At 65.9% G+C, this 53,540-nt stretch carries 61 protein-coding genes and 2 pseudogenes (1 of these 63 cut by a window edge); 17 read left to right on the top strand and 46 right to left on the bottom strand.

Going from position 1 to position 53,540, the window contains the following annotated elements; genetic code table 11:
- Positions 1–490: the 5' portion of an HAD-IA family hydrolase gene (locus tag ABTU82_RS15685; protein ID WP_042540851.1), read on the bottom strand. It extends 332 nt beyond the left edge of the window; the window shows 490 of its 822 coding nt (coding positions 1–490); the start codon lies at positions 488–490; the stop codon falls past the left edge of the window.
- The gene (locus ABTU82_RS15680; RefSeq protein WP_042540849.1) at positions 439–1,317 is read right to left on the bottom strand and encodes a class II fructose-bisphosphate aldolase; all 879 of its coding nucleotides are present in this window, start codon (positions 1,315–1,317) and stop codon (positions 439–441) included. Before ABTU82_RS15680 ends, ABTU82_RS15685 begins: the two co-directional genes overlap by 52 nt.
- 163 nt (positions 1,318–1,480) lie before the next feature.
- Between ABTU82_RS15680 and ABTU82_RS15675 the strand changes: the two genes are divergently transcribed.
- Positions 1,481–2,209, top strand: coding sequence for a GntR family transcriptional regulator (locus ABTU82_RS15675; RefSeq protein ID WP_292679905.1), 729 nt, complete (start codon positions 1,481–1,483; stop codon positions 2,207–2,209).
- 152 nt (positions 2,210–2,361) lie between these two features.
- Positions 2,362–3,363 (top strand): IS481 family transposase, encoded by a 1,002-nt coding sequence (locus ABTU82_RS15670; protein WP_042540845.1) that lies wholly within the window; start codon positions 2,362–2,364, stop codon positions 3,361–3,363.
- Here the strand turns inward: ABTU82_RS15670 and ABTU82_RS15665 are convergent.
- Genes ABTU82_RS15665 through ABTU82_RS15655 form a run of 3 tightly spaced genes read right to left on the bottom strand, consistent with a single transcriptional unit; the run spans position 3,360 to position 5,582 of the window.
- On the bottom strand, positions 3,360–4,298 hold the full coding sequence (locus ABTU82_RS15665; RefSeq protein WP_042540843.1) for a transketolase family protein: 939 nt from the start codon (positions 4,296–4,298) through the stop codon (positions 3,360–3,362). The genes ABTU82_RS15670 and ABTU82_RS15665 overlap by 4 nt on opposite strands.
- Positions 4,288–5,139, bottom strand: coding sequence for a transketolase (locus ABTU82_RS15660; protein WP_042540841.1), 852 nt, complete (start codon positions 5,137–5,139; stop codon positions 4,288–4,290). Before ABTU82_RS15660 ends, ABTU82_RS15665 begins: the two co-directional genes overlap by 11 nt.
- Entirely contained in the window at positions 5,136–5,582 is a 447-nt protein-coding gene (locus ABTU82_RS15655) for an RpiB/LacA/LacB family sugar-phosphate isomerase (RefSeq protein WP_042540839.1), read from the bottom strand. The genes ABTU82_RS15660 and ABTU82_RS15655 overlap by 4 nt, the downstream gene beginning before the upstream one ends.
- On the opposite strand from ABTU82_RS15655, the gene ABTU82_RS15650 reads away from it, so the two are divergent.
- Positions 5,581–6,717 (top strand): HAD-IIA family hydrolase, encoded by a 1,137-nt coding sequence (locus ABTU82_RS15650; protein WP_231567546.1) that lies wholly within the window; start codon positions 5,581–5,583, stop codon positions 6,715–6,717. The two genes, ABTU82_RS15655 and ABTU82_RS15650, sit on opposite strands and share 2 nt — an antisense overlap.
- A gap of 339 nt (positions 6,718–7,056) precedes the next feature.
- On the opposite strand, the gene ABTU82_RS15645 is transcribed toward ABTU82_RS15650, so the two are convergent.
- A protein-coding gene (locus tag ABTU82_RS15645; protein ID WP_156145918.1) for an IS5 family transposase occupies positions 7,057–7,951 on the bottom strand; the annotation gives its coding sequence in 2 pieces (ribosomal slippage) (positions 7,057–7,599 and positions 7,601–7,951; 894 coding nt in all).
- Positions 7,952–8,324: 373 nt separating this feature from the next.
- On the opposite strand from ABTU82_RS15645, the gene ABTU82_RS15640 reads away from it, so the two are divergent.
- Positions 8,325–8,858: a hypothetical protein gene (locus ABTU82_RS15640; RefSeq protein ID WP_407174149.1), complete on the top strand. Its 534-nt coding sequence runs from the start codon at positions 8,325–8,327 to the stop codon at positions 8,856–8,858.
- Between the two features lie 244 nt (positions 8,859–9,102).
- Here ABTU82_RS15640 and ABTU82_RS15635 read toward each other — a convergent pair whose 3' ends face one another.
- The 8 genes from ABTU82_RS15635 to ABTU82_RS15600 form a co-directional block, all read right to left on the bottom strand.
- Complete coding sequence (locus tag ABTU82_RS15635; RefSeq protein WP_407174147.1) at positions 9,103–9,735, bottom strand: M23 family metallopeptidase; 633 nt, start codon at positions 9,733–9,735, stop codon at positions 9,103–9,105.
- A 373-nt stretch (positions 9,736–10,108) separates the two neighbouring features.
- Positions 10,109–10,828, bottom strand: coding sequence for a F510_1955 family glycosylhydrolase (locus tag ABTU82_RS15630; RefSeq protein ID WP_407174181.1), 720 nt, complete (start codon positions 10,826–10,828; stop codon positions 10,109–10,111).
- A 173-nt stretch (positions 10,829–11,001) separates the two neighbouring features.
- The gene (locus ABTU82_RS15625; RefSeq protein WP_407174145.1) at positions 11,002–11,610 is read right to left on the bottom strand and encodes a DUF305 domain-containing protein; all 609 of its coding nucleotides are present in this window, start codon (positions 11,608–11,610) and stop codon (positions 11,002–11,004) included.
- Between the two features lie 95 nt (positions 11,611–11,705).
- Positions 11,706–12,140 carry a DUF6153 family protein gene (locus ABTU82_RS15620; protein ID WP_407174143.1) on the bottom strand — a complete coding sequence of 145 codons (435 nt, stop codon included), beginning with the start codon at positions 12,138–12,140 and terminating at the stop codon, positions 11,706–11,708.
- A 37-nt stretch (positions 12,141–12,177) separates the two neighbouring features.
- On the bottom strand, positions 12,178–14,349 hold the full coding sequence (locus ABTU82_RS15615) for a heavy metal translocating P-type ATPase (protein WP_407174141.1): 2,172 nt from the start codon (positions 14,347–14,349) through the stop codon (positions 12,178–12,180).
- A gap of 48 nt (positions 14,350–14,397) precedes the next feature.
- Positions 14,398–16,671 carry a heavy metal translocating P-type ATPase gene (locus tag ABTU82_RS15610; protein WP_407174139.1) on the bottom strand — a complete coding sequence of 758 codons (2,274 nt, stop codon included), beginning with the start codon at positions 16,669–16,671 and terminating at the stop codon, positions 14,398–14,400.
- Positions 16,668–17,000 (bottom strand): heavy-metal-associated domain-containing protein, encoded by a 333-nt coding sequence (locus ABTU82_RS15605; RefSeq protein ID WP_407174137.1) that lies wholly within the window; start codon positions 16,998–17,000, stop codon positions 16,668–16,670. Before ABTU82_RS15605 ends, ABTU82_RS15610 begins: the two co-directional genes overlap by 4 nt.
- Before the next feature lie 29 nt (positions 17,001–17,029).
- A complete protein-coding gene (locus tag ABTU82_RS15600) occupies positions 17,030–17,311 on the bottom strand; it encodes a metal-sensitive transcriptional regulator (RefSeq protein ID WP_407174135.1) in 282 nt (93 codons plus the stop codon).
- 88 nt (positions 17,312–17,399) lie between these two features.
- Here ABTU82_RS15600 and ABTU82_RS15595 point away from each other — a divergent pair, with 88 nt between their 5' ends.
- From ABTU82_RS15595 to ABTU82_RS15575, 5 genes are all read left to right on the top strand, one after another.
- Positions 17,400–17,765, top strand: a complete 366-nt coding sequence (locus ABTU82_RS15595; protein WP_407174133.1) for an ArsR/SmtB family transcription factor — start codon at positions 17,400–17,402, stop codon at positions 17,763–17,765.
- A 134-nt stretch (positions 17,766–17,899) separates the two neighbouring features.
- Positions 17,900–18,832, top strand: coding sequence for a cation diffusion facilitator family transporter (locus tag ABTU82_RS15590; RefSeq protein ID WP_407174131.1), 933 nt, complete (start codon positions 17,900–17,902; stop codon positions 18,830–18,832).
- Positions 18,833–18,890: 58 nt separating this feature from the next.
- Positions 18,891–19,127 carry a glutaredoxin-like protein NrdH gene (gene nrdH, locus ABTU82_RS15585; protein WP_407174179.1) on the top strand — a complete coding sequence of 79 codons (237 nt, stop codon included), beginning with the start codon at positions 18,891–18,893 and terminating at the stop codon, positions 19,125–19,127.
- 3 nt (positions 19,128–19,130) lie between these two features.
- Positions 19,131–19,337, top strand: coding sequence for a hypothetical protein (locus ABTU82_RS15580; RefSeq protein WP_407174129.1), 207 nt, complete (start codon positions 19,131–19,133; stop codon positions 19,335–19,337).
- Complete coding sequence (locus tag ABTU82_RS15575) at positions 19,337–19,534, top strand: hypothetical protein (RefSeq protein ID WP_407174127.1); 198 nt, start codon at positions 19,337–19,339, stop codon at positions 19,532–19,534. Before ABTU82_RS15580 ends, ABTU82_RS15575 begins: the two co-directional genes overlap by 1 nt.
- 132 nt (positions 19,535–19,666) lie before the next feature.
- On the opposite strand, the gene ABTU82_RS15570 is transcribed toward ABTU82_RS15575, so the two are convergent.
- The 10 genes and pseudogenes from ABTU82_RS15570 to ABTU82_RS15525 form a co-directional block, all read right to left on the bottom strand.
- Positions 19,667–19,975, bottom strand: a complete 309-nt coding sequence (locus tag ABTU82_RS15570) for a hypothetical protein (RefSeq protein ID WP_407174125.1) — start codon at positions 19,973–19,975, stop codon at positions 19,667–19,669.
- Between the two features lie 4 nt (positions 19,976–19,979).
- Complete coding sequence (gene lspA / locus ABTU82_RS15565; RefSeq protein ID WP_407174123.1) at positions 19,980–20,567, bottom strand: signal peptidase II; 588 nt, start codon at positions 20,565–20,567, stop codon at positions 19,980–19,982.
- The gene (locus ABTU82_RS15560; RefSeq protein WP_407174177.1) at positions 20,564–22,459 is read right to left on the bottom strand and encodes a heavy metal translocating P-type ATPase; all 1,896 of its coding nucleotides are present in this window, start codon (positions 22,457–22,459) and stop codon (positions 20,564–20,566) included. Before ABTU82_RS15560 ends, lspA begins: the two co-directional genes overlap by 4 nt.
- A gap of 8 nt (positions 22,460–22,467) precedes the next feature.
- Entirely contained in the window at positions 22,468–22,827 is a 360-nt protein-coding gene (gene cmtR / locus ABTU82_RS15555; RefSeq protein ID WP_407174121.1) for a Cd(II)/Pb(II)-sensing metalloregulatory transcriptional regulator CmtR, read from the bottom strand.
- 140 nt (positions 22,828–22,967) lie between these two features.
- On the bottom strand, positions 22,968–23,546 hold the full coding sequence (locus ABTU82_RS15550) for a recombinase family protein (protein ID WP_407174119.1): 579 nt from the start codon (positions 23,544–23,546) through the stop codon (positions 22,968–22,970).
- Complete coding sequence (locus ABTU82_RS15545) at positions 23,543–24,301, bottom strand: Fic/DOC family protein (RefSeq protein WP_407174117.1); 759 nt, start codon at positions 24,299–24,301, stop codon at positions 23,543–23,545. Before ABTU82_RS15545 ends, ABTU82_RS15550 begins: the two co-directional genes overlap by 4 nt.
- A complete protein-coding gene (locus tag ABTU82_RS15540; RefSeq protein ID WP_407174115.1) occupies positions 24,294–24,497 on the bottom strand; it encodes an antitoxin VbhA family protein in 204 nt (67 codons plus the stop codon). Before ABTU82_RS15540 ends, ABTU82_RS15545 begins: the two co-directional genes overlap by 8 nt.
- A 173-nt stretch (positions 24,498–24,670) precedes the next feature.
- Positions 24,671–25,480 (bottom strand): annotated as a pseudogene (locus ABTU82_RS15535) (AAA family ATPase).
- The gene (locus ABTU82_RS15530; protein ID WP_479724363.1) at positions 25,480–26,988 is read right to left on the bottom strand and encodes a transposase; all 1,509 of its coding nucleotides are present in this window, start codon (positions 26,986–26,988) and stop codon (positions 25,480–25,482) included. The pseudogene ABTU82_RS15535 and the gene ABTU82_RS15530 overlap by 1 nt, the downstream one beginning before the upstream one ends.
- The gene (locus tag ABTU82_RS15525) at positions 26,873–27,469 is read right to left on the bottom strand and encodes a recombinase family protein (RefSeq protein WP_292687476.1); all 597 of its coding nucleotides are present in this window, start codon (positions 27,467–27,469) and stop codon (positions 26,873–26,875) included. Before ABTU82_RS15525 ends, ABTU82_RS15530 begins: the two co-directional genes overlap by 116 nt.
- A gap of 263 nt (positions 27,470–27,732) precedes the next feature.
- Between ABTU82_RS15525 and ABTU82_RS15520 the strand changes: the two genes are divergently transcribed.
- Both ABTU82_RS15520 and ABTU82_RS15515 read left to right on the top strand, forming a co-directional pair.
- Positions 27,733–28,413, top strand: coding sequence for a response regulator transcription factor (locus tag ABTU82_RS15520; protein WP_292903264.1), 681 nt, complete (start codon positions 27,733–27,735; stop codon positions 28,411–28,413).
- Entirely contained in the window at positions 28,410–29,378 is a 969-nt protein-coding gene (locus ABTU82_RS15515; RefSeq protein ID WP_128217842.1) for a sensor histidine kinase, read from the top strand. Before ABTU82_RS15520 ends, ABTU82_RS15515 begins: the two co-directional genes overlap by 4 nt.
- On the opposite strand, the gene ABTU82_RS15510 is transcribed toward ABTU82_RS15515, so the two are convergent.
- The 3 genes from ABTU82_RS15510 to ABTU82_RS15500 are packed head-to-tail and all read right to left on the bottom strand — an operon-like array spanning position 29,379 to position 32,102.
- On the bottom strand, positions 29,379–30,173 hold the full coding sequence (locus ABTU82_RS15510; protein WP_128217841.1) for an FAD:protein FMN transferase: 795 nt from the start codon (positions 30,171–30,173) through the stop codon (positions 29,379–29,381).
- Positions 30,173–30,679 carry an FMN-binding protein gene (locus tag ABTU82_RS15505; protein ID WP_128217840.1) on the bottom strand — a complete coding sequence of 169 codons (507 nt, stop codon included), beginning with the start codon at positions 30,677–30,679 and terminating at the stop codon, positions 30,173–30,175. Before ABTU82_RS15505 ends, ABTU82_RS15510 begins: the two co-directional genes overlap by 1 nt.
- A 13-nt stretch (positions 30,680–30,692) precedes the next feature.
- On the bottom strand, positions 30,693–32,102 hold the full coding sequence (locus tag ABTU82_RS15500; RefSeq protein WP_359921008.1) for a ferredoxin reductase family protein: 1,410 nt from the start codon (positions 32,100–32,102) through the stop codon (positions 30,693–30,695).
- A 440-nt stretch (positions 32,103–32,542) separates the two neighbouring features.
- On the opposite strand from ABTU82_RS15500, the gene ABTU82_RS15495 reads away from it, so the two are divergent.
- The 5 genes from ABTU82_RS15495 (at position 32,543) to ABTU82_RS15475 (ending at position 35,719) form a co-directional block, all read left to right on the top strand.
- Positions 32,543–32,827, top strand: a complete 285-nt coding sequence (locus ABTU82_RS15495) for a transposase (RefSeq protein ID WP_407174110.1) — start codon at positions 32,543–32,545, stop codon at positions 32,825–32,827.
- Complete coding sequence (locus ABTU82_RS15490) at positions 32,824–33,699, top strand: IS3 family transposase (protein WP_407174173.1); 876 nt, start codon at positions 32,824–32,826, stop codon at positions 33,697–33,699. Before ABTU82_RS15495 ends, ABTU82_RS15490 begins: the two co-directional genes overlap by 4 nt.
- A gap of 190 nt (positions 33,700–33,889) precedes the next feature.
- Positions 33,890–34,411, top strand: a complete 522-nt coding sequence (locus ABTU82_RS15485; RefSeq protein WP_128217839.1) for a DUF2231 domain-containing protein — start codon at positions 33,890–33,892, stop codon at positions 34,409–34,411.
- The gene (locus ABTU82_RS15480) at positions 34,411–35,142 is read left to right on the top strand and encodes a VIT1/CCC1 transporter family protein (RefSeq protein WP_128217838.1); all 732 of its coding nucleotides are present in this window, start codon (positions 34,411–34,413) and stop codon (positions 35,140–35,142) included. Before ABTU82_RS15485 ends, ABTU82_RS15480 begins: the two co-directional genes overlap by 1 nt.
- Before the next feature lie 100 nt (positions 35,143–35,242).
- Positions 35,243–35,719 (top strand): cupin domain-containing protein, encoded by a 477-nt coding sequence (locus ABTU82_RS15475; protein ID WP_128217837.1) that lies wholly within the window; start codon positions 35,243–35,245, stop codon positions 35,717–35,719.
- Positions 35,720–36,023: 304 nt separating this feature from the next.
- Here the strand turns inward: ABTU82_RS15475 and ABTU82_RS15470 are convergent, their stop codons facing one another.
- The 18 genes and pseudogenes from ABTU82_RS15470 to cmtR (ABTU82_RS15385) form a co-directional block, all read right to left on the bottom strand.
- Complete coding sequence (locus tag ABTU82_RS15470) at positions 36,024–36,614, bottom strand: DUF305 domain-containing protein (protein WP_407174107.1); 591 nt, start codon at positions 36,612–36,614, stop codon at positions 36,024–36,026.
- Between the two features lie 50 nt (positions 36,615–36,664).
- Entirely contained in the window at positions 36,665–37,066 is a 402-nt protein-coding gene (locus ABTU82_RS15465; RefSeq protein ID WP_407174105.1) for a four-helix bundle copper-binding protein, read from the bottom strand.
- A gap of 223 nt (positions 37,067–37,289) precedes the next feature.
- The gene (locus ABTU82_RS15460; protein ID WP_407174103.1) at positions 37,290–37,919 is read right to left on the bottom strand and encodes a M23 family metallopeptidase; all 630 of its coding nucleotides are present in this window, start codon (positions 37,917–37,919) and stop codon (positions 37,290–37,292) included.
- A 484-nt stretch (positions 37,920–38,403) separates the two neighbouring features.
- Entirely contained in the window at positions 38,404–39,240 is an 837-nt protein-coding gene (locus tag ABTU82_RS15455; RefSeq protein WP_407174101.1) for a F510_1955 family glycosylhydrolase, read from the bottom strand.
- Between the two features lie 65 nt (positions 39,241–39,305).
- Complete coding sequence (locus tag ABTU82_RS15450; RefSeq protein ID WP_407174099.1) at positions 39,306–39,920, bottom strand: DUF305 domain-containing protein; 615 nt, start codon at positions 39,918–39,920, stop codon at positions 39,306–39,308.
- 96 nt (positions 39,921–40,016) lie between these two features.
- Positions 40,017–40,442 carry a DUF6153 family protein gene (locus ABTU82_RS15445; protein ID WP_407174098.1) on the bottom strand — a complete coding sequence of 142 codons (426 nt, stop codon included), beginning with the start codon at positions 40,440–40,442 and terminating at the stop codon, positions 40,017–40,019.
- A 34-nt stretch (positions 40,443–40,476) separates the two neighbouring features.
- On the bottom strand, positions 40,477–42,615 hold the full coding sequence (locus ABTU82_RS15440; RefSeq protein WP_407174096.1) for a heavy metal translocating P-type ATPase: 2,139 nt from the start codon (positions 42,613–42,615) through the stop codon (positions 40,477–40,479).
- A gap of 41 nt (positions 42,616–42,656) precedes the next feature.
- Positions 42,657–44,921: a heavy metal translocating P-type ATPase gene (locus tag ABTU82_RS15435; RefSeq protein WP_407174094.1), complete on the bottom strand. Its 2,265-nt coding sequence runs from the start codon at positions 44,919–44,921 to the stop codon at positions 42,657–42,659.
- The gene (locus tag ABTU82_RS15430) at positions 44,918–45,241 is read right to left on the bottom strand and encodes a heavy-metal-associated domain-containing protein (RefSeq protein ID WP_407174092.1); all 324 of its coding nucleotides are present in this window, start codon (positions 45,239–45,241) and stop codon (positions 44,918–44,920) included. Before ABTU82_RS15430 ends, ABTU82_RS15435 begins: the two co-directional genes overlap by 4 nt.
- A 31-nt stretch (positions 45,242–45,272) precedes the next feature.
- Positions 45,273–45,554, bottom strand: a complete 282-nt coding sequence (locus tag ABTU82_RS15425) for a metal-sensitive transcriptional regulator (RefSeq protein ID WP_296195515.1) — start codon at positions 45,552–45,554, stop codon at positions 45,273–45,275.
- A gap of 260 nt (positions 45,555–45,814) precedes the next feature.
- Complete coding sequence (locus tag ABTU82_RS15420) at positions 45,815–46,003, bottom strand: YHS domain-containing protein (RefSeq protein WP_407174090.1); 189 nt, start codon at positions 46,001–46,003, stop codon at positions 45,815–45,817.
- 63 nt (positions 46,004–46,066) lie between these two features.
- Positions 46,067–48,571, bottom strand: coding sequence for a heavy metal translocating P-type ATPase (locus tag ABTU82_RS15415; RefSeq protein ID WP_407174088.1), 2,505 nt, complete (start codon positions 48,569–48,571; stop codon positions 46,067–46,069).
- Positions 48,572–48,605: 34 nt separating this feature from the next.
- Positions 48,606–49,487: a WD40/YVTN/BNR-like repeat-containing protein gene (locus tag ABTU82_RS15410; protein ID WP_407174086.1), complete on the bottom strand. Its 882-nt coding sequence runs from the start codon at positions 49,485–49,487 to the stop codon at positions 48,606–48,608.
- A 56-nt stretch (positions 49,488–49,543) separates the two neighbouring features.
- The gene (locus ABTU82_RS15405; RefSeq protein WP_407174084.1) at positions 49,544–50,137 is read right to left on the bottom strand and encodes a DUF305 domain-containing protein; all 594 of its coding nucleotides are present in this window, start codon (positions 50,135–50,137) and stop codon (positions 49,544–49,546) included.
- 95 nt (positions 50,138–50,232) lie between these two features.
- Entirely contained in the window at positions 50,233–50,670 is a 438-nt protein-coding gene (locus ABTU82_RS15400) for a DUF6153 family protein (RefSeq protein WP_407174082.1), read from the bottom strand.
- A gap of 31 nt (positions 50,671–50,701) precedes the next feature.
- Positions 50,702–51,184 (bottom strand): annotated as a pseudogene (locus ABTU82_RS15395) (HAD-IC family P-type ATPase); the annotation flags it as partial.
- Between the two features lie 173 nt (positions 51,185–51,357).
- A complete protein-coding gene (locus ABTU82_RS15390; RefSeq protein ID WP_407174080.1) occupies positions 51,358–51,957 on the bottom strand; it encodes a cadmium resistance transporter in 600 nt (199 codons plus the stop codon).
- On the bottom strand, positions 51,954–52,313 hold the full coding sequence (gene cmtR / locus ABTU82_RS15385) for a Cd(II)/Pb(II)-sensing metalloregulatory transcriptional regulator CmtR (protein WP_407174078.1): 360 nt from the start codon (positions 52,311–52,313) through the stop codon (positions 51,954–51,956). The genes ABTU82_RS15390 and cmtR (ABTU82_RS15385) overlap by 4 nt, the downstream gene beginning before the upstream one ends.
- A 58-nt stretch (positions 52,314–52,371) precedes the next feature.
- On the opposite strand from cmtR (ABTU82_RS15385), the gene ABTU82_RS15380 reads away from it, so the two are divergent.
- Positions 52,372–52,974: a vitamin K epoxide reductase family protein gene (locus ABTU82_RS15380; RefSeq protein ID WP_407174076.1), complete on the top strand. Its 603-nt coding sequence runs from the start codon at positions 52,372–52,374 to the stop codon at positions 52,972–52,974.
- Between the two features lie 29 nt (positions 52,975–53,003).
- Here ABTU82_RS15380 and ABTU82_RS15375 read toward each other — a convergent pair whose 3' ends face one another.
- Positions 53,004–53,495, bottom strand: coding sequence for a signal peptidase II (locus ABTU82_RS15375; RefSeq protein WP_407174074.1), 492 nt, complete (start codon positions 53,493–53,495; stop codon positions 53,004–53,006).
- Between the last annotated feature and the right edge of the window lie 45 nt (positions 53,496–53,540).

Here is a 53,540-nt window from a genome sequence, read left to right as displayed (position 1 = left end):
ACCAGGAGGCCGCGTCCTCGCCGACCGCATGTTCCAGCACAGCGCGCACCGATTCTTCGGCGGACGTGGATGCGACGGCGAGCAGCCATCCTGCGTCATGGGCGGCATTAACGATTCGGGCGATTCCGGGCCGCCCCGGCATCTCGCCGGCTCGAACCTTCGCCGTGTAGCGGTCAGTCTTGAACCGATGCCACTGCTTGACGAGGTCGATCTGCGCAGCCTCATCGGTGGGCAGGTTCGCCGATGCAACGAAGTCGCTGGTGAGAAGCGAGGCGAGACGCTCCTTACCGCCGCCAATTCGCACCTTCTCGGCATAGTCCTCTTCGGACCAACGCACGGGAAGATCGAAATGCGCGAAGGTGTCGTTGAACGCAGGCAGATGACCGTCGCGCTCGGTGTCTGCGAGCACTCCGTCGCAGTCGAAGATCAAGGCGCGAGTCACGGCTTGGCGGCCTTCGCCTTGGCTGCCGTGCCATCGGAGCCGAACCATTCGATGTGGTCACCGATGACGCTGGTGACAGCATCACCGATGGCAGTCACCAACTTCGGCGGATCCCAATGGTTGTTGGCGCGCGCCCAATCGAGATGCTCCGCCGATGCCTGCATGTACGCGTGCTTGACGGCTGTGGAGATGTTGATCTTGGAGACGCCATTGTCGATGAAGGCGCGGAAGTCGGCCGGCTCAAGGCCGGTTCCCCCGTGAAGAACAATTCCCTTGTCCGTGAGGTGCGCGAGTTCGCGGGCGCGCTCAGGGAGAAGGGTCGGCTTGGACGTGAACAGGCCGTGGCTCGTGCCCAACTGCGGGGCGAGCAGGTCAGCACCGGTGCGCTCCGCGATGGCTGCGAGCTGGTCGACGGTATACGCGTGGTGGGCTTCGTCGCTGCCGACTCCGTCTTCGACCCCGAGGATGTTCTCGATCTCGGATTCGACGTCGACGCCCGCTGCGTGAGCCTCCTTGACGACTTCCGTCGTCTCACGCTCTGCGTCAGCAAGATCACGGTCAGAAGCATCGAAGAGAACCGATGACCACCCGGCGGCAATGACGTCAGAGAGGACAGAACGGTCCGGGCAGTGATCCAAGTGGAGCGCGACCGGCACGGATGTGTGCCGCGTGAGCGCCTGGAAAAGGCTCGTGATGAAAGCGGTCCCCGAGGTGCGAACAGTCTTTGTCGAGATCTGGACAATCAGAGGCGAGTCCTTCTCCTCGGCTGCGGCGATGACCGCGCGCATGCTGATCTCGTCGAAGACGTTCACAGCGGGAACCGCGTATCCGTGCTTCCGCGCTCCCGTCGTGAGACGACGAGTTGATACGGCCATAGTCCGATCTCACTTCCTTGTGTCAGGCTCTGCCTCAGCGAGCTCCGGCCAGAACATCTTTCGTTCCGGTCCTTTTGGTCCAGAGTACATGGCTATACAACTCTATACAAGACGGACTAGGTAAGATCATGTGGAAAGTTTTGGAGGCATAAAGATGACGGCCGTGATTGAGCGCGACTCAGCGACACCGATCTATCAGCAGCTCGAGGACATCTTTCACGCGAAGATCGCCAGTGGTGAGTGGGCACCCGAGCAGCGCATCCCGTCGGAGAACGAGCTGAACCGGGAGTACAGCCTGAGCCGCATGACGATTCGTGGTGTGCTCAACAAACTGGCGGGTGATGGTCTGCTCATCCGCGTTGCCGGCAAGGGCACGTTCGTCGCCCCGCAAAAGATCAACGCGGTCTCTCCTGCATACAAAGGAATCCGTGAGCAGCTCGAAGTGCTCGGGTACGACATCGCGACGACGTTGATTTCTACGGAGCGCGTTCCCGCGCCGACGAGAGTGCGTGAGCACCTGAATCTGCCGGCGGGCGCCGAGGTCATCGCCATCATACGACTGCGGACGGTAGACGGGAAGCCTCTGAGCGTCCACCGCTCCTTCGTGCCAGCGAGCCTCGCGCCGGGACTGGATCAGCTGGATGTCGTCAACGAGCAGCTGTGCGTGGTTCTCGAAGACAAATTCAATCTGTCGATGAAGAGCGTCTCCGAAGATCTGGAAGTCATCGCCGTCGAAGGAACCGACGCCAAGCTGCTGGAGCTGCGCAAGGGCGACCCGGCACTGCTGTTGACGGATGTCATCACGAACCCGGCAGGGACGGCCTTTGAGTACTCGACCATCGTCTTCCGCGGCGATACGGTGCGGCTGAAGTTCGATTACAAGCGTGAGTGAACCCGCCGTGGTGGATGACTCGGGGTCCACCACAGCGGGTCCGCCTAGCTGTACTGCCCAGGGAGGTTGTTTGATCTGGCTTCCCTGATGTGACGAGAACCTCCCGGCAGAGTGGAGCTGCTACCGCATCCGCTCTGAACCAGGAGGTTCTCGTGTCTCACGCTAACGCGGCGCTCACCCCGCGCCAAAGGCTCCGTCTTGCACAGAAGATCGTCGACGAGGAGTGGACGGTCGCCGCGGCGGCGGACTACTTCCGTGTCTCCTGGCCCACCGCCGCGAAATGGGCGCGACGCTACGTAGAGCTCGGTGAAGCGGGGATGGCCGACCGGTCCTCGCGCCCGCATGCGCATCCGAACAAGACCCCGACGCACCGTGTGAAGAAGATCGTGCACCTGCGGATCCGCAAGCGCCTGGGGCCGGTCCAGATCGCCGACCGCGTCGGGATGCCGGCCTCGACCGTCCACGCGGTGCTGAAACGGTGTCGACTGAACCGGCTCTCGCATGTCGATGTGAAGACCGGGGAACCCGCCCGCCGGTACGAGCACGACAAGCCCGGCGCGCTGATCCATGTCGACGTGAAGAAGCTCGGCAACATCCCCGACGGCGGCGGCTGGCGCTACGTCGGACGGTCCCAAGGCGACCGCAACCGAGCAGTCACGGCCAAGCGCACCGGAAAGCGAGGCATCGCCGGCGACATGGTCACCGGCACCGCCTACGTCCACACCGTCATCGACGACCACTCCCGCGTCGCTTACGCCGAGATCCACGACGACGAACGCGCCGAGACCGCGATCGGCGTCCTGCAACGGGCCGTGTCCTGGTTCGCCGACCGCGGCGTCCGCGTCGAACGGGTCCTCTCGGACAACGGCCCCGCCTACCGCTCCCACGCCTGGCGACGCGTCTGCGCCGAGCTCGCCATCACACCCAAGCGCACACGTCCTTACCGTCCGCAGACGAACGGGAAGATCGAGCGATTCCATCGCACTATGGCCGACGGTTGGGCCTACGTGAAGCACTACAACAGCGAATCAGCCCGCCGCGCAGCCCTGCCCGCCTGGCTGCACTTCTACAATCACCACGGGCCCCACACTGCGATCGGGAAGCTCCCGCCCATCAGCCGGATCTCAAACAACCTGCCTGGGCAGTACACCTAGCGGACGAGCAGCCGAATGCGCTCGTCCAGTCCCGCGGCGTCAAGCGCGTATCGAGCAAGCAGTCCTGAGTACGTACCGGTGACGATGTGCTCATGCGGCAACCCGATGGCGTGCACGGGAATTCCCGAGGATGCCAGAGCCTCGCCAACGGCCGCGGAGAGACCGCCGCGGGTGTAGTGCTCCTCGACAGTGATGACTCGTCCGGTGCGATGAGCGGACGCGCGGATAAGCGCCGCGTCAACAGGTTCGACAGTTGGCATCCCGATGAGGTCCACATCGATGCCGTCGTCCGCGAGCCGTTGCACCGCGACCACGACCTCCGGGGTGATGGTCCCCGTCGTGACGACCGTTGCGCGAGACCCTTCCCGAATCATCCGCCCTTCCCCGATGGTGAACGGTGCCTGTGGGAACAGATCGGGGATCGATGGGCCCCCGATGCGCATGTACACGGGCCCGTCGTGCTCAATCATCGCCTTCGCTGCCTCCCGGATCTCTCCGGGGTCCTGGGGTGAGAGGACGACGACACCGGGAAGCATGCGGATGATTGCATAGTCTTCGAGGGAGTAGTGTGTGGGCCCGAGGTCGGAGTAAGTGATCCCTCCGTTGCGACCGACGATCTTGACGTTCTGACCCATGTACGCGATGTCATTGCGGAATGCTTCGTAGTTCCGGTTGGTGACAAACGCTGCGATGGCCGCGAAGACGGGGATCTTGCCGGTCGACGCGAGACCTGCGGCGACGCCCGTCGTTCCGTGCTCCTGAATGCCGAACTCATAGTAGCGGTCGGGGAAGCGCTCGCGGAATGAGCCGAACCCCGACGACAGCCCGCTGTCGGCGGAGAGGACGACGACACGGTCATCGTCCGCAGCGAGGTCGGTCACTGCTTGCCCGAAGGTCTTTCGCGGATCGATAAGAGTAAGCGTCTCAGCAGCCATGGTCGTTCCATTCGCGCAGGTTGTCGATGCGGGCGTGCACTTCACGTTCGGCTCGGTCGAGCTCCTCGACCGTCGGCTTCCAGTAGTGCGAGGCAAGGGTTCCCTCCAGGAAGCTGATGCCCTTCGCCTTCGTCGTGCGAGCAACGACAACGGTCGGCCGGCCCTTTTCGCCATCCGCAACGCTGACAGCGTCGAGGACGGCATCGATATCGTTCCCGTCGATGGTGACGGTATTCCACCCGAACGCCGCGAACTTGTCGGCAATCGGCTCCATGTTCATGACTTCAGCGGTCGGCCCGGAAATCTGCAGATCGTTGACATCGACGAAAGCGACGAGGTTGTCGAGTCGGTGGTGCGCAGCAATCGACGCCCCTTCCCAGTTCGCCCCCTCGGGGAGCTCACCGTCCCCAAGGATGGTGAAAACCCGTCCTCCGTTGCTCGCGGCACGGAGGCCCAGTGCCATCCCTGCAGCAATCGACAGCCCGTGACCCAGGGCACCCGTATTCGCTTCGATGCCCGGAAGCTTGTGAAGGTCGGGGTGACCGCCGAGTTTGCTGCCGACAGAGCCGTACGTGTCGAACAGCGCCTCCTCGAAGTAACCGCGACGCCCGAGAACTGCGTACTGCGCCATTGCTTTGTGGCCCGCGGACAGCAGGAACCGGTCGCGATTCGGGTCCTTCGCGGCTTGCGGGTTGACGCGCATGGTCGCGAAATACAAGGCGGTCACGATGTCGATGCACGAGAGCGCCCCGCCGAGGTGGCCAGAACCGCCTGCCCGCACCATCCGCAGGACGTTGAGGCGTGCGAGCTCCGCCTCGATCTGCAGCGGGATGGCATTCATACGCGAGTGTTCTCGGTTTCGTAGTCGTACAGAGCGACGAGCTTCGGCGCACTCCGCTCGTTCTCCACGTACGACACCGACAGGTACTCGCGAACGAGTCGCTTGACCGACTCGACGCCGGTGACCTGAGCTCCGAAAGCGACCATGTTGGCGTCGTTGCTTAGCTGTGCACGCTCGGCCTGGTACGCATCCGTGAGCAGGGCGCAGTATGCGCCGGGAACCTTATTCGCCGAGATGGAGACCCCGATGCCGGTGCCACACATCACGACACCACGCTCGACCTCCTTCGCCGCGACGCTTTCCGCCACCGCAATGGCCGTCTTCGGATATAGGGGGTCGTCGGAGCCGAAATCGCGAACCTCGTGGCCGAGCTCGCGAAGGTAATCAGCGACGGCATCCTTGAGGGTTGTTGCGTTCGGGTCGCAGCCAATTCCAATCAACATGCATGTCTCCTATCTATACCTGTATAGGCTTGTATATCTGAGGATAGACCGAATCGACGTAAGATGGAAGATCGGACTGGATGGTCCGCCCATCGAACTGGGAGACAGCATGGCCAGAGATGCCCACCCCACACCGCTCGATAGTGCGGACGTTATTCTCTCCGACCTCGACGGAGTCGTGTACCGCGGCGCAGCACCCATACCGCATGCCATCACCGCTCTGAACTCGGCGCGAGAAAGTAAGACGGTGGGGTTCCTGACGAACAACGCCTCCCGGCTGCCGGCGGACGTAGCCGAACAGCTGACGACAATGGGACTGCACGCCGACGCGGATGATGTCGTCACCTCGCCTCAGGCGACGCTGCTGCTCCTATCGAATGTGGTTGAGCCGGGGGCGCCGCTGTTGGCCGTCGGCGGTCCGGGGTTGACGATGGTGCTCGAAGGGGCGGGGTACCGACTTGTTCGCACGGCGGACGAGCACCCCGACGCGGTCGTCCAAGGTTTCTCACAACACGTGAGCTGGACTGACCTGGCCGAAGCTACTTACGCTCTCGCCTCCGGGATCCCGTGGGTCGCCACAAACCTCGACACCGCCCTCCCGCTCGAGCGCGGACTGGCGCCTGGCAACGGAGCACTCGTCGCTGCCATCCGCGCTGTCGTCAACCGCGAACCTCTCGCTGCCGGAAAGCCCGAGACGGCGCTCTTCGACGCCGCCCGCGAGCGATTCCCCGGCTCCCGATGGCTGTTCATCGGCGACAGGATCGACACAGACATCAGAGGCGCAAGACGATCCGAGATGAGTAGCGCTCTCGTCCTCACCGGCATCAGCCGGCCACGCGATGTCTTCGCTGCACCCCCCGATGCACGCCCCGACTTCATCTTGCGCGACCTGCGCGATCTCACCCTGCCGTACCCCTCCACCCGGCTCACGCGCAACGACCAGTTCCTGACATCGACCGTCTCCAACGCGGTGGTCGCGGCTGAAGGACAACGTGTTCGCCTCGTCACGCCAGGAAACGAGCCGATGAATGTCATCCGAGCCACAGCCGCTCTCATCTGGGAATATGCCGCAGCATTCGACAGCCTCAAGCTCGACACCGAGCTCCACGACGTCATCACCGCGGCCCTCGACTGACGGCCGGTACGTCCCTCATCAGCACCTGCCGACCTCCTGCTCTGCGAAGATCCGCAACAGCACAACATCCCCCTCGCCGGAGGGCTGACGTCGGTTACAGCGCGGGAGAGTGCTCCGTCGCCCGTCGGATGGGCGGCGTTTGCTGGATGAGTAGACGGAAGGGGAACTCATGGCTAGGACGGCAGTTGCCCCGAGTTCGTGGATTTCGACCCGATGGTCTACGACATCACATGATGGCAGTGGCTTTCGCACCGGAGCGCTCCATCACCACGTGCCCCACACCGCTGACACGTACGTGTCAATCAGCGATCCGGCTCAAAATGCGGACATCGACTCGGGCTAGGGCGTGTCTGACAAAGGTTTGGTCCATGCGATGACGGTGTTGAGGACGACGGCGGCGCGGTAGATAACGGCGAGTTTGTCGTAGCGGGTGGCGAGGCCTCGCCATTGCTTGATGCGGCAGTAGCCGCGCTCGATGACGTTCCGGTTCCGGTAGTCGGCGGCGTCGAGACCGACGGGTCTGCCGCCGCGTGAGCCGCGACGTTTGCGGTGTCCTTTCTGATCGTCGGGCTCGGGAATCACGGCTTTGATGCCTCGGCCTCGAAGGTGAGAACGGATCGCGCGGGATGAGTACGCTTTTTCGCCCCGCACCGCGTCCGGACGGGTGCGGGGCCGGCCCGTTTCGCGCCCGACCCGCAGATGTCCCATCAGCGGCAGGAACATCGGAGAGTCCCCGGCCTGCCCTGGCGTGACCAGAGTGACCAGAGGCAGCCCATTGCCATCGACGAGCTGATGGATCTTCGTCGACAGGCCACCCCTGGAGCGGCCGATGCCGTGATCAGGCGGCTCGACCTGCAGATTCTTGTAACTCGATCCAGCCCCCTGTGAGGCGGGTGATGCTCGTTGCGTGCTGATGCGCACGAGCAATCGTGGAGTCCACCGACAGCGACCAATCAATCAGGCCCGCCGCGTCTGCTGCTGCCGTGATCATCGCCGCTACCCGATCCCACGTCCCGTCGAACGCCATCCGCCGATGCCACGTCCACACCGTCTGCCACGGCCCGAACACCGGCGGCAGATCCCGCCATGCGAGGCCAGTCCGGTACCGGTAGACGATGCCCTCGACCATCGTCCGCGCATCCGAGAACTTCCGACCCGGACGCCCCGTCGGACGTGGCAGCATCGGCTCGATCAGCGACCACTGAGCATCCGAAAGCATCCGAAAACGAGACATGCTTTCAGGCTCGCAGCCAGCCACCCGAACCTTTGTCAGACACGCCCTAGGTGCTCCCCGGCGAGAGCTCGCTGGACTAGCCGCGCATGTTCTGCGGACAACGGGAACTGGATCTCATCGCCGTCTGGGAAGTTCTCATCCCCGGCACTGACGCTGAGGAGGAAATCACCTCCCGGTTCTCGCAGCACGACGAGCATGCCACTCGTCAGTGAAGGCTCTCCGTCGATCGTGCTCACCGGCCAGGTCAGCGCGATTCGAATGAGTTCGTTGCTCGCCAAGATGCAGCTCGATTCTTGTTGTACCTACTTGTCAGTCAGGCTACCGAGCCGACCCGCGATCCAGAGTGGTCGCCGTGCGCCGATATGGTGCACACATGAAGCACCTGCACTATGGCTCGATCGTTATCGCCATCTCAGATCAGTTGGCCTCGACCTTCCAAACAGCAGCGCACGACTTCATGGTCGCGGGCCGCTCGGCAGTCTGGCCAGTCTCGGGCTATCGCGATGATCGGGATGAAATCTCGATTCAGCTGGCGGTCGGTCCTGGGATCGCGTTTGCGATCACCGACACTTGGCTCCCCGACGAGCGCGAACCTTCAAGACATGATGCGGACTCGATCGCTTACATAGATGGCGAGCACGAAGCCCTCGAGAAGGAGCAGTTGAGCGAGGCAGTCCGAAACGTGCTGGTGTATGGCCGGTTCGACAGGCGTTCAACGATTGATGGCGGAAGCTGGCGGTTCAGCGGGCATCCAGCCGTCACGGACGCACACGATCCTCAAGCCGCCGTGAGCTCCCTCAATCGCGAGGGAGTCGACGTCGTAAGCGTGACTGAAAGCGGCGCCCCGGGCGACTCAGCTTGGTCGAACTTCTACATCGTGGGGCGGTACGTCGACACTCCGCTGTGAGGCACGGCGCGTTTCCGCCTCGAAAAGACGCGATACCTACGGTGGATTTCAGGGCATCACGAGAGCAGCTCGACAAGGTCAGGGTCAGCGCAACACGCAGCGTTCGCGAGCATCTGCCAAACGTGATGAGTTTCTAGTCAGCACCCACGCAGTGCCGCCAGGCTGTGAAGGCGCGCCACCCGCGTCGAGCGGATGCATCATTTGCAGCTTCGTTAGCCCGGCGGATGGGACATAGGGTGCTGGGTCAGCATGTGGCGTAGGTGCGCAACCAGGGCAGCGGGTCGGTTGCGGAGGTGCCATTTTGGAGGACTTCGAAGTGCAGGTGGGCTCCGAACGAACGACCGGTATCGCCGGTTCGGCCGATGTATTGGCCGACGCTGACCGTGTCGCCGGCCTCGACCTGCCGTGAGTCGTATTCCATGTGGGCGTAGCGGCTGGAGACAGCTTGGCCGTCGACAATGTGATCGATGACGATGGTGACTCCATATGCGCCGCCACTATCTGTGGCCACGCTGATGACCCCATCGGCGATTGCTTGAACGTGGGCGCCGGCCCCGGGGATGAAGTCGGTTCCCTCGTGTAGTCGGCCGTTACGCATCCCGAAGCCGTAGGTCATCGGCACGCCAACTGCGTAAGGCCATTGCACCGCGCAGTCCGGATTATTGGTGAAGAGCGCGCTGGAGTAGTTGGTGATGCCGACCGTTCCGGCAAGGTCTACGAGGGTGGCTGTGGAGTAGCCGTCTCGACTGACGACGGGGCTCGGTTGCGTCTGGGCGGGTGTGACATAGGCCTGAATGTCTCCGCCGGGTACGCCGTCATCGGTGATGCTCGTGGGGGTGACGTGTTCGTGGGGCAGCGCTTCGGCGTCAACGGTCATCCCGATGGTCATCAGGGCCACGAGACCCAACACGTGTGCGGAGAAAAACACGGCCCGGGTGCGAGAGTGCGCGGCGCCCTTCCGGGATTCGGCCGGCCGCGGGCTGGGTTCGGACGACGGTGGAGATGTGGGGGGCTCGGGTGCGGCTGGCGCTTTTGGTGTGAAGGAGAACAGGCGTGCCGCGTCATCGAACGGGTCTACCGGCCGCTCTGCATCATGGCGACGGTGCGTGGTCGCCCCCGTTTCGGTGGATGTCTGGGTTCGAACGCGGGCTTGGCGTCGCGTCAAGAAGGGTTCGGGCTGTGAGGCCGTGCCGGTCTGGGCGATGGTGGGTGTGGGGGTACGCAAGGGTGGAGTCTTTCGGGTGGGGGTGTTAGCCGGGCAGCAGGGTGAGTCCGCTGTCGTCGACGACGAGGATGTCGCCGGTATCGGTGACGGTGATTGCCTGCGCGGCTCGATGTACGGTTCCGACGTTGAGCCACTGGGTGGCGCCGGCGGTGCTGATCCAGATGGTGCCGTTGTTGTCGACGCCGATCAGTCGCTGGTTGTCGGGGGAAGAAGCGATCGGGTACAGGGTGGGCGCGTCGGGCAGCGGAACGAACGATCTGCCCCCGTCCGTGCTGACCTGCGGTCCTTGTTGCGTGCTGGCCACGATGCGACCCGTGGCGTCGACGGCAAGACCGAACACGAGGAGACCGGCACCGGTAGGAGTCCACGTGGCGCCGAGGTCCGCACTCGTCAGCAGCACGTTGTTATCCGTCGCCTTCCCATAAAGGGTCCCGTCAGGTCCGGCCGCCAGGACATGGAAGTCCTTCTCGCCGGTGAACGCGACCGGATCCCAGGTGACGCCGCCGTCTGGACTGCGGATGATACCCAGGTTTCCTTCGCCCAGCTCGATCGGGGTGCGAGCACCGGGGTGGCCGGACGCGATGAGCTCCCCACCTACTGCGGTGAGACCCATCGCGTCCAGGTCATCCCGCCCGACACGGGTACCGAGCTGACCATCCGCGGAGGCGGTGTAGAGGCCGTCGTGCGTGCCGAGCAGAAAGCCGTCACCGCCCGGGGCGGGCACAATGGCGTGCACATGCGGCATCACGTCCGCATGGTCGGTGCCGGTGGAAGGCGGAACGGGCGCAGCACAGCCCGTGAGAGACAGAGTGAAAAGCGCGACAAGGCTCGCTGTCGCGCGCAGGTGAATGCGCATATACGCACCCCTTCGAGTCCAGGGTGAGAGACACCCGCGATGGGTGCCCCTCACCGGGTGCGTTAGAGCTGTGCGAGCAACTCCTGCATGGTGGCGATCTCCGCGGTCTGCGTCTCGACGATCGTCTGCGCCAAGGCGACCGCATCCGCGTTCTGGCCGTTGTCGACCTCGTCTTGCGCCATTGTGATGGCACCTTCGTGGTGCATCGTCATCTGCTCGAGGAACAGGCGGGACGCCTCGGCGCCGGTCGCCGCGTCGAGGGATTGCATGTCCTCGTCGCTCATCATCCCGCCACCGTGGTCCATGCCGTCCATGGACTCGGTGTCGCCGTCCGCGCCCCACTCGTCCAGCCATCCCTGCAGCTGCTCGATCTCAGGCTGCTGAGCAGCTTTGATCTCGTCGGCCAGGGCGAGGACGCTCTCGTCGATGCCGTCTTTAGCGAGGATCATGTCGGCCATCTCGACGGCTTGCTGGTGATGCGGGATCATCATCTGCGCGAACATCACATCCGCGTCATTGAAATCCGCCATCGGCTCAGACGACGCGGAGCTGCTGCCGTGATCCATTCCCGGCATGGACTCCGAGCCGGATCCGGTCCCACCAGCGCAGCCGGCAAGAGTGAGGGCGGTGGCCAGGGCCAGTGCGGCGGTCGCCGCGGAACGAATTCTCATCAGGGTTCTCCAAAAGGGGTACGTGAAAGGGAGCGCCGGTCAAGTGACCACGCGCATGTGCGAAGGAGCCACGGCGGGTGCCGCGGCTGCACGCATCACGTACGACTAATGCAGAGAGCCGTTAGAGAGGGCGGGTGAGAACCCGCGCCGCCGGGCGGTGCAGCCACGAGCGGTCCCGGGCGCGGGAACAGGGCGAGCCAGCGTTGCGCGTCGCGTGGCCGTGCCAGCAGCAGCACGATGGCCAGGAGAGCGAGCACGCACGCCATCGCGAGCATGTTGGAGTGGCCCGTCCCGCAGTCCGCGCACGGCTCCTCTGCCGCGGTGGCAGGGTGGGAGTCACCGGCCGCAGCGCTGGACGTGTCGGCGGTCAGGGTGGTGTGGTGACCGGTCTCGACCGCGGTGTGGGTGTTGAGGGAGTGCATGGCCAACAGGCCGACGATGACCGCGCCGGTGAGAGCGATCAGCAGCAGCAGCGTGCGCGCCATCGAGCGGCCGGCACGCGCGTGGTGCGTCAAAGCGATCAGTGACATGTCACCTCCCTCGTCCTCCCACGGTACGTCACCCCGCTCAGTTGCGGCGAATGACGGCTTCCGGGCTGAGCTCCAGCCGTCGCAGCAGCTGAGCGTTGAGGGCGACCACGATCGTGGACAGGGACATCAGGATCGCGCCCACCGACATCGGCAGGACGAACCCGATCGGGGCGAGCACCCCCGCGGCCAGGGGGACGGAGATGAGGTTGTAGCCGGCGGCCCACCACAGGTTCTGCGTCATCTTCCGGTAGCTGGCCCGGGACAGTTCGATCACCGAGACCACGGAGCGGGGGTCGTCGCTTGCGAGGATGACCCCGGCGGAGGCGATCGCTACATCGGTGCCGGCACCAATCGCGATACCGACGTCGGCCTGGGCGAGGGCGGGGGCATCGTTCACCCCGTCGCCGACCATCGCTACCTTCCGGCCCTCGCTCTGCAGCTGCTTCACTTTGGAGGCTTTGTCCTCCGGGCGGACCCCGGCGAAGAACCGGTCGATGCCGAGTTCGGCGGCGACGGACGCGGCGACCGCTTCGGCGTCCCCGGTGATCATGACCACCTGCACCCCGCGCCCTTGCAGCGCGGTGACCGCGTCCCGTGACTCGGCACGGATCTCGTCCGCGAGCCGCAGCGCACCCGCCACGGTCCCGTCGACCAGGACGTGCAGGATGATCGCGCCCTCGTCGCGCCACTCGTCGGCGACGGCCAACTCGGTCGCTCCTTCTTGCTCGAGCAGGTACGGGCCGCCCACCTGCACGGTCCGCCCGTCCACGAGCGCGCGGACGCCCACAGCGGGTGAGGACTCGAAATCGGTGGCGCGAGGGACGGTGAGCTGCCTCTGTGTCGCGGCGTTCACGATCGCCCGGGCGAGCGGGTGTTCGGAGTCCGTTTCGGCGGCGGCGGCCAGAGCAAGCAGAGCGTCGGGGTCGGTGCCGTCGATCGGGGTGATGGCGGTGACGGCAGGGGTGCCTTTGGTGAGGGTGCCGGTCTTGTCGAACAGCACCGTGTTGACGGTGCGCATGCTCTCCAACGCCAGCCGGTCCTTGACCAGGACGCCGGCGCGGGCGGCGCGCTCGGTGGCGATGGACACCACCAGCGGGATCGCCAACCCCAGTGCGTGCGGGCACGCGATCACCAACACGGTGATGGTCCGAACGACCGCATCGTCGGGGAACCCCAGCAGGGTCCACACGATCGCGGTGATCGCGGCGGCGCCCAGCGCGAACCAGAACAACCACCCCGCGGCGCGGTCCGCGAGCCGTTGCGCCCGAGAGGAGGAGTTCTGCGCTTCGGTGACGAGCTTCTGAATCCCGGCGAGGGCAGTGTCCTCACCGACCGCGGTGATCTCCACCCGGACCCCGGAATCGGTGGCAACCGTCCCGGCGATCACCGGGTCCCCGTCGCCGCGGCGTACCGGGCGGGACTCGCCGGTGATCATCGACTCATCCATGCTGGCCGAGCCCTGCACGATCCGACCGTCCGCGGGCACCCGCCCGCCGGGGCGGACCACCACCACATCCCCGACCTGCAAGTCGGCAGGGGCGACGGTGACGGTGCTGTCGCCGTCGACCTTCTCGGCCTCGTCGGGGAGGAGGGCGGCGAGGGAATCCAGGGCAGAGGTGGTTTGGGCGAGGGAGCGCATCTCGATCCAGTGGCCCAGGAGCATGATGACGATGAGCAGCGCCAGCTCCCACCAGAAGTCCAGCTCGTGATCCAGCAGCCCGAGGCTGGCTCCCCAGGATGCGACGAACGCGACCGTGATGGCCAGGGCGATCAGCAGCATCATCCCGGGCTTGCGGGCGCGGAGCTCACTGCCAGCGCCGGTGAGGAACGGGGCACCACCCCACACGTACATGACCGTTCCGAGAACCGGAGACACCCACCCCACCCATGCCGCATCCGGCAGCGGGTACCCGATGATCATCGCGAACATCATCGAGAACCCGACGACCGGAACCGCGAGGACCAGCATGATCCAGAACAATCGGCGGAACCGGGCCACGTGGTCGCCGTGCCCCGCGTGGCCGCCCTGGTCGGCGTGACCCTGGGCGGAGTGCCCGGCGGCGGGAGCCTTCTCGTCGTGGGTCATCGCCCCGTGCTCGTGCTCACCACGTGTCGTGGACGCGTGATCGTTGCCCATCGCCTCCTGGCCGTGGCCGGCGTGCGGGTCGGGGGTGGTGACGGGAGTGTGCTGCGGGTCGGGATGGCTCATGATGAGTTCCTTCACTTTTCTCGCCCGCGGAAGCGCGGGTGCACGATGTCAGACCGGTTCGGGAATGAGGGTGTGCGCGGCGGCGATGGTCGATGGGGAGGGTGCGGGTGCGAACCGCCGCAGGCGGAGGCTGTTGGTGACGACGAAGACGGACGAGAACGCCATCGCCGCCCCGGCGACGAGTGGATTGAGCAGCCCGAGCATGGCGATCGGGATGGCCGCGACGTTGTATGCGAACGCCCAGAACAGGTTCCCCTTGATGGTTCTCAGGGTGCGGCGGGCCAGGCGGATCGCGTCGGCGACGACGAGCAGGTCGCCGGAGACGACGGTGATGTCGCTGGCTGCAATCGCCGCGTCCGTGCCACCGCCCATCGCCAAACCCAGGTCGGCGGCCGCGAGAGCAGCGGCATCGTTGACCCCATCTCCGACCATCGCGACGACTCGACCCTCGCTCTGCAGCCGGCGGATGATGTCGAGCTTCCCGGCGGGCGTGACACCGGCGTGGACCTCGTCGATACCGACCGTGGAGGCGATCTGCGCGGCGGCACCGGCGTTGTCGCCGGTGAGCAGCACCGGACGCAGCCCGAGCACCCGGAATCGGCGGATCGCCTCAGCACTGGAGGGCTTGACCGTGTCGGCCACGGCGATCGCTCCCAGGTACTCACCGTCGCGGGCAACCATGACGACGGTCGCCCCGGTGGTGGCGAGTGCCTCCGCATGCGTGTCCGCGTCGACTGGCGGGCGGATTCCCCACTGCTCCTGCACCCAGGACGGACGGCCCGCCACAATGAGGCATCCGTCGACCACTCCCTGCACTCCGAATCCTGCGTGCGATGCGAAGGCTTCTGCGAGCGGCACCGCGGGCGCGGCGGTGACGATGGCGCGGGCGACGGGATGCTCGGACCCGGCCTCGACGGCGGCGGCAGCGCGCAGGAGCTCGTCGCGCGTGATCCCGGGAGCCGGGAGGACGTCGGTGGCCGCCATGCGACCGGTGGTGACGGTGCCGGTCTTGTCCAGCACGATGGTGTCCACCTTGCGGGTCTGCTCCAGCACCTGGGGTCCGCGGATGAGGATGCCCATCTGCGAGCCACGGCCGGTACCCACCAGCAAGGCCGTCGGCGTTGCCAGTCCGAGAGCGCAGGGGCAGGCGATGATCAGCGTGGCGACGGCCGCGGTGAACGCCAGCTCGACCGAGCCGCCTGCGAGCAGCCATCCGGCGAACGCGGCGACAGCGAGCACGATGACGACGGGAACGAAGATGGCGGAGACCCGGTCGGCAAGGCGCTGCACCTGCGCCTTCCCGGTCTGGGCCTCCTCCATCAGGCGACGCATCCGCGCCAGTTCTGTGTCGGCACCGACGCGCGTGATCTCGACCGTCAGGCGCCCACCGACGTTGACGGTGGCCCCGACCACACGCGACCCTGTGGTGACTTCGACGGGAATGGACTCCCCGGTGAGCATGCTGGCATCGATGGCGGAGGACCCGTCGGTGACCAGCCCATCCGAGGGGATCTTCTCGCCGGGGCGGACCAGGACGAGATCGCCGACCGCGAGCTGCGACACCGGAACAGCCTGTTCGATGCCGTTGACCAATTTCGTGGCGTTCTTCGCGCCCAACTCCAGCAGCGCCCGCAGCGCCTCGGAGGAAGACTTCTTCGCGCGCGCTTCGGCATACCGGCCGGCGAGGATGAACACCGTCACCAGTGCGGCGACCTCGAGGTAGATCTCGTGGCCTCCGGCTTGCGGGGTGCCGATGAGGGTGAAGGTCATCGTCATCCCGGCCATTCCGGCGCCACCGAAGAACAGGGCGTACAGTGACCACCCGAACGCGGCGATCACTCCCAGGCTGATCAGCGTGTCCATCGTCGCGGCCCCGTGCCGGGCGTTGACCGCCGTGGCGCGGTGGAACGGCCACGCCCCCCACACCGCGACCGGTGCGGTCAGGGTGAGGGCGAGCCACTGCCAGTAGGTGAACTGCAGTGCCGGAATCATCGACAGCACTGCGACAGGCAGTGCCAGGGCGGCGCTGATCAGCAGTCGACGACGCAGCGCCACCAGCTCGGCATCCTCCGGCGGCTTCGCCTCGCTGTCAGTCATGCTCGCGGCGGGCGGCGCCGGGAGCGCGGCCTGATAGCCGGCCGATTCCACTGCGGAGATGAGGTCTGCGGTGTCGACGTCGGTTCCGCGGACGCGTGCCTTCTCGGTGGCGTAGTTCACCGTGGCTTCCACACCGGGAAGCCTGTTCAGCTTGCGTTCGATTCGGGTGGCGCACGATGCGCACGTCATCCCGGTGATTTCGAGCTCGACGTCGACGTTGCTCATGCGGGACTGCTCACCAGGGTGTAGCCGGCGTCCTCGACGGCGGCCTGCACGGCCTCGGCATGGATCGGGGTGGCACTGCGGATCGTCACCCGCGACGCGCCACCGGCGTTCAGATCGACGGATACGTTGTGAACGCCATCGATGCCGGTGAGTTCCTCGGTGACGCTCATCACACAGTGGGAGCAGGTCATGCCGGAGACCAGGACCTCTTCAGTCACGGTGGCCGGGGTGGGCACCTCGGCCGCGGCGGGGGTGGATGCGGTGGCACAGCACGAGCAGGCCGCCGCTGAGTCAGTCAGGCCAAGGTCGGTGCGGTCGTTCGCGGTCATTTTGAGTCCTCCAATAGGGGTGGGGTGGGTCAGGAACGGACGAGGCGAGCGATGGCCTCGTTGGCTTCACGGATCTTCTGCTCGGCTACGGGGCCGCCCTCGGCGCTGGCTTCCGCGACGCAGTGGGAGAGGTGGTCGCCGAGCAGCGACAGAGCCACCGTCTCGAGCGCCTTCGTCGCCGCCGACACCTGCGTGAGGATGTCGATGCAGTACTGGTCCTCATCCACCATCCGCGCGATCCCGCGCACCTGTCCTTCCGCGCGACGCAGCCGCTTCAGCAGGTCATCCTTGTTCGCCATGTAACCGTTCATCCGCATACCATACCCCCCCACGGTATAACCGCGCAAGCCGCTTTCAGTCAGCGGATTCATCGTCCCCTACATGGCTTATCATCTGCGTATGAGCGTAGTTAAGCAGCAATGCGGGTACCGGGCCGACAGTTCGTATGTGGAGCTTGCGGTGGAGGTTTTCGGGATGCTGGCGGACGCCACCCGGGTACGGATCATCCTTGCGCTGCAGGACGCACCGGAGCTGTCGGTGAACAGCATCGCGGAGGCGGTCGACAAATCGCCGGCCGGGGTGTCTCAGCATCTGGCCAAGCTGCGTCTCGCCCGGATCGTTGCGACCCGCCAGGAGGGCCAGAAGGTCTTCTACCGCCTGGAGAACGAGCATGCCTCCCGACTAGTCGCGGACGCCATCTTCCAGGCGGAGCACTCGCTGGGGGGCACTCCGCGCCACCACCACGCGGATCGGGTCAGCGAATGAACACCGGCCACGAGCACGACGACACCCACCGGCACGCGCACGCTGAACATGATCACGCCCACGGTGGTCACACTCACGGGCACGATGACCACTCTCACCCGAAGGGATTCAAGGGGTTCCTGTACGGATTGTTCGTGCCGCATTCACACGATGCCGCAGATTCGATCGACGATGCGATGGAAGCGAATAGCTCCGGCATCCGCGCGCTAAAGATCAGCCTCGTCATCCTGCTCGCGACCACCGTTCTCCAAGGTGTCGTGGTCGTCTTCAGCGGGTCCGTCGCGCTGCTGGCGGACACGATCCATAACTTCTCCGACGCGCTTACTGCCGTCCCCCTCTGGGTCGCGTTCGTGCTGGGCCGCCGCACCGCGTCACGCCGCTACACATACGGTCTGGGCCGTGCGGAGGACCTCGCGGGCCTGTTCATCGTGTTCGTCGTCGCGCTGTCCGCGATCGTCGCCGCCTGGCAATCCATCGACCGCATCATCCACCCGCAGCCGATCGGGAACATCGGATGGGTCATCGCTGCCGGGATCATCGGCTTCCTCGGCAACGAGATCGTCGCCGTGTACCGGATCCGCGTCGGGCAGCGCATCGGCTCCGCAGCTCTGGTCGCAGACGGCATCCACGCACGCACCGACGGGTTCACCTCACTGGCCGTCGTTGCCGGCGGGGTTGGTGTCCTCCTCGGATTCCCTCTCGCCGATCCCATCGTCGGACTGATCATCTCTGCCGCGATCTTCATCCTCCTCATCGGCACCGTTCGCAGCGTCGGCCGCCGCCTGCTCGACGGCGTCGAACCCGAACTCGTCGACAAAGTCGCGCACGCGCTCGACCACGTCGAAGGTATCGAGCACGTCGATCGGATCCGCCTCCGCTGGAACGGGCATCGTCTGGAGGGCGACGCGGTTCTCACCGTTAATTCGAGGGCATCCCGACAGCAGCTTGACGAGGTCAGCGCCCAGGCAGCTCGCAGTGTTCGCGAACATCTGCCGAACGTAGATGAGTTCCTCGTGAGTACCCACGCGAGGCCGTCCGGTCGAGAAACCGCCACGCGCGTCGAGTAGTTGGATGCATCATTCGCAGTCTCAGTATGAGCAGCCAAACCAAGCTGTCCGCGAGAACATGCGGGTACTTGTGTACTCCAAGGCCGGCTGTGTGCAGTGCACGGCGACGCTCCGGGCGCTCGATGCCGCCGGCATCGCATACCGGGTGGTCGACCTCGCCGGTGATCCGGTGGCGTTGGAACACGTTAAAGAGTCGGGCTTCCTACAGGCGCCGGTAGTCGAGGGCGCCGGCGATCCGTGGTCGGGTTTCCGTCCTGACCGGATCGACGAGCTGGTCAAGTCGAGGGCGGTGTGAGCGATGAGCACGACAGTGAGCTTCGCGACGATCCAGACGACGTTCCCCAGCGGCGACGAGAACCACTACCGGTTGTCGCAGAAGGTCGGGGAACGCGACCAACAGCTGCACGACTACGGCCGACACGGATACCGGCTCGCAAACACGGTAACGGTCCCCGGAACCGAGTTCGTGACGGTCATCGACACGCTCACGAGGGAGGACGACTGATGCTGCACGAACACTCCCCCGCACCCGTTCTGCTCACCCCCGACGAGGCGGCAGCCATCCTCGGCCGCGACTTCGCAGAGCTGCGCCGGTGGCGTGGCCAGAACATCGGGCCCACGTTCCACGACCTCGGGCGCGGACTCATCCGCTACACCCACGAATCGGTGATCGAGGAGGCAGCTACGGCGTCCGCTCGATGAGAGACGGGTCACGGAGGTCGACCGTGCGGGAGTTGTTCACCCGCCGGTCGACCTCGTATGTGCGCACCGTGGAAGCGATCGCAGAGAGGCCTGATCGGGGTCGGCCAACAGCGATGAAGTGCGGCCGCTGCGTCACCGAGAGATGCCGCGCAGCGCTTCCTCGAGCTGCCTCTGAGTGGGCGCGCCGGCATAGCCGTTCGCCGTCGCGTAGACCCGGCACGCCAATGAACCGATCGGTGTGGTCGGGAACAGGTCTACTCCGTCAACCAGGATCGTGGGCGAGCCCCCGAATCGAGTGACCACAGCCTCGGCATCGGAATGAATCGTTACCGACTCGACGAGCACATCCGCGAGTCCTACCGCGTCCAATGCGCCACGTGTGCGTGCTTCGGCGTCCGCGCTGTTCGGACAGTCATCGATGTGCAGCAGCTGAACCTTCATCAGATCAGCCCTCTCGTTCGTTCTCGGTCGTCGGAGGCTCCGCTTGTGGGCTCGCCCTGACCATGATCAGGCAGAGGAGGGCGACGCCGGCGACGACGAGAATGTCGGCGATGTTCCCGACGAAAAGGTCGCCGTAGGCAATGAAGTCAGTGACGTGCCCTTGCCCGAATGATGGAGGGTTCACGAGCCGGTCGACGAGGTTGCCGACCGCGCCGCCGAGGATCAGGCCCAGTGCGATGCCCCAACGGACCCCACGCAGTCGCACGGCGAATCCGATCGTTACGGCGGCGGCGAGGACGCCGATGATGGTGAACACCCAGGTGGTTCCGGAGCCGAGAGAGAACGCGGCTCCGGGGTTGTACACGAGCGTCAGAGACAACAGGTCACCGACGAGCGGGACACGGTCGCGTGGCGGCAGCTGGGCTGCCGCCAGGGCTTTCGTGCCCTGGTCGAGAATCAGCCCGAGCCCCGCGACAGCAAGGGCGATGCTGAGCGCGCGGGGAGGCCGCTTGGTGGTCTTCCGTCCGGGCAACGGCTCGTCGCTCGTCCCGGTGGGTTCCTCGGCGTGCAGCCCAGTGTCTGGGGCAGTCATGCGACCGCCGTCCGTGTGCGTGCGGCGCGGAGTCCGTTGAGAATCACGATGACCTCCGCGATCTCGTGGACCAGGACGACGGCGGCGAGCCCGAGGACGCCGAACAGCGCGAGCGGGAGCAGGGCGGTGATGATCAGCAGGGACAGGACGATGTTCTGGTCGATGATGCGGCGGCCGCGGCGAGCGTGGTCGAACGCGCGCGGGATAAGTCGCAGATCGTGGCCGGTGAAGGCGACGTCCGCGGACTCGATCGCCGCGTCGGAGCCGGTCGCTCCCATCGCGATGCCGATATCGGCGGCAGCGAGTGCGGGGGCGTCATTGATGCCGTCCCCGATCATCGCGACCGACCCGGCGTGGGACAGCTCACCGATTGCGGCGGCCTTGTCCTCAGGGCGGAGCTCGGCGCGCACGTCGTCGATCCCGGCCTGCGCGGCGAGGGCGTGCGCGGTGCGGGCGTTGTCGCCGGTGAGCATGGTCACCCCGATGCCCTGATCGGCGAGGGTGCGCACCACCTCCGGGACCTCGGGGCGCAGCTCGTCGCGAACCCCGATCGCAGCGACCGGCGTCCCATCACGGTGGACGATGACGACGGTCATACCCTGCTCCTCCAGACCCGTGACCTGGCTTCCTAGCGCGCCAGCATCAAGCCAGCGAGGGCTGCCGACGGTGATCTTCGACCCGTCGACGGTGCCCTCGATGCCATGCCCCGCCTGCTCGGTCACGTCGATCGCGGCCCGGACCCCCGGCGCGGCTGCGGTGATCGCCGCGGCCAAAGGGTGCGTGCTGTGCTGCTCCAGCGCCGCCGCCCAATCCAGCGCCTGCCGCTCAGTCGCGGCATCTGCGGTGAGGACCGCGGTGACGGCGGGCTGGTTGCGGGTGAGGGTGCCGGTCTTGTCGACAGCGACGTGGCGGACCGTGCCGAAGCGTTCGAAGACCGCCCCGGACTTGATGATCACACCGAACTTGCTGGCCGCGCCGATCGCGGCGACCACAGTGAGCGGCACCGAGATCGCCAGCGCGCAGGGCGAGGCCGCCACCAGCACGACGAGGGCGCGGGTGATCCACAGCTCCGGGTCACCGAACAGGGAACCGATCAGTGCGACCAGAGCGGCGAGGATCAGTACGCCCGGGACCAGCGGGCGGGCGATCCGGTCCGCGAGACGCGCACGCTCGCCCTTCTCCGCCTGGGCCTGCTCGACCAGCTTCACGATCGTGGTGAGCGAGTTGTCTGTCCCGGCCGCGGTTGTCTCGACCTCCAGCGCCCCGGCAGTGTTGATCGCACCAGCGGACACAGGATCCCCGGGCTCGACCTCGACGGGGATCGACTCGCCGGTGATCGCAGAGGTATCCAGACTAGAGCGCCCCGAGCGGACGATGCCGTCGGTCGCGATCCGCTCCCCGGGGCGCACGAGCATGATCTGACCGACGGTGAGGTCCTTCGCCGCGATCTCGACTGACGCCCCATCACGACGAACGGTCGCTGTGTCGGGGACGAGCTTCAACAAGGCCCGCAAGCCGCCGCGGGCGCGATCCATCGCCTTATCCTCCAAGGCTTCGGCGATCGAGTAGAGGAACGCCAGTGCGGCGGCTTCCTCGACGTAGCCGAGAATGACCGCGCCGGTCGCGCTGATCGTCATCAGCAGGCCGATGCCGAGCTTGCCCTTAAACAGCTTGCGGACCGCGCCTGGGGTGAAAGTCGACGCGCCCAGCAGCAGGCCGATCCAGAACAGCACCAGCGCAGGGATCTCCGCACCGGACCACTCGCAGATCAGCCCAGCAACGAACGCGACGCCGGAGAAGACGGGGACCATAATCCCGCGGTCCGTCCACCACGGCCCGTCATGATCGTCGTCGTCGTCATCGACGTCGGTGGTGTCCACCTGGGACCGCATCACCCCACTCATGCGTTCGCCACCGCCCCACAGCAGCCCGGCACAGTGCACGACGAGTCCACGCACGGCGCGTTCTCGTCCACCGCCAGCGTCACATCCACAAGGGAAGTCAGAGCCGCCGCGAGGTGGGGGTCTGCGATCTCGTAGCGGGTCTGCCTGCCCTCAGGCTCGGCCACAACGATCCCGCAATCACGCAAGCAAGTCAGATGGTTCGAGACGTTGGAACGAGTCAGCTCCAACTCGCGAGACAACACAGCGGGGTAGCTCGGCCCGCCCAGCAGAGTCATTAAGATCCGGGAGCGCGTCGGGTCCGCCATCGCCCGGCCAAGCCGGTTCATGACGTCGAGGCGCGAAGCAATAGTCAGCATGCACTGATCATACAGTGTGCGCTGACCATTCTTAACAAGTCCTGGAACTGCCGTGTTTCACCCGTTGATCAATGCTCAGAGCTTTTGTGATCGCGAAGCGCTCGGACATGCCCCCGAGGGTAGTCGCGTCGTGTCGCTGCTTACCGGCTGACATTCTCCGGCTGGGCCAGGGCGCGGCGCACGGACGCGGAGCTGACATCGAGGGTTTTGGCGATCGTCTCCCACGTCGCTGGCGGGGTCTGAGCACGCATCTGGCGCGCAACTTCGACGCGCTCAGCGCTCATCACCGTGGGGCGGCCGCCGACGCGGCCTTGGGCGCGTGCGTACTCCAGGCCGAGCCGGGTGTTCTCCCGGATCGTGTCGACGCGCAGCTGCGCGAACACCGCGACGATCCCGAACAGGGCGCGGCCCATCGGGGTCGTGGTGTCGATCACCGGTTCGGTGAGGCTCTTGATGTCGACGCCCTTATCCTCCAGCTCGTGCAGCGTCTCGATCAGGATGCGCTCGGTCCCGCCGAGCCGATCGAGGCGACGCACCAACAGCACATCGCCAGCGCGGAGGTAGTCCATGCACGCGACCCACTGCGGGCGATCCTTTACTCGGCTGGAGTCGCCGTGATCGACGAACATGCGCTCTGCTCCGGCGGTGCGCAGCTCGGCCTCCTGGGCCTTCGGGTTCTGCTCACGCTTGGACACTCGGGCATATCCGACGACGGTCATAGGTCCCTCCCCTGTTCCGCTTCTCGGCCGGGCGTCGTCGGCCGGCGCGAGCGGCCCGTCGACCTCGACGGTGCGGAGCGTCCCGGCGGCAGGCTGCCGCTCAGGCTGGAGAACGCGCGTAGCTGCTCCATCCGCTCCGGGGTGAGCCGGCCCCCCGCGGCGGGCTGCACGATGCGGTCGAAGATCCCGCGCAGATCGGTGAAGTCCTGTCGTTCCATCGCGCTACGTGACGCCTGGTCATTCTCGACCCCGGTCACTCGGCTCCAGTCGAGGTCGAATCCGGCGCCGGCGGCGATCTGCGTCCAGAAGATCCGTTGCGTGCGCCCGTTGCCCTCCCGGAACGGGTGCAGGTAGTTCACCTGGTCGTAGTGATGCGCCAGGCGATCCACGAACCGGTCACGATCCAGGCCGTGCAACTGATGCTCATCCGCGAGCTCCGCGAACGCGAACCCGGCGCCGGACTCCAGCCGAGACACCGGCATGAAGAACTCCGCGCCCGGGTCAGTGCCCTTGCGGATGTCGACGGTGCGCAGCTGGCCGGCCCAGTCGTAGACGTCTTGGAAGAGCTGCCGGTGGATTGCCTGGAGCTGTCGGAGATCTCCGGTGACCTTCACCGGGCGAGTGATCATCTCGGCCCGCCGCCACTCGGTCAGTTCCGCTTCGGCGCGATCCAGCGTGGCGCGGTCGGTCAGGCCGAGCCGGCTGCGGAGGATGCCCGATGCGGGCTCGAGGTACGGGTCGACGAAATCAGGCAAGGCCCCAGCGGGCCCGTGTGCGGCGTCCCAGCTCGTCGACGTCGAACTCCCCCGCTGCGTAGGCGGCCGCGTCGGCGCGGTACTCGGCGCCGGCGGCAAGGCCTTCCATCGCGGAGCTGTGAGCGGCGTCGGCCACGACGCGCTCGCGCAGCTCGCGCTCGGCCGCGGAAATGGTGCTGACGGTCTTGACGCTCATGGTGGCCTCCCTCGTTGCTTCCAGTCTACCCGACTTGCTCAAAAACCCATAGTGGAGGTTTTGCACAGAATGGGGTTTTGACAGGGGTTTTGAGCACCGGAGCTTCCCCGACATTTCGCGGTGCGTGTGGAGTTGATCGCTCGGTGGCGGTGTTCTGCGATCGCTTCGAGGCGTTAGTTGCCGATAACGAGGATGCTGGCTGCGGCCTCGATGACGTCGTCGGTGATGGTTTCGAGTCCGTTGATCTTCAGCACTCGAGCGATCTGGGGGAAGAGGCGTTCGAGGAGGCGGAAATTGCCGCGGGTGATGCGTTCGATCGCGGCTATGGCTTGCGCGTCGGTGAAGTCTTCGGGGTCGAGTTGTTGGCCTAAGCGTTTTCAGTGGCGGTCGAGGACGAAGAGAAGTTCTTCTCGCCCGAGGGTTCGGTAGTGGTGGGAGAAGCCGAGTCGGCTGTATAGCTGTGGGTAGTGGCGGAACCGTTGGTCGATGCCGGGCATGCCGATGAGGATCATGGAGAGGTGATCGCGGTCGTGTCGGTCGCGGAGCAACTCGAGCGCAGTCGGTGTGAGTCGTTCGGCTTCGTCGATGATGAGCAGGTCGACGAGGTGAGACATGCCGATCGCCGTGGTGGTCGGTTCGGTCTCTCGTGAGCGGAGGTGTTCGTCGGCGCAGATCTCGACTTTTGCCTGCCAGCGGTCGATGTCGTGCATGAGGTCTTTGGGTCTGCAGAGGACCTCGGGTGTGTAGAAGACGGTGCGAGATCGGTTCGCGAGGGCGTAGTACTTGGCGTCGTGCTCGCCGCGAGGTCCCCACGCGTTGATGTAAGACTCCAGCGCATCCCAGTTCGCGTAGCGGCGGGCGGAGTTGGTCTTGCCGACTCCGGCGTCGCCGTGGCAGATGCCGATGGTTTTCTCTTTGCGGACGGCGTTCGCGAACTCGGTGAAGCGTCGGTGCTCCTTGGTAACGATGAAGGCCTGGTTCATCACTCGTCCTCTTCATAGGTGCGTAGCCGGCGCCGATGCGGAGGTGCGGCGACGGCGCGCGGCTCCTCGCGGGTGACGGCGGTGGGGATGCGGTCGTTGATGGTGTGCCGGAGTTCTCGGCGACGGGCTCGGCGAGCGGTTTCGATGTCGCGGAGGCTGAGTCGGAGGTTGGGGTGGGCTTCATCGACGGCGACGCAGACAAAAGTGTCGCGGTCGTATACGCGGATCTCGGAGATGTCGCGCGGGTCGTAGCGGATCATGATCGTGTGCCCGACAAACGGAGCAAGTGTCGGGGCGAGGTAGCGCTGGCCCTGGAAGTGAATGCCGTCGCGCTGCACGACCCGGTTCTTGGGGACGGTGAGCAGGAGACCATCGAGTTGTTCCAGGCTGTCGGGCATTCGCGGAAGCCACCCATCCGCGACCCACGCGTCCCGAGGCGATACTCCGAGCTCGCGGTGTGGGCGCGCGTTGTACGTCGTGATGAACGCGCCTATGGCCTGGTCGAGGGCCGCCAGGTCGAGAGTGGGGTGAGGATTCCTGTCGCCGGGCCTGAGGTGTCCGGGGAGGGTAGCGAGGAGTTCGGTGTTGATGGTGCGAAAGAAGCGTTCGATCTTGCCGCGGCCTTGTGGCCGGCCCACGGTGGAGTGGATGATCCGGATGCGCAGCTCGATGGCGGTGCGTTCGAGATGGTGGCTGGTGAAGTCGGAGCCATGGTCGACGTGGATTACGTCGGGGATGCCACACATCGCCCACGTTGGGTCGGTCTTGCGCCAGATCGCCTGCCGGAGCGCGAGGGCCGTGTTCATCGCGGAAGGGGCGCCGGTGAAGACGGTGTATCCGCAGATCGCGCGTGAGTGGTCGTCGATCACGATCGTGAGCCAGGGTCGATCGGTCTTGCCGTCGACGCCGGTGATGAGGATGTCGAGTTCGGTGTGATCGGCCTGCCACATTTCATTGGGTCGGTCGGCTCGGCGGCGGTACACCAGCTCGTGCCGGTCGCGATACGCGGCGGGTCCATCCAGCGCGAGCGTCACGAGCGCCGGATCGAGGGACTGCACGATGCCTCTGACGGTGGAGTAGCTGGGCACCGCCAGGCCGTGCCGCTCCGCTTCGGTGCTGACAAGGCGATGCAGCGTCGCGAGTGCCGGCCTCGGCCTGGTCAACGCGAGGCGCTCGATGAACGCAACCAACTCACCCGCCGTGCGACGAGTCCCCGCGTCGGCTCTCGGATGGGGATCGAGCGCAGTGATGCCGTGGTCTCGATAAAGCTGATTCCAGCGTTGCAGCGTGCGCAGGCCAATCCCGGTTTCTCTGGCGAGAGCGGTGAGGGGTATCTGGTCTTCGACGTGAAGTCGAAGAATCCGCCACCGCTCTCCGCCGCTCATCACATCGCTACATGGTGACGCTCTCGCGGCTGGCGAGGGCTTGCTGGTGGCGGTAGAGCGTGGCGCGACTCCACCCGACGAGTCGAGCTGCGTCCTCGGCGGTGCGACCTTTCGCTCGGGCATCGGCTGCAATCGCGAGCTTGTCGGCAATGACCGCCGGGTCGGACAGTGGTCGACCGAAGCGGGTGCCGTTCTGCCTGGCTGCGGCGATGCCGGCATTCACGCGCTCGACAATCAGTTCCCGCTCGTACTCGGCCAGCGTGGCGAGCATGTTCAGCATCAACCGGCCGGTCGACGTCGCCGGATCTATCCCATCCGAGATAGAACGCACATGGATGCCCCGCTCGCGCAGCAGGTTTACGGTGTTCAACACGTCGATGAGGGAGCGGCCGAGGCGGTCCACGCGCCAGACGACGACGGTGTCACCGGCCTCTGCGTGCTCGAGCAGCTTCTTCATCCCGCGGCGCTCGATCGCGGTCTTGCTCCCGGAGGTGACATCGGCGAACACGTCGCGCTTCTGAACCCCAGCGGCGACGAGGGCGTCGAGCTGCAGCTGCGCATCCTGAGTCGCTGTGCTCACGCGGGTGTATCCAAGAAGTCTCACTCAGCCATTGTGGCTCACAAACCCCTCCACGTCGCCACGCTGAGACACTTTCCGGTGAGACGCGTTGCTGAGACAGCAGCTGACCCGGGATCACACGGAGCATCGATCACGCAGCTGGGATCCGGCCGATGTCTCAGAAAGCTGTACTTAACTGAGACCCTCGTGCGTGATGCGGGTACGCGGGTGGGAGCCTTCGGCCGCCGCACAAGTCGCGATACATGCCCTGGCGCCTAAGCTGGAGAATCACTTCGGGGAGGGGGCGCATGGACCGCACTCCGGGCACCGAGAGGGGTTCACTTCTCTACGTCGAGGACGACGCAGAGATCGCCGCTCTTACCGTGGAGATGCTGTCCGACGCGTATACCGTCGATCTCGCGACGGACGGGGAGTCGGGTGTTCGAAAGGCGCTCGGCCGTCCATACGACGTGATGGTGGTGGATCGTCGACTGCCGGGGATGGACGGCGTGGAATTCATCCGGTCAGTCCGTGCTGCCCGGATCACAACTCCGATTCTCATGCTGACCGCGCTCGGAACAATCGACGATCGAGTATCCGGGTTGGATGGCGGCGCCAATGACTACTTGGTGAAGCCGTTCGACTATGGCGAGTTGCTCGCGCGGCTACGTGCCCTGCGCCGCGCATTCCGCGCAGACGGCGAACGGCGTGGCATCGGGGACTGGGTTTTCACCCCGGAGTCGCAGGCGCTCTACGACCCGTCCGGCTTCCGGATCTCGCTCACGGCGACTGAATCTGCTCTGCTCGCACTCCTCACCAGCAGTCCCGACCACGTGTTCAGTCGTGAAGAGATCGTCCGCGCGGTCTTTCCTGATGGCGAGACAACGAGCTCAGTCGACACCTACGTGCACTACGTGCGGCGTAAGTCCACTCCCGACATGATCGAGACCGTTCGTTCCCGCGGATACCGGGCCGGGAGTCCGTCATGAGCAACGACTTCCTCTATGTTCGCCGCGCGTCCCGCGCCGTGGGCCTGTACGTAGGAGTCGCGTCGGCACTCATCATCGCCGCAGGTGTGGGCCTCCTCGTTCTGGTGATCCTGCTCACCTCTCGCCGGGAGGGGGCAGAACACGGCCCGGGGGTAGGCGGTGATCATTCTGGCGACGACTTCGTCGTCGACATCGATAAGGTATTGCCGGCTGTGATCCTCCTCGGGGTCGTCGGTGTGCTGCTCTTAGCGGTCGTCGCGTGGCTCGCAGCGCGGCGATCTGTGCAACCTCTCAGTGATGCCCTCCGCCTTCAGCAAGATTTCGTTGCAGACGCCAGCCATGAGCTGCGCACCCCACTCACCACCCTGACCAGCCGAATACAGGTCCTGCAGCGTCGACATGCGCGAGGTGAGCCGATCGAGGACAACCTCGCGGCTTTGCGTCGGGATGCGACCATGATGAACGACGTGCTCAACGACCTCTTGATATCGGCAGAGCAGAACACACCCGCCGCAGCAGGTCCGGCGCTCGTGTCTGTCGCCGCGGAGGCTGCCGCCGCATCCCTGCAGGCGCTTGCCGATCAGGCATCCGTGACCCTGATCGTCGATGCCGACCAGGATGTGGCGGTGCGGGTGCCGCCGGTCACGCTGATGAGGGCGATAGTCGCTCTCGTCGACAACGCCGTCCAACACTCCCCCGAGGATGGAATCGTTCGCATCACCGTCAGAAGCGCGGAGTCGTTCGCGCTCATCCGGGTCGCCGACGAAGGTGGCGGCATTTCCGGGATCGCAGTCGACCGGGTGTTCGACCGTTTCGCCCGCTCGGCGGACAGCGGCCGCAGGCGTGGGTTCGGGCTCGGCCTTTCCCTCGTGCGCGACATCGCCGTCAGGGCGGGCGGGTCCATCGAGGTGGAAGCAACTTCCGATAGAGGGACGACCTTCTTGGTGCGATTGCCTGCGGCCTGATCACACGGCAACCGTGTCAACGCACGTTCTCCCGAGCCAACGTGAGGTTCGCCCGTCCGCCGCGATGATGAGGCCTGTGCGAGTCTCTGCGCGGGAAATCCACGACCGGTCCGCGTAGCCGGCGACCACCGCCGCCGTCGCCCAGAGATCCGCCTGGGCGAGACCATCGGCTACAACGGTTGCGCTTGCTACCGTGACTGCGGGATTGCCTGTTCGCGGGTCGACGATGTGCCGACCGCGTTCCGCGACTCCTGAGGTGGCGACAGCCCCGTTCTCAATAGTGATGGTCGCCGCTACCTCACCCGGGTGGCACGGGTCCGCGATCGCGACATTCCAGCGCCAGTCGGTGTCGGGGGCGGTGAACAATTGCATGTCGCCGCCCGCGTTGATGCCAACAGCGATGTCCTGCGGGACCAACGACGCGAGATGTGTGCGCGCAACTATTTCCACCGCCCACCCTTTGACTAGGCCGGTCGGGTCGAACCAGCCCTGCCAGTCGGCCGAGAACAACCCATTCGTCTCGCGCTCGGCCTCACAGCACAGCTCGGCGACTCGCGAAACCCTGGGGTCCGCGTCCTTGATGGTCAGCTCGCCCCTGCGGATCCGATTGATATCGGAGTCGTCCCGATAGGTGGAGAAGACACGGTCGATGTCGCGGAGCTCGCTGAAGCACGCGTCCACGGCACGCCGGGTGCCGGTGGCCGGTTGCGGGCCGCGGGAGCGGACGTGGACGCTGATCGGTATCCCCATGATCTCTTCGACCCACACGTGGCGGGGAGGGATGATGGCGCGCATCAGCTCTGCGCCTGGTCGAGCGCGCTTTGCAGAGAGGTCACGTAGCCGCGACTGGTGTAAGTCGCACCTGACACCATGTCGATCTGCGCGCTCTGCGCTCGCACCGTTTCGCTGACAAGCTGCGGGATCGCGTTCTGATTTATCTGACGGTCACGACCGTTGCCGTCCGGGTAGTCCACCACCTGCACATCACTAATCTGACCCCCCGCGACGGTGACCTGCACCTGCACGGGCCCGTATCGCGTGCCCGTTGAATCGCCCGTGTACGTGCCATCAGCGAGCGACGACGCGGCCGTCGGAGACGGGCTCGGGGGTGAGGAAGCACTGCCGTTGAGATTGGCATCGCCCCCGGTAGTTCCACCGCTGGCGGTGGTCCCGGTAGTCGTGGATCCGCTGACGGCGGGTTCAGTCGCGGTCGGTGGGATGGCGTCCAGAGATGTCCGGTAGCTGAAGAGCAGCACCAGCCCGGTGAGCGTGGTGAGGAGCGCGTAGATGATCTTCTTCATGGGGTCCTCCGTGTCAGATCGTGAACGCTTCGGAGTGGATGCGTTCGGGCGCGAGCCCGGCGTGCCGGAGGTCGCGTTCAAGGTCGGCCATCCAGGGAATGGGCCCGCAGAGGTACGCGTCGTACGACGTGATGTCGGGGGCCAGGTGCCGGATGAGGTCCGGTCCCTGCCATGCAGAGTGGGTTGCGGGCATCCAGGGTGAGCTGCCTGTGGAGCGCGGCCCGGGCAACGGGACGTGTCGAAGCCCGCGGTGAGCGACCAGGTCTCTGATAACGGACTGCCGGAGACCGTCGGCCGGATCCGAGTCCCGAGTGATGAGAGTCGCGTCGCCGGGCTGGAACGTTTCCGCCTCCAGGAGAGAGACGAGTGGGGCGACACCGGCTCCCGCACCGAACAACAGCAGCTTCGATCCGGTCCGCAACGCACCGGTCATATGACCGTAGGGTCCTTCGATGAGGACACGCGTTCCGGGGTGCAGTGTGGCCAGTCGGTGGGTGCCATCCCCCGCGAACCGCGCCGAAATCGACAGCCGGTCCCCGGTCGGCGCGCTGGAGAGTGAGAACGGGTGACCGCGTGTCCACCCGGGGCCGTCGAGGAAGCGCCAGATGAAGAACTGCCCGGCACGCGCACCCAGCCGGTTCATCGCCCGGCCGGACATGCGTACGGTCACTCCGCGTGCACCGTCAAGGTCGACACCGCTGACACGGATCCCGTGCCGCCACGATCGAAACAGCGGTACGCCGACCCGATACACCAGGACAGATGCTGCAGCTGCCGCCCACAGCGCCCACCAGTACGCGGTCGCCACCGGCGTGGAGAGAAAGTCTGCCCCCGTCCACAGCTGGTGCGGAAGTGCCAGGCCGACACCGAGGTACGCGTACAGGTGGAGCAGGTGCCAGGACTCGTAGCGGAGGCGGCGGCGGGCGCGTCGAATCGAGGTCACCACCACCATGAGGATCGCCAGCGTGCCTGCCGTTGCCAGCAACATCCCCGGGTAGTTCCACACGAAGTCCCACAACTGGGCGAGGGGATTCACATTCGCGGCAACCGAGTACCCGGCCACAAGCAGCACGATGTGTGCGGCGAGGAGCCAGAACGACCAAAAGCCGACGAACCGGTGCATCCGCGTGATCGCCTCACGTCCGAAACCGCGCTCAAAAATGGGGACCCGCGCCATCAGTAGCACCTGGTACAGCAGCAGGTTTGCAGAAACCAGGCCGGCCAGCCGGCCCAGCGTCGTCAATGTCTCTCCGCTAACGGCGAAGACACTCGTTACACCACCGCCCGCGACCCACAACGCCACGACGAACAGACTCGTCAACCAGATGACAGTGGTCGCGCCCATCCGCCACAGCACGGGCCGTGTTGCGTGCGACGCGACGCGAGGCGTCGAGCGGGTGGGTCTAGTGGCAAGGCTGGTCATATCTGAATCGTCCGACCCGGCCGCTGAGACAGCTCTAAGAATGGTCCGCCCACAGCAACTTCATAGGACTCGCCTTTGATTTCCGAGGAAGCGCCAGTGCCTCGAGCGGGCCCAGCCCACCCGTGCATGACCGGTGCTGCACCAGAAAGCGGTGCGACAACGATCGCCATGACTGTGCGCCTGGTTCGCGCGGGACCTTCGCCCCTAGCGGCGGCCACATCCGCAGGGTGAACTGAGGTCAACAGCGTCTGCGGCGATTCTGTCAGCCGTGACCTAACACGCAAGACCCGTCGTTCGTGCGGCGAACAAGCGCCATCGCCGGCAACCACCGTTCGGGGAAACCTCAACTACCCAAACCGAAAGTCTTGGCCATCGGAGCCTGACCCGGTTTCCCGGACACCTGAGTTGAGGCGATGATCGTCTCGGAAGGAGTCCGTGAGATGCCTGCAGCCCACCCGCCGGAGTTCCGGCGTCGAGCCCTGGATCTGGTTGCCCAGGGAAACCCTGTCGGCCAGACCGCCCGTGATCTCGGGATCAGCGAGTCCTGTCTTCGCAACTGGATGAATCGTGACGCGGTCGACAGCGGCCGCAAGCCCGGGCTGACGACCGACGAGCACAAGGAACTCGTGGAGCTGCGCCGCCGGCTGCGAGTCCTGGAGATGGAGAACGAGATCCTCAAGCGCGCCAGCGCCTACTTCGCGAGGGAGAACGTGCTCCCAAAATAGGGTTCCGGCTGGTCCAGGAGCTCGCCGCGGACGGTGTCCCCGTCGCGGTGGCCTGCCGGTTCCTCGGGGTCTCGACCTCGGGATACTACGACTGGCGAGATCGATCACCGTCGGCCCGAGCCCTGGCGGATGCGGAGCTGACGACAACGATCAGGCGGATCCACGCCGACTCGCGAGCAACCTATGGCGCCCCGCGGGTGCTGGCTGAGCTGCGGCTCGGGCTCGGCGTTCACGTCGCACGCAAACGCGTCGCACGGTTGATGCGGCTGGACGGGCTGGTCGGGGTCTCCCACCGGCGAAAACGGCGCGGTTGGAAGCCGGACACCGCGACACACGAGGATCTCGTGAAGCGGCAGTTCCGCGCCGACGCCCCGAACCGGCTCTGGTTCTGCGACATCACGCAACACCGAGCCAGGGACGGATGGGTCTACTGCGCCGCCGTGATCGACGCCTACTCCAGGCGGATCGTGGGGTGGTCGATCTCGGACCGGATCACCGCGGAGATCGTCGTCGACGCGCTCGAGATGGCCAGGTGGCGTCGCCGCCCGGAACCCGGGACCGTGGTCCACGCCGACCGCGGAGCGCAATACACCAGCTGGCTCTTCGGACACCGGCTCCGCCAAGCCGGCCTGCTCGGATCGATGGGCAGAGTCGCCTCCAGCGTCGACAACGCGCTCATCGAGAGCTTCTGGTCGACCATGCAACGCGAGCTCCTCGATCGCACGAGCTGGGACTCCCGGGCGCAGCTCGCGTCGGCCATGTTCGAGTGGATCGAGGGCTTCTACAACCCCCGCCGCCGGCACACCAGCCTCGACAACCTCAGCCCCGCCGACTACGAAGCACTTCACACCGCCGCAGAAATCGCGGCATGATCAACACACAAGAACCGTCCGGGAAACCGGGTCAGGCTCCATCTGCGGGGAAAGGAGGTCTCCGGACGTTGGTAGATCCGGCCGCCATTCCCACCAAAGCGCAGGCTACCCTCCGTGGTGGCTCGAGGGTTCGCGGGTTAGCGTTACCCGCGAGGACAGCGAACCGTCGCCCACCCTCCCTAGGAGCAAAATGTTTGACACGTTCTTCGGCCTCCCGCTGCATCCCCTCGTCGTACACGCCACGGAAGTCATCGTCCCGCTGGCAGCCGTGCTCGTCATTCTCACCGCTGCGTGGCCGCGTTTTCGCCGATGGGCCGGCTATCTCACGCTGGGTATCTGCCTCCTCGCACTTGCCCTCGTGCCGCTATCCACCCAATCCGGTGAAAAGTTGGAAGCGCGCGTCGGGGAGAACGCGCTGATCGAAACTCACGCCGAACTGGCCGACGGTCTCTTGCCCTGGGTCGGTGGTCTCGTGCTCATCGCCGCGGCACTCCTCTGGTGGAACATCCGTGAAAAGCGTGCCCAGGCCGCCGCGGTTCGTGCGCCAGATTCCGCAGTCGCGCCGCGACCGGAGGTGAAGGGAAGAATGCGATGGATCCCCGCGACCCTCCTGGTGCTCGCCCTTGTGGTATCCGGCGGCACGACAGTGCAAGCCATCCTGATCGGCCACAGCGGCGCGACAGCCGTGTGGTCAGGGGACATGGAAAACTGATGACACACGCACCGACAGAGTCCGCAGTCCCGCGCGATGAGCCGCACTCGGGAAGCCTGGCCGGCCGGCTGAACTGGCTGCGCGCCGGGGTGCTCGGCGCGAACGACGGAATCGTTTCCGTTGCCGCCATCGTGGTCGGTGTTGCCGGCGCAGGTTCCTCCACCGCCGCGATAGTCGCCGCCGGGTCTGCCGCTCTCGTCGGCGGTGCGATCTCGATGGCGCTAGGCGAGTACGTCTCCGTGAGTAGCCAAAGCGACAGCCAACGTGCCCTGATCGAGAAGGAAAGGACCGAACTGCGGGACGATCCCGAAGGCGAACTCGCCGAACTCTCTGCGCTCTACGAGGCCCGAGGGCTGTCGCCACACACCGCGCAGCAAGTCGCCCTCGAGCTCACGGCCAAGGACGCCCTCAAAGCGCACCTGTCGATGGAACTCAACATCGATGAGGCTGACGTCGTCAGCCCCTGGCACGCAGCGGGCGCTTCGGCCCTAGCCTTCCTCATCGGAGGAATACTTCCTCTACTCGCCATCCTGCTGACCCCCGACACCATCCGCGTGCCGGTGACCTTCGTCGTCGTACTCATCGCCCTCGCCGGGACCGGTGCGATCGGTGCCCTCCTCGGCGGCAGCCGCCCACTGACGGCAACCCTCAGGGTCGTCGCCGGCGGGGCCTTGGCCCTGATCGCCACCTTCGCCGTCGGCACCCTCCTCGGCACAACCGGCCTCATCTAAGCCGCATCGCGGAAGCCCCACATATCGCCACCACCGGGATGTACTGCCTTCAATCAGTCACCATCGCTCCACCTCGGCACTCGACAAAGGAAGAACAACCATGGATACAACAGACATCGGCCCGCGCCCGCACGCCTTCGACATCGAGGCGGCGACCCAAGCGAACGAGAACTACCGCACTGTCGCCTGGACCGGGAAATATCTGCAAGTCACGCTGATGACCATCCCGGTTGGCGAGTCCGTCGGCCTGGAATGCCACCCGGATACGGACCAGTTCCTGCGCGTGGACGCCGGTCAAGGCCAAGCCGTCATGGGCAGCGCCAAGGACCAACTCGACTTCGAACAGGCCGTCTCAGATGGGTGGGCAATTCAAGTACCTGCCGGAACGTGGCACGACGTCCGCAATACGGGCAATCAACCGCTACGCCTGTACACCGTATACGCACCGGTGCACCACGCCGCCGGAACCGTCCAGGTAACGAGCACCGACGCGGAAAACGATGAGTCCATCGGTACTGACCACGCGCCGAGCTGGACCGTACAACCCGAAGCAAGCCAGCCCGATCGTCACGCGTAGGACCCAGCATTGCCATACGAAGTCGGCAGAGCCTCAGTGCTGATTCCGAACAGCCCACCGGCCCGGGAGCGACACGTTGCCCACGCAAACTGCCGACACGGATCGACCAAATTCACAACTGAGCCAGCCGCTTTGCCTGTGCCGGAAACGATCGTTTCCGGCCCGCCATCAACGAGGGGCGTACTGTGGCAGACGTCAGCCTGGACCCCGCTGACGGCGGTGAGTCTGGCGAAAGCGGTCGGGCCCATCCGTCGTTTCCCTCCTCGCTGCACGCTTGCCTCCACGCTCGTGGTGAGGAACGGCTCTACTCCGTAGGGCAGCGGCGTTCTGCCGGTTCGCTGTAGGAAGGCACGGGACGTGCTTCAGCGTCTGCCGATGTCGTCGCTGCGCCGTTGCGTTCGATGTCTTGGATGAGCCACTCCATTTCAAAGATCTCGCGTCGCTGCGCTTCGCTGATTTCGACAGCGAGTTCACACACCCGTACGTCTTGGATCTGGGCGCGCTCGGAGCGGGTGATGGCGAGTGAGTGGTGCGGGATCATGGAGTTCATGAATCCTGTGTCGTTCACCAGGATTTGGCTGCGGTCGAGGAACACGCCACCGCCGATGAGCAGCAAGCCGGCCGCGATGATGGCGATATTGGCTTTGGTGTTCTTGTACATGTTCAGCATCCAGCCGAGCATGATGAGGACCATGGTGCCACCCATGGTGAGAGCCATGAATACGCGGCTTTCGCTGAAGCGGATGTGGCTCCATTGCCAGGAGCCGACGAACATCACCCAGTACATGATGACCATCGCTGTGAAGATCATCGCGCCGAATCGGATGTACATGTTCATCGGCTTGTGAGACTTCTGCTGGCCCTGATTGGTGCCTGCGTTGCTGTTTGAAGGCATGGGAAAGAAACCCCTTCCGTTCGTAGTTTTCCCGTGGGTGAGGGGTGTGATCAGAGGGTGCTGAGTAGCTCAGCGCAGGCATTCTCGCAGCGGCGGCAGGCTTCGGCGCAGATGCGGCAGTGGTCGTGCATGTCAGCGTGTTGTTCGCATTCGTCCGCGCAGCTAGCACACGCAGTGCGGCAGGCTTCCAGGGCGGCCCGGGTCAGATTGGCGTCGTAGCCGGTGTGCCGAGAAAGAACTCGGCCTGTTGCTTCGCAGAGGTCTGCGCAGTCCAGATTGGTGCGGATGCACTTGGTGAGGTCGGCGACCATGTCTTCACTGAGACATGCGTCGGCGCACGCGGTGCACGCTTGGGCGCACTCAAGGCAGGCTTCGATGCACGCGACGAGCTTGTCGCGGTCGATGTTTCCGAGGTCGCGCGGATATTTGTTCAGCATTTCTTGAATAACCATGGTGGTCGTTCCTCTCGGTCGATCACCGCCCAATCGGACAGTAAGTCGAAGGAGCGGAACCCCGCATGGGACTTGCGCACGGTCGGGATGCGCGGTATCGGCTGGTTGTCCTCGCCTGCTTGTCAGAGTCGGGGGTGCGGATGAAGGAGCCGCCGCGCGGGGCGGTGAAAAATACGCGGCGGCTCCAGTCTGGGGGTGGCCTCGGAGTGAGACGCAGGGGTCCTCAGCAGACTGCGTGGTCGCGCAGCCAGGGCAGAGGGTCGGTGGCCGTGGTGCCACCTTGGAGGACTTCGAAGTGCAGGTGAGCCCCGAAAGACCGGCCGGTGTCGCCGGTGCGACCGATGTACTGGCCGACATGGACGGTGTCACCGACCTCGACTTGCCGAGAGTCATACTCCATATGGGCGTAGCGGCTCGACACGGTTTGCCCGTCGATGACGTGGTCGATGACGATGGTGACTCCGAAGGCCCCGCCGGTGTCGGTCGCGACCCTGACGACGCCGTCTGCGATGGCTTGGATGTGTGCGCCAGCGCCTGGGATGAAGTCGGTGCCCTCGTGCATCTTGCCGCTGCGCATGCCGAAGCCGTAGGTGGTTGGCACCCCCACCGCGTAGGGCCATTGGACCGCGCAGGTGGGGTCGTTGCGGAAAACTGAGTCCGAGTAGTTGACGATGCCGGCGGTGCCGGCGAGGTCGACCAGTGTGCCGGTGGAGTAGCTGTCGCGGCTGAGGCTGACATCGGTCCCTGCCGCTGCCGATGTCACGTACGCCTGGATATCTCCGCTCAACACGCTGCGGGGAGACGAGGCCCGGTCGTCGTGTTCGTGGGGAAGGGCTTCGGCGTCGACGGTCATACCGATGGTCATAAGGCCGACGAGCCCCATGACGCGCACCGAAAGGAAAGCCGCGCGTGTCACAGCGGACCGGCGTCGAGCGGGGGTTGGTACGTGCTCCTGCCGTTCTTGCTCGGTTGGGGTACTAGCTGGTTTTTCGGTGGCGGCCTCCCTTACTGATGCTCGGGTGAAGGAGAACAGGCGGGCCGCGGCTTCGAAGGGGTCGATCGGCGCGTCTGCGTCCCCGGGCGCCACCGTGCTTTGGTCCGACCAGGCGTCCCGCGAGTGTTGGTCGCGGGATGTCGTGTGAGCAGGGGTGCTGAGATTTGCTTGCGTGGTGGTGCGAGTGCGTGCTTCGCGTCGCGTTAGGGCGGGCTCGGCGGGACGAGTCGGAGCTTCGGCGGATTTCTTGTTGGTTGTGGGGCGCGGCGGGTGGGACCGGCGGCGGGTGGGAGCTACTGCAGTGTGGTCGGGCAAGTGCTTCGTCTTTTCGGGTGAGTGTTAGCTAGGTGGATGGCAGCAGGCTGATCCCGCTGTCATCGACGACGAGGATGTCGCCGGCATCGGTGACGGTGATTGCCTGAACGGTGCCGTGTACGGTGCCGACGTTCCGCCAAAGTGGATCAGCGGTCGTGCTGCTCCAGATGGCGCCCTTTGTTCCGGCGCCGATCAGGCGTTGACGATCCGGCGATGCGGCGACGACGTACAGACTCGGGGCGTCCGGGAAGGGACCGAATGTTGCTCCGCGATCGGTACTGGCGCGGAGTCCGTCCGGCGTCGCGGCGAGGATGCGGCCCGTGGCGTCGACGACGAGACCGAAGACGAGCAGGGTTGCGCCTGTCGAAGTCCACGTGTCACCGAGGTCGGTGCTCACCAGAATCTGGGCGCTGCCGGTTTCTTGTCCGTACAGGGTGCCGTCTGGTCCGGCGGTGAGCACGTGGAAGTCTTTTTCGCCCGTGAATGCCACCGGCTCCCACGTGGTGCCGCCGTCGCTGCTGCGGATGATTCCGAGGTTTCCTTCCCCGAGTTCCGCGGGGGTGCCCCGGCCGGGGTGCCCGGAGGCGATGAGGGTGTCATCGACGGCGGTGAGGCCCATCGCGTCGAAGCCATAGCTGCCAACGCGGGAGCCGAGTTGCCCGTCAGCGGTGGCGGCATAGAGGCCTTCGTGGGTGCCGAGGAGGAAGCCGTCATCGTCAGCTGCGGGCACGATCGCGTGTACGTGCGGCATCGTTGTTTCGGCGTGATCGCTGCCGGTCGACGGTGGTTCGGCTGTGGTGCAGCCGGTGAGGAGCAAGCTGGTGAGCGCGACGAAGCTCGCCGTCGCGCGCAGGTGAATGCGCATTTCGCACCCTTTCGATTCCAGGGGTGAGGACGCCCTTTGGGGGCGTCCTCACCGGTCGGGTGCGTTTAGAGCTGCGCGAGCAGTTCCTGCATCTCGGCGATTTCGGCGGTCTGCGTGTCGACGATGGTCTGCGCCATCTCGACCGCGTCAGCGTTCTGGCCGGTGTCGACTTCGTCCTGGGCCATCTCGATCGCGCCTTCATGGTGCATCGTCATCTGCTCGAGGAACAGCCGCGACGCCTCGACGCCGGTGGCGGCTTCTAGCGCGGCCATGTCGTCCTCGCTCATCATGCCGCCGCCGTGGTCCATGCCCTCCATGCTGTCCATATCGGGCATGTCGGCGCCCCACTCGTCCAGCCAGGACTGCAGCTGGTCGATTTCGGGCTGCTGGGCGGTCTTGATGTCGGATGCCAGGGTGAGCACGCCCGGGTCGATGCCCTCCTTGTTCAGGATCATGTCGGCCATTTCTACGGCCTGCTGGTGGTGCGGGATCATCATCTGCGCGAACATCACATCCGCGTCGTTGAAGTCAGCCGTCGCCGTGGACGATGAGGACGGGGACGAGCTGCTGCCGTGGTCCATGCCCGGCATGGACTGCGAGCCGGAGCCGTCGGCGCAGCCAGCGAGGGTGAGGGCGGCGGCGAGGGTGAGCGCAGCGGTCGCTGCGGTACGAATCTTCATCAGGGTTCTCCAAATACAGGGGTTACGTGAACGAGCACCGGTCACATCGACAGGTGCGTAAGGCCGGAGCCGGCAGGGTGCGCCGGCTCGGCCGCATCACGTACGGCTGATGCAGAGAGTTGTGAGAGAAGGCGGCCGCAAGCTTGGCCGGCCGGGAAGCGCGGCGCTGAGTGGCTGCGGGCGTGGCAGGACCGACAACCACACTCGGTTCGGGCGGAGTCGGGCCAGCAGCAGCACGGTGGCCAGCAGCGCCAGCACACACGCCATGGCCAGCATGTCGGAGCGACCTGAGTCGCAGTCCGCACACCCCTCGTCCGTCCCGCTGGCACCGGAATGATGATCATCCGCGGTGGCACTGGCGACGGTGGTTTGGTGGCCGGTGTCGGCGGCGGTGTGGGTGTTGAGGGAGTGCATGGCCAACAGGCCGACAATGACCGCGCCGGTCACCGCGATGAGCAGCAGAAGGGTGCGCGCCATCGACCGTCCGGCGTGGAGCCGTTCCGTCAGTGCGACCAGCGACATGTCACCTCCCTCCTTCCACGGTACGACACTCCTGTCAGCGGTCGGTAACCGCGTCCGGGCTGAGGTCCAGCCGTCGCAGCAATTGAGCGTTGAGCGCGACGACGATGGTGGACAGCGACATCAGGATCGCGCCGACAGACATCGGCAGCACGAAACCGATCGGGGCGAGGATGCCGGCGGCCAGCGGGACGGAGATCAGGTTGTAGCCGGCGGCCCACCACAGGTTCTGCTTCATCTTGCGGTAGCTGGCCCGGGACAACTCGATCACCGACAGAACGGAGCGGGGATCGTCGCTGGCAAGGATGACCCCTGCAGACGCGATCGCCACATCGGTGCCGGCGCCGATAGCGATGCCGACGTCGGCTTGCGCGAGGGCCGGTGCGTCGTTTACCCCGTCACCGACCATGGCGACCTTGCGGCCTTCGCTTTGAAGCTCCTTCACCTTGGAGGCCTTGTCCTCCGGGCGGACCCCGGCGAAGAACCGGTCGATATCGAGGTCGGCGGCGACCGAGGCGGCGACCGCTTCGGCGTCTCCGGTGATCATCACCACCTGCACGCCCCGCTGATGCAGAGCGTCAACCGCGTTGCGGGACTCAGGACGGATCTCGTCCGCCAAGCGCAACGCCCCCGCCACACGCCCGTCGACGAGAACGTGCAGGATGATCGCGCCCTCCTCGCGCCACTCGTCCGCGACAGGCAGCTCCGCCGCGCCTTCCTGCTCTAGCATGTGCGGACCACCGACCTGGACGGTGCGACCGGTCACCCGCGCACGGACACCGACGGCCGGGGAGGATTCGAAGTCGCTGGCGCCGGGGACGGTGAGATGCTTCTCCTGTGCGGCGTTCACGATCGCCCGAGCCAGGGGGTGTTCCGAGTCTGCTTCGGCGGCGGCGGCCCACGCGAGAAGGTCGTCTGCGTCGATACCGGCCGCCGGGTCGATCGCGGTGACGGCGGGGGCGCCCTTGGTGAGGGTGCCGGTCTTGTCGAACAGGACCGTGTCGACGGTGCGCATGCTTTCCAGCGCGAGGCGGTCTTTCACGAGCACACCGCCGCGGGCGGCGCGCTCGGTGGCGATGGACACCACCAGCGGGATGGCCAGGCCTAGCGCGTGCGGGCAGGCGATGACGAGCACGGTGATGGTGCGGATGACGGCCAGGTCCGGGACCCCGACCAAGGTCCATACCGTGGCGGTGACCGCGGCCGCCCCGAGAGCGAACCAGAACAGCCACCCGGCAGCACGGTCTGCGAGGCGTTGCGCGTGAGAGGAGGAGTTCTGCGCTTCGGTGACGAGTTTCTGGATGCCGGCGAGAGCAGTGTCCTGCCCGACCGCAGTGATCTCTACCCGTACCCCGGAGTCGGTGGCGACAGTGCCGGCGATGACTTGGTCTCCGTCGCTGCGGCGAACTGGTCGGGATTCGCCGGTGATCATGGACTCGTCCATGCTGGCCGAGCCCTGCACGATCCGACCATCCGCGGGTATCCGTCCACCGGGGCGGACAACGACAACGTCACCAACCTGCAGCTCGGCGGGGGCGACGGTGACGGTGTTGTTCCCCTCGACCTTCTCGGCTTCGTCGGGCAGGAGCGCGGCGAGGGAGTCGAGTGCGGAGGTGGTCTGGGCGAGGGAACGCATCTCGATCCAGTGCCCGAGGAGCATGATGACGATCAGCAGCGCCAGCTCCCACCAGAAGTCCAGCTCGTGGTGCAGCAGTCCGATGCTTGCGCCCCACGAGGCGAGGAATGCGACGGTGATCGCGAGGGCGATGAGGAGCATCATGCCAGGCTTGCGGGCGCGGAGTTCGCTGACGGCGCCGGTGAGGAACGGGGCGCCACCCCACACGTACATGACGGTGCCGAGGATTGGGGACACCCATCCCACCCACGCGGCGTCCGGCAGCCGGTATCCGATCAGCATGGAGAACATCGTGGAGAACCCCACGACCGGCACAGCAAGGATCAACATGATCCAGAACAGGCGCCGGAACCGGGCAACGTGATCGCCGTGTCCGGCGTGTCCGCCGTGGTCGGCGTGGCCGTGCTCGGAGTGTCCGGCGGCGGGTGCCCGGTCGTCGCTGAGTGGGTGACCCGTCGCCGCGTGGTCGTGTTCGGCGGTGACCGCCGGAGCGTCGTGGCCTTGGTGGTCGGAGTGGTTGTGGTGGTCGTGCTGGCTCATCGGAGCCTCCTTCGCTGGGTGCGCCGGTACGGCGGCACGGGTCAGGCCGGTTGGGGCACGGGAACGGGGGTCGTACGGGCAGATGACGGGTCGGGTCGGAACCGGCGCAGCCGGAGGCTGTTGGTCACGACGAACACCGACGACAACGCCATCGCCGCCGCGGCGACGAGAGGATTGAGCAGGCCGGCCATCGCGATCGGGATAGCGGCGACGTTGTACGCGAACGCCCAGAACAGGTTCCCCTTGATGGTGCTCAGGGTGCGGCGGGAGAGGCGGATCGCGTCGGCGACGACGGTCAGGTCACCGGAGACAATGGTGATATCGCTGGCGGCGATCGCCGCGTCCGTGCCTCCGCCCATGGCCAGGCCGAGGTCGGCGGCGGCGAGGGCTGCCGCGTCGTTGACGCCGTCACCGACCATCGCGACCACGTGCCCATCGTCCTGGAGCTGGCGGATCACATCGAGCTTTCCGGCGGGAGTGACCTCGGCGTGCACGTCGGGGATGCCGACCTCAGCGGCGATCCGTGCGGCGGTGGTGGTGTTGTCGCCGGTCAGCAGCACCGGGCGCAACCCGAGCGCCTGGAAGCGCGCGATCGCGGCGGCGCTGGTCAGCTTCACGGTGTCGGCCACCCCAATCGCGCCGAGGTACTCCCCGTCGCGACCGACCGCGATCGCGGTACCGGTCTGCGCGAGAACATTCAGCTCGGCGGCGGCTTCGGCCGGCGGGTGGATGCCCCACTGCTCGGCCAGCCAGGACGCCCGGCCCGCAACGACCGCAGACCCGTCCACGATCCCCTGGACGCCGAACCCGGCGTGCGACGCGAAGCTGTCCGCGTAGGCGCCCGTGGGGGCGGCGGCGGTGACGGCACGGGCGACCGGATGCTCAGATCCCGCCTCGACCGCCCCAGCAACGCGCAACAGCTCGTCGCGGGTGACGCCGGGGGCGGGGCGGATCTCGGTGACGGTCATCTGACCGGTGGTGACCGTGCCGGTCTTATCGAGCACGATGGTGTCAACCGTGCGGGTCTGCTCCAGCACCTGCGGTCCGCGGATCAGGATGCCCAGCTGAGAGCCGCGGCCGGTCCCGACCAGCAGCGCGGTGGGGGTGGCGAGCCCGAGCGCGCAGGGGCACGCGATGATCAGGGTGGCAACCGCCGCGGTGAAGGCCAGCTCGAGCGAGGCTCCGGCGATCATCCAGCCGAGGAACGCGGCCACGGCCAGTCCGATGACGATGGGGACGAAGACAGCAGACACGCGGTCAGCGATGCGCTGCACCTTGGCCTTGCCGGTCTGAGCTTCCTCCATCAGCCGGCGCATACGGGCAAGCTCCGTGTCCGCCCCGACCCGGGTGATTTCGACGGTGAGGCGACCGCCGACGTTCACGGTCGCGCCGACGACACGGGAACCAGTAGTGACCTCGACGGGCACCGATTCTCCGGTGAGCATGCTGGCGTCGATCGCGGAGGAACCATCGATCACCAGCCCGTCCGAGGGAATCCTCTCCCCTGGTCGGACCAGCACGGTGTCGCCGACCGCGAGCTGCGCGACCGGCACTGTCCGTTCGGCGCCGTCGACGAGCGTTGTGGCGTGCTTCGCGCCCATCTCCAGCAGCGCCCGCAGCGCCTCCGACGACGACTTCTTCGCGCGTGCTTCGGCGTACCGGCCGGCGAGGATGAAGACGGTGACCAGCGCCGCCACTTCTAGGTAGATTTCGTGGCCGCCGGCTTGCGGGGCGCCGATGAGGGTGAAGGTCATCGTCATCCCGGGCATTCCTGCCCCGCCGAAGAACAGTGCGTAGAGGGACCATCCGAACGCGGCGATCACGCCGACGCTGATGAGGGTGTCCATGGTCGCCGCGCCGTGACGGGCGTTGACCGCCGCCGCCCGATGGAACGGCCACGCCCCCCACACCGCCACCGGGGAGGTGAGTGTGAGGGCCAGCCACTGCCAGTACTCGAACTGCAACGCCGGGACCATCGACAGCACCGCCACCGGCAATGACAGTGCAGTGCTGATCAGCAGGCGCCGCCGCAGCACTCCTACCTCGTCGGCCTCCGAGCCGCGGGTGTCCTCGGCGTGGTCATCGCTTGCCGGCGGTGCGGGAAGGGCTGCCTGGTATCCGGCGGACTCGACCATGGCGATGAGGGTGGCGGGGTCGACGTCGTTCCCGCGAACACGTGCTTTCTCGGTGGCGTAGTTCACCGTCGCTTCCACACCGGGAAGCTTGTTCAGCTTGCGTTCGATCCGGGTCGCGCACGACGCGCACGTCATCCCGGAGATATCGAGCTCGACGTCGACCGTGCTCATGCGGGGCTACCTGCCAGGGTGTAGCCGGCCTCTTCGACCCCGGCTTTCACCGCGTCAGAGTCGATCGGCGCGGCGCTGTGAATGGTGACGCGTGACGTACCGCCGGCGTTCAGGTCAACTGTGACGTTCTGCACCCCGTCGATAGCGGTCAGCTCCTCGGTGACGCTCGACACGCAGTGCGAGCACGTCATCCCATCTACCAGGACGTCTTCGGTGACCGCGGCCGAAGTAGCCGCGGGAGCCTCCGTGGACGCGGGTGTGGCGCAGCAGGCGCAGCCGGCGTTGGTGTCCTTCAAATCGAGGTCGATGCGGTCAGTCATGATGTGCTCCTCCAAGGGGTTCGGTGTGTGATCAAGAACGGACGAGACGGGCGATGGCGTCGTTGGCCTCACGGATCTTCTCCGCAGCCACCTGGCCTCCCTCGGCGGTCGCCTCTGCGACGCAATGGCTCAAGTGATCGCCCAGCAGGGACAGCGCGACCGTTTCCAAGGCCTTCGTCGCGGCTGACACCTGGGTGAGGATGTCGATGCAGTACTTGTCTTCATCGACCATCCGCGCGATCCCACGCACCTGACCCTCGACCCGGCGCAGACGCTTCTGCAGGTCGTCCTTGTTGCCCTCATAACCATTCACACAAATACCGTACCCCCCCAGGGTATACAGCGCAAGCAGCGCGGGCCTTGTGCCGCAATCGATCGTTTCCGGCACGCGCTGATCTCCCCCATCTGGGGCACGCCCGCGTCCGTAAGACGCACCGAACTGCGAGTCCAAACCGGGCAGGTCCAACGGGAGTGTGAGAGTCAGCAATAGTGCGGCGACGTCGACAGTTCTATCGCGGAGCGCCAGCGCACAGGAGGACCCGCTTGCGGACGGGCGACACAGGCGGTGGGGGATCACTGTGCCGCGTGGGGGTGACCGTAGCGGTGGGGGTCGGCGTCGAATGCGGCGGCGCAGCCGTGTGAGCAGAAGTAGAAGGTGGTTCCGTCGTGCTCGCGGGTGGTGACGGCTGTCTGGGGATCGATCTGCATGCCGCAGACCGGGTCGGTCACCAGTGCCGCGCTTTGGGGGGCGTCTTCTGACATGGGCGTTCTCCTTCTTGTTCGAGGTCACGGACGTGCTGGTCACGAGCCTGGGCTAGGCGTACGTCACGCTCGGTCGCCGCTGGGCACGGGAGACGGAGCGGAATGTTTTTCCGTCGGGGCGGTCGGGGCCGGGAGGCGGAGTCGCTTCAGCATGAGTGCGTTGACGGCGACGATGACGCTGGAGCCGGACATGGTAATCGCGGCGATCTCGGGTGTGAGCATGATACCCAGCGACGGGTAGAACACGCCTGCGGCGATGGGTAGTGCGACGGCGTTGTAGCCGATGGCCCATCCGAGGTTCTGGCGCATCTTGCGGACGGTGCCTTTGCCGATCCGTAGCGCGGTTGCCACATCCAGCGGGTCAGAGCGCATCAGCACGACGTCGGCGGTTTCGATGGCGACATCGGTGCCCGCTCCGATCGCGATGCCCAGGTCGGCTTGCGCGAGGGCGGGGGCGTCGTTGACGCCGTCGCCGACCATAGCGACCTTCTTGCCTGAGCGTTGCAGTTCGGCGATCTTGGCGGACTTGTCCTCAGGGAGCACTTCGGCGATGACGGTGTCAATGCCCAGCAGAGCGGCAATGCGTTTGGCCGTGGGTTCGTTGTCGCCGGTGAGCATCACCACCTCGATCCCAGATTCGTGCAGTGCGGTGATCGCTGCGGCGGCGGTCTCGCGTGGCGCGTCGGCGAGGGCGATCACGCCGGCGGCCTTGCCGTCGACGGCGAACGCGATGGCGGTGCGTCCGGTGGCGGCTAGTTCGTTCTGGGCGGCGGCGATAGAACTGATGTCGATTCCCTCGTCGGCCATCAGTCGGGCGTTGCCCATCACCACGCGGCGGCCATCGACCGTTGCAACGGCACCGAGGCCGGTGACGTTGCGGAATGAGCTGGCTGTGCGACGGGGGATGTTGCGGGCGTCGGCGTAGGCGACGACCGCTTTGGCGAGGGGGTGCTCGGACTCGCGCTCTGCGGCGGCGGCGAGGGAGAGCAGTTCGATGTCGTTCATCCCGATGGGGATGTAGTCGGTCACTTCGGGTTCGCCCTTGGTGAGGGTGCCGGTCTTGTCGAGGACGACCGTGTCGATGTGCGCGGCGGACTCCAGTGCGCCGGCGTTCTTGAACAGCACGCCGCGTTTGGCGCCGAGGCCGGTGCCGACCATGATTGCGGTCGGTGTGGCCAGGCCCAGCGCGTCGGGGCAGGTGATCACTACCACGGTGATGGCGAACAGGATCGCGGTGGGCACCGGGGCGCCGATCAGCCACCAGACCAGGAAAGTGACAGTGCCGCCGATCAGGGCGACCAGCACCAGCCAGAAGGCTGCGCGGTCCGCGAGCCGCTGCCCGGGGGCTTTGGAGTTCTGCGCCTCCTGAACGAGAGCGACAATCTGGGCCAGCGCGGTGTCGGCACCGACCTTGGTGGCCCGCACCCGCAGCGTGCCGGTGGTGTTGACGGTGGCGCCGATCACCGTCGATCCGGCAGTCTTGACGACGGGGAGGCTTTCGCCGGTGACCATGGATTCGTCGATCTCCGACGCGCCCTCCTCCACGGTCCCGTCTGTGGGGATCTTCGCGCCGGGCCGGACCAGCATGAGGTCCCCGGGGATGACATCGGAGGTGGGCACCTCGAGCTCTTCCCCGTTTCGGAGGACGACCGCGCGGGGCGGGGCGAGCTCGAGGAGGGTCCGGATAGCGTCGTTCGCACCGCCGCGGGCGCGCATCTCCACCCAGTGGCCGAGCAGCACGAAGCTGGCCAGCACTGTGGCGGCCTCGTAGAACACTTCCCCGCCCCCGGTGAGGGTGACCACGACGCTGTAGAGCCAGCCGGTGCCGACCCCGACGGCGACCAGCACCATCATGTCCAGGGTGCGAGCCCGAAGGGCACGCCAGGCGCCGTCGAAGAAGATCCAAGCCGAATAGAAGATCACCGGCAGGGAGAGGATCAGCGAGAACCAGTCATCGCGGAGCCCGAATGGTGCCGGAACGGTGAAGCCGAACACTTCCCGACCGATCGGGGACCACAGGATGATCGGCACCGACAGGACAGCGGCAACGATGAACCGATTGCGCATATCGCGGATCATCGCCGCCATCGACATCCCCGCATGGCTCCCGCCGTGCCCCATCGCATCCTGGCTCGTACGAGCTTGCATCCCCTCCCCATGCCCGCTGTGGGCATCGTGCCCCGCAGGCTCAGCAGGGGCCACCGCATGATCGTGCATCGGCGTGCCCGCGTCGGCGCCGTGACCCGGGTGTACATCTGCGGAAGGTCGGGTGGGTGCCACCGTCACGCCTGCGTCGTGTGCGTGGTCGGGGTCGTGAGCGGGATCGCAGATGTGCTCGGGGACGGACTGCCCGGCGCAGTGGTAGCCGCAGTCGATGATCCACTGCCGCAGCTGTGCTTGTGAGGTGAGCTGCGGGTCGTAGGAGACGTTTGCGGTCTGGGAAACCGGGTTCGCCTCGACATCCGTGACCCCGGGCTGCCGGAGAAGCGTCGATTCGACGATCGACTTCGACGATGCCCAGGAGACTCCCTCGACTTCCAGGACGACGGTGCGCGTAGTTCCGTTCATTTCTGTTCTCCTGCTTCGTGAAGTCGCTGCGTGCTCATGAGGTGGGCTCGGTTCTGATGACGACTCGCCAGGTGTTCCCTGCGTCGGATGTGATGCGGACTCCGCCCTCGTCGGCGATCGCGACGATCCCCTCCGAGCTGACGGCGATCGCGGACGCGGTGCCGGTGGCGTGCTCGGCAGTCCTCCACACCGCGTCGGGCGTTGTCGCCCCGGTCCAGATGGTGCCGTCGGTATCGACGCCGATGATCCCTTCCTCCACCGTCGGATCGGCCGTGATGACCAGCAGGGCGGGGGCGTTCGGCACAGGCGAGAAGGTGGTGCCGCCGTCGCGGCTGACCATCAGCCCGTCTGGGGTGGTGGCGGTGACGATGTCGGCCTGTGTGGTGTCGATGCTGATGTCACGGGCGGTCAGCGGGACAAGATCCGCCCAGGTCTGCCCGGCATCGGTACTCTCCGCCAGGACGGGCCGGTCCGAGGGGAGCCCGAGGAGGATCTCGGGTGCGGCGGGGGTGGCGGCAAGCATGTGGAAGTCGGTGACGCCTGCCAACGACACCTGCTCCCAGCCGGCGTCGCTGTAGCGGACCAGGCCCACGTTGGGGGCTGTGAACGTGTGGTCCTGGTTGGCCGGGTCAGGGTGGCCGGACGCGAGGATCGTATCCCCCTGGACGGTGAGTCCCATCGCATCGAATGTGGTCTTACCGACGAGGGAGACCTCATCGGTGGTGAGGTCGACCAGATAGACACCGGTGTGCGCGCCGACCAGCAGCGCCCCGTCCAGATCGAACGCGACATCGTGGACATGCGGAATGAGGGCGGGTGAGGTTTGGCTGTCGGGGACAGGGGTGCACGCGGTAGCGGTTAGGGTCAGTGCCCCGGCGAGGCTGACAGCGACGAGGGTGCGGGTGTGAGTGCTCATAGTGGCGTTCTCCGGCGACAGCGGGCCGGCCGTCGGGTACGGCCGGCCCCTGCCGGTCAGAGGGTCGCGAGGATGTCCTCCATGGTGGCGATCTCGGTGGTCTGGGAGGCGATGATGTTCTCTGCAAGGGTGATCACATCGGGGTTCTGCCCGTTGTCGACTTCGTCTTGGGCCATCTCGATCGCACCCTCGTGGTGGACAATCATCTGCTCCAGGAACAGGCGAGAGGCCTCGGCACCGGTGGCATCCTCGAGGGCTTGCATGTCGGTGTCGGACATCATCCCCCCGTGGTCCATGCCGTCCATGTCCCCCATCGGGGTGCCCCACTCGTCGAGCCAGGACTCCATCAGCTCAATCTCGGGCCCCTGAGCTGCCTTGATCTGCTCGGCAAGAGTGAGGACGCGTTCGTCGATGCCGTCCTTGGCGAGGATCATGTCAGCCATCTCGACCGCTTGTTCGTGGTGCGGGATCATCATCATCGTGAACTGCATGTCGGCCATGTTCACGTCGGCGGCTGGGGATGCGGATGCCGATGAGCCCATTCCGGGCATAGTGTCCGTCCCGCCACTGCTGGTGGTGCTGGCGCAGCCGGCGAGGGCGAGCAGGGCGGTCAGGGTGATCGCGGCGGTTGCCGCGGCACGGTTCTTCATTAGGTATCTCCTCAGTCGTATGTGAGGCGCACGAGCCGGTGCCCGGGCGCGCGAATGCTGTGCCCACCCGCCACGGGGTCGGCTGACAGCACTGCTCAGGTACGACTGATGCAGAGAACCAGAAGGGAAGGTGGTCGGGGCAGGTGCGTCGCGCGGGCGATCAGGGTCGGGCCGGCGCGCAGCGCGGCCCCCCAGGTGATCCCCACGCGCGGGAGGAACAGCAGCAGGGAGACGATCAGGAGCGCGAGGACGCAGGCCATCGCCAGCATGCTGGCGTGCCCGCCGCAATCCGCGCAGTCCCCGTCCGTCGCCGGCTGGGTGGTGCCGTGGTCGGTGACGCCCGGGCCGGCTGTGCCGTGCTCGTGCATCGCTGACGCGGTTGCCGGTGCGGCGGCCTCGGTGTGACTGTTCAGGGAGTGCATCGCGAGCAGCCCGACGATGATCGCGGCGGTGACAGCGATGAGCAGCAGGACCGAGTGGCCCAGCCCGCGCGGGCCGGGACGCAGACGCTGTGCCAGAGCGATCATCGACATGTCACCTCCCTCGTGTCCAGGGTAGACCGGCTCAGGCCGGCTGCACCGTCCGGTCGGCCGTCGCGGGCGCCGCAACAGCGGGTGCGGGGCGGAAGCTGCGCAGACGGAGACTGTTGGTGACCACGAACACCGACGACAGCGCCATGGCAGCCGCGGCAACTAGAGGGTTGAGTAGGCCGAGCATCGCGATCGGGATCGCGGCGATGTTGTACGCGAATGCCCAGAACAGGTTGCCCTTGATGGTGCCCAGGGTGCGGCGGGACAGCCGGATCGCGTCGACCACGACGAGCAGGTCGCCGGAGGCGATCGTGACATCGGACGCGGCTATCGCCGCGTCCGTGCCGCCGCCCATCGCGACACCGAGGTCCGCGGCGGCCAGGGCTGCGGCGTCGTTGACGCCGTCGCCGACCATGGCGACGACCCGGCCGGCGGCTTGCAGCTGACGGATCACCTCAAGCTTCCCGGCCGGGGTGACCTCGGAGCGGACCTTGTCGATGCCGACCTGGGCGGCGATGTGGTAGATTCCCCAACCCCGTCTGCGACACCAAGCGATCACAAAACGCCGCCAAAGCACCAAACCCCACACCCCGACGTCACCTGACATTTCGCGGCGAACATCGTGCGCTGGTCGCGCTGCTTCGAATCGGTCGTTTGTGTGGATCTTTCACCGATAGCCGAACTTGTATGTCACAGCCCGAAGGCCCCACCACTGATCAGGATGAAAATGCCTAGGCCGATCAAAACGACCGGGAACAGGATGTGCTCCCAACGCTCTAGGATTTCCGCGATCGGGCGCCGCGTGGCAATGAACTTGGCCACCACCACCAGAACCGCAACGAGCACGAGGAACACAACGCAGTACGCGACGACGGCAGCAGGCCCCACGCTGAGGAAGACCGGGACGTAGACGCCGATGTTGTCCCCGCCGTTAGCGAAGGTGACGCCAGCCACGGCCCAGACAGCGACCTTCTTGCCTTCGATCTTGCCCTCATCGTCATCGTCGTGACGGCGGCGCCACGCTTGCCAAGCCGCCCATAGCCCCAATCCCAGGGGGATCAGGCCGAAGTAGGGAATGACTTCAGGAGGGAGAAACGTTCCGGCGCCGATGGATACGAGTACGGCAGCACCAAGAATGCCTGCGAATCCTAGGTACTGTCCGATCAGTATCCGAACCGTCGTGCCTCTTTGCCCTGCACCGCGGGCGAAGAACAGCGAGAGCACGATGATGTCGTCGATGTTCGTAGCGAGGAATAGTCCGATTGCTTGCAGGACGGAGAGAACAATCATGCATCCACCTCCGTCGTGCAGCACGCCGAGTCCGCGCACAAGGGGTCGATGCACTCCACGCTGTGATTCACAGCCAGCGTCGTGTCCAGCAGAGCGGTAAGCGCACGCGTAAGGCGGGGGTCCGCGACCTCGTACCGAGTTCGGCGCCCCTCAGGTTCGGCCACAACGATGCCGCAATCGCGAAGACAAGTCAGGTGGTTCGACACGTTGGATGGACTGAGGTCCAGCTCGCGCGCGAGTGCTGCGGGATAGATCGGACCTTCAAGCAGCGACATAAGAATGCGTGAACGCGTCGGGTCGGCCATTGCCCGGCCGAGCCGGTTCATTACGTCCAGACGACTAGTTATAGTCAGCATCCGATGAATATACACGCTTCACTGTATGATCGCCAAATGATCCTAGTTTTCCGTTGCGATGGGTGAAAAGTTGTCACAGTTCGTACGCCGTGAGATCCTCTTCGGTTTGTTTCTTGTGCTGTGCGGCGGAATCGGGCTGACCGCCTCCATGGCACTGTCCGTTGAGAAGATCGAGAAACTGGCCAATCCCGATGCGGGCCTAAGCTGCGATTTCTCGGTGTTAGTGCAGTGCTCCGCGAATCTCGACAGCGCTCAGGGCGCGGCGTTCGGAGTTCCGAATCCGTTCCTGGGCCTGACCGGGTTCGCGCTCGTGCTGGGCATCGGTGTCTCCGTGCTGGCTGTACCGCACTTTGCGCGATGGTTCTGGGTCCTGTTCAACCTTGGGGTGGCGGGGGCGTTCGCGTTCGTGGTCTGGCTGATTGGGCAGAGCATCTACGTTCTCGGGACCCTGTGCCCGTGGTGCCTGGTCGTGTGGGTGACGACGATTCCGCTGTTCTTGTTCGTCACCGCCCGCAATCTGAGGGAAGGCGTCTTCGGCGCCCGTGCACAACGGGTCGGGGCCGCATTGTGGCCGTGGATGACACTGGTGACGGTCGCCGGGTATCTGGTGGTCGCGGTCCTCGCCCAGCTTCGGTTGAACGTGCTGGCCAGCATCGTCTAGGCCCGCAGGGACGCCGGGCGGGTCAGCTGTCACTGGAGGGAATCACCGCCGCCGGCCCGCTCGGTTGCTGCATGGTGTCTGCGGGTGCGGAGGAGTTGGAGGACGATGCCAAGTCCGACGCCGACGCCGAGGGCGACATCAGCGAGGTTGCCGATGAACAGGTTCCCGTAGGCGAGGAAGTCGGTGACGTGGCCGCGACCGAATCTGGGCGCGGCGAGGTAGCGGTCGAGGAGGTTTCCGATCGCTCCGCCCCACACGAATCCGAGGGCGACCGCCCACCCGGTGGTGGTCACTCGCCACGCGGCGTAGAACAGTGCGATCGTCGCCGCGGTGCCGACGATGGTGAACACCCAGGTGCTTCCCGATCCGAGGGACATGATCGTGCCAGGGTTGAAGGCGAGTTGCAGGCCGAGCAGGTCTCCGATCAGGGGGATGCGTTCACGGGTGCTCAACTGCGCGATGGCGAGGGCCTTGGTGCTCTGGTCGACCACGGCGATGGTGAGCGCGACGAGGCACGCCATCGCGAGTCGACGGTGCCGGTCACGATGTAATCGGGGGTGCTCCCC

Source organism: Microbacterium deferens, assembly GCF_045517775.1.
In the GTDB taxonomy this organism is placed as follows: Bacteria; Actinomycetota; Actinomycetes; order Actinomycetales; family Microbacteriaceae; genus Microbacterium.
The sequence above is the reverse complement of the archived record's forward strand: the minus strand, read 5'-3'. Positions and strand labels throughout refer to the sequence as shown.

Bases quoted from the DNA above. Each gene is read 5' to 3' on its own strand.
- ABTU82_RS15680 (WP_042540849.1), bottom strand. From the start codon at position 1,317: ATGGCCGTATCAACTCGTCGTCTCACGACGGGAGCGCGGAAGCACGGA.
- ABTU82_RS15665 (WP_042540843.1), bottom strand. From the start codon at position 4,298: ATGGCTGCTGAGACGCTTACTCTTATCGATCCGCGAAAGACCTTCGGG.
- ABTU82_RS15660 (WP_042540841.1), bottom strand. From the start codon at position 5,139: ATGAATGCCATCCCGCTGCAGATCGAGGCGGAGCTCGCACGCCTCAAC.
- ABTU82_RS15650 (WP_231567546.1), top strand. From the start codon at position 5,581: ATGCATGTCTCCTATCTATACCTGTATAGGCTTGTATATCTGAGGATA.
- ABTU82_RS15655 (WP_042540839.1), bottom strand. From the start codon at position 5,582: ATGTTGATTGGAATTGGCTGCGACCCGAACGCAACAACCCTCAAGGAT.
- ABTU82_RS15640 (WP_407174149.1), top strand. From the start codon at position 8,325: ATGAAGCACCTGCACTATGGCTCGATCGTTATCGCCATCTCAGATCAG.
- ABTU82_RS15635 (WP_407174147.1), bottom strand. From the start codon at position 9,735: ATGACCGTTGACGCCGAAGCGCTGCCCCACGAACACGTCACCCCCACG.
- ABTU82_RS15630 (WP_407174181.1), bottom strand. From the start codon at position 10,828: ATGCCGCATGTGCACGCCATTGTGCCCGCCCCGGGCGGTGACGGCTTT.
- ABTU82_RS15625 (WP_407174145.1), bottom strand. From the start codon at position 11,610: ATGAGAATTCGTTCCGCGGCGACCGCCGCACTGGCCCTGGCCACCGCC.
- ABTU82_RS15620 (WP_407174143.1), bottom strand. From the start codon at position 12,140: ATGTCACTGATCGCTTTGACGCACCACGCGCGTGCCGGCCGCTCGATG.
- ABTU82_RS15615 (WP_407174141.1), bottom strand. From the start codon at position 14,349: ATGAGCCATCCCGACCCGCAGCACACTCCCGTCACCACCCCCGACCCG.
- ABTU82_RS15610 (WP_407174139.1), bottom strand. From the start codon at position 16,671: ATGAGCAACGTCGACGTCGAGCTCGAAATCACCGGGATGACGTGCGCA.
- ABTU82_RS15605 (WP_407174137.1), bottom strand. From the start codon at position 17,000: ATGACCGCGAACGACCGCACCGACCTTGGCCTGACTGACTCAGCGGCG.
- ABTU82_RS15600 (WP_407174135.1), bottom strand. From the start codon at position 17,311: ATGAACGGTTACATGGCGAACAAGGATGACCTGCTGAAGCGGCTGCGT.
- ABTU82_RS15595 (WP_407174133.1), top strand. From the start codon at position 17,400: ATGAGCGTAGTTAAGCAGCAATGCGGGTACCGGGCCGACAGTTCGTAT.
- nrdH (WP_407174179.1), top strand. From the start codon at position 18,891: ATGCGGGTACTTGTGTACTCCAAGGCCGGCTGTGTGCAGTGCACGGCG.
- ABTU82_RS15580 (WP_407174129.1), top strand. From the start codon at position 19,131: ATGAGCACGACAGTGAGCTTCGCGACGATCCAGACGACGTTCCCCAGC.
- ABTU82_RS15575 (WP_407174127.1), top strand. From the start codon at position 19,337: ATGCTGCACGAACACTCCCCCGCACCCGTTCTGCTCACCCCCGACGAG.
- ABTU82_RS15570 (WP_407174125.1), bottom strand. From the start codon at position 19,975: ATGAAGGTTCAGCTGCTGCACATCGATGACTGTCCGAACAGCGCGGAC.
- lspA (WP_407174123.1), bottom strand. From the start codon at position 20,567: ATGACTGCCCCAGACACTGGGCTGCACGCCGAGGAACCCACCGGGACG.
- ABTU82_RS15560 (WP_407174177.1), bottom strand. From the start codon at position 22,459: ATGCGGTCCCAGGTGGACACCACCGACGTCGATGACGACGACGACGAT.
- cmtR (WP_407174121.1), bottom strand. From the start codon at position 22,827: ATGCTGACTATTGCTTCGCGCCTCGACGTCATGAACCGGCTTGGCCGG.
- ABTU82_RS15550 (WP_407174119.1), bottom strand. From the start codon at position 23,546: ATGACCGTCGTCGGATATGCCCGAGTGTCCAAGCGTGAGCAGAACCCG.
- ABTU82_RS15540 (WP_407174115.1), bottom strand. From the start codon at position 24,497: ATGAGCGTCAAGACCGTCAGCACCATTTCCGCGGCCGAGCGCGAGCTG.
- ABTU82_RS15530 (WP_479724363.1), bottom strand. From the start codon at position 26,988: ATGCCCGAGCGAAAGGTCGCACCGCCGAGGACGCAGCTCGACTCGTCG.
- ABTU82_RS15520 (WP_292903264.1), top strand. From the start codon at position 27,733: ATGGACCGCACTCCGGGCACCGAGAGGGGTTCACTTCTCTACGTCGAG.
- ABTU82_RS15515 (WP_128217842.1), top strand. From the start codon at position 28,410: ATGAGCAACGACTTCCTCTATGTTCGCCGCGCGTCCCGCGCCGTGGGC.
- ABTU82_RS15510 (WP_128217841.1), bottom strand. From the start codon at position 30,173: ATGCGCGCCATCATCCCTCCCCGCCACGTGTGGGTCGAAGAGATCATG.
- ABTU82_RS15505 (WP_128217840.1), bottom strand. From the start codon at position 30,679: ATGAAGAAGATCATCTACGCGCTCCTCACCACGCTCACCGGGCTGGTG.
- ABTU82_RS15500 (WP_359921008.1), bottom strand. From the start codon at position 32,102: ATGACCAGCCTTGCCACTAGACCCACCCGCTCGACGCCTCGCGTCGCG.
- ABTU82_RS15495 (WP_407174110.1), top strand. From the start codon at position 32,543: ATGCCTGCAGCCCACCCGCCGGAGTTCCGGCGTCGAGCCCTGGATCTG.
- ABTU82_RS15485 (WP_128217839.1), top strand. From the start codon at position 33,890: ATGTTTGACACGTTCTTCGGCCTCCCGCTGCATCCCCTCGTCGTACAC.
- ABTU82_RS15480 (WP_128217838.1), top strand. From the start codon at position 34,411: ATGACACACGCACCGACAGAGTCCGCAGTCCCGCGCGATGAGCCGCAC.
- ABTU82_RS15475 (WP_128217837.1), top strand. From the start codon at position 35,243: ATGGATACAACAGACATCGGCCCGCGCCCGCACGCCTTCGACATCGAG.
- ABTU82_RS15470 (WP_407174107.1), bottom strand. From the start codon at position 36,614: ATGCCTTCAAACAGCAACGCAGGCACCAATCAGGGCCAGCAGAAGTCT.
- ABTU82_RS15465 (WP_407174105.1), bottom strand. From the start codon at position 37,066: ATGGTTATTCAAGAAATGCTGAACAAATATCCGCGCGACCTCGGAAAC.
- ABTU82_RS15460 (WP_407174103.1), bottom strand. From the start codon at position 37,919: ATGACCGTCGACGCCGAAGCCCTTCCCCACGAACACGACGACCGGGCC.
- ABTU82_RS15455 (WP_407174101.1), bottom strand. From the start codon at position 39,240: ATGCGCATTCACCTGCGCGCGACGGCGAGCTTCGTCGCGCTCACCAGC.
- ABTU82_RS15450 (WP_407174099.1), bottom strand. From the start codon at position 39,920: ATGAAGATTCGTACCGCAGCGACCGCTGCGCTCACCCTCGCCGCCGCC.
- ABTU82_RS15445 (WP_407174098.1), bottom strand. From the start codon at position 40,442: ATGTCGCTGGTCGCACTGACGGAACGGCTCCACGCCGGACGGTCGATG.
- ABTU82_RS15440 (WP_407174096.1), bottom strand. From the start codon at position 42,615: ATGAGCCAGCACGACCACCACAACCACTCCGACCACCAAGGCCACGAC.
- ABTU82_RS15435 (WP_407174094.1), bottom strand. From the start codon at position 44,921: ATGAGCACGGTCGACGTCGAGCTCGATATCTCCGGGATGACGTGCGCG.
- ABTU82_RS15430 (WP_407174092.1), bottom strand. From the start codon at position 45,241: ATGACTGACCGCATCGACCTCGATTTGAAGGACACCAACGCCGGCTGC.
- ABTU82_RS15420 (WP_407174090.1), bottom strand. From the start codon at position 46,003: ATGTCAGAAGACGCCCCCCAAAGCGCGGCACTGGTGACCGACCCGGTC.
- ABTU82_RS15415 (WP_407174088.1), bottom strand. From the start codon at position 48,571: ATGAACGGAACTACGCGCACCGTCGTCCTGGAAGTCGAGGGAGTCTCC.
- ABTU82_RS15410 (WP_407174086.1), bottom strand. From the start codon at position 49,487: ATGAGCACTCACACCCGCACCCTCGTCGCTGTCAGCCTCGCCGGGGCA.
- ABTU82_RS15405 (WP_407174084.1), bottom strand. From the start codon at position 50,137: ATGAAGAACCGTGCCGCGGCAACCGCCGCGATCACCCTGACCGCCCTG.
- ABTU82_RS15400 (WP_407174082.1), bottom strand. From the start codon at position 50,670: ATGTCGATGATCGCTCTGGCACAGCGTCTGCGTCCCGGCCCGCGCGGG.
- ABTU82_RS15390 (WP_407174080.1), bottom strand. From the start codon at position 51,957: ATGATTGTTCTCTCCGTCCTGCAAGCAATCGGACTATTCCTCGCTACG.
- cmtR (WP_407174078.1), bottom strand. From the start codon at position 52,313: ATGCTGACTATAACTAGTCGTCTGGACGTAATGAACCGGCTCGGCCGG.
- ABTU82_RS15380 (WP_407174076.1), top strand. From the start codon at position 52,372: ATGGGTGAAAAGTTGTCACAGTTCGTACGCCGTGAGATCCTCTTCGGT.
- ABTU82_RS15375 (WP_407174074.1), bottom strand. From the start codon at position 53,495: ATGGCGTGCCTCGTCGCGCTCACCATCGCCGTGGTCGACCAGAGCACC.